A 57,671-nucleotide genomic window follows, 5' to 3' on the forward strand; every position below is an offset into this window, starting at 1 on the left:
CGTTGCGGTTGCCTCCGCGGCCGACCCATCAGACAACGCATTGCCGGCGTGGCGCCGGCAACGTCACCTGTCAGCCGCGCGCGGTGCAGCCGTGGAAGAGGTCGAGCCTGGGGTCGTACTCGGGCGTGCTGACCTGCATAAGGCCCAGCACCGAGTGGAACAGGTTGTCCTGGCTCACCGGCGCGGCGCTTTCGCGCTTGAGGCAGCCCTGGTCGATGCCACGCGAGGCAGCCATGCCCGGCGACAGCCACATCACCATCGGCACCCGGGTTTGCGTATCGGGCGCGATCGCGTACGGAACGCCGTGCAGGTACAGGCCGTTCTCGCCCAGCGATTCACCGTGGTCGGACAGGTAGATCATCGCCGTGTCGCGCCCGGTCTGCTCGGCCAGCATGCGGATCGTCCGCGCCAGGAAGTCGTCCGTGTGCAGGATCGCGTTGTCGTAGGCGTTGACGATCTCGTCGCGGCTGCACTTGCCCAGCTCGCCGGTGTCGCAGGTCGGCGTGAACCGCCGCATCGATGCCGGGTAGCGCTTGTAGTAGCTCGGACCGTGGTTGCCCAGCTGGTGCAGCACCACGACCATGTCGCCGGGCTTGCTGGCAACGGCCTCGCTCAGGCCCTTGAGCATCACCTCGTCCATGCAGCCTTCCGCATTGCAGCTCTGCGGGTCGCTGGCATGCTCGTACGACTCGAACGCCAGGCCTTCGCACACGCCCTTGCAGCCGGTCTGGTTGTCGCGCCACAGCGTGCCGATGCCGGCGTGCTCGAGCACGTGCAGCAGCGTCTCGGAATGGTTGATCTTGTCCTTGTCGTAATGCGCGCGCCCGTACGGCGAGAACATGCACGGCACCGAAACCTCGGTCGCCGAACCGCACGAGGTCATGTTGCTGAAGTTGACCGGCGCGATGTGGCGCAACTGCGGCGTGGTGTCTCGGGCATAGCCGTTGAGACCCCAGTTCTGCGCGCGCACGGTTTCGCCCACCACCAGCACGAGCAGCCGCGGCCTGGCATCGGCAGGACGACCGACGACCTTGGCGGTGGTGCCCACCGGCGTGCGCGGGCGATTGCGCCCGGCCTGGTCGTCGCGCATCACCCTCACCAGCGAGACGATGTAGTTGCCGGGCGTGATCAGATGGCGCACCTCGCGGTGGTTGCGCATCAGCGCCGACAGGTCCTGGAACGAGGCCAGCGCCGCGCCCGAGGCAACCACGCCGGCCAGCACGATGCAGCCCAGGCGCACCAGTACCGCGCGGCCGAGCGGACGCCGCCGCAGGCGCACGCGCCACAGCAGCAGCGACGGCAGCACGCCCAGCACCATCAGGCTCGACACCATGCCCAGCGTGATCAGCTCGCGCGACTCCTTGCTGTCGGTGTGCAGGACGTTGCGCAGCATGTCGGCGTCGAGATACACCGTGTACTGGCTCATGAAATGCGCAGCGGCCGCGGTGACAAGCAGCAGCACGGTCAGCACCGGCTTGGCGGTCCAGCGGTTCAGCAGCGCGCACAGCAGCAGCATGTTCAGTGCGCCGATCATCATCACCAGGCTGGCGCCGGTGCCGACGCCACGCAGTCCATGCAGCGCGCCCAGGGCGATCACTTCGCGGAAGAACGCGGTGTTGCAGAACAGGGTGAAGAACGCGGCCGCAATCAGCGCCAGCATTTCCACCGAGATTTCGGGTCTCCAGGCAGCGAACTGCCGCGACAGTCGTGCAATGGAGGCCAGCAGCTGCGGGCTGCGACCGGCAACGGAATTCATCGAGTAATCCTCGGCAAGGCGGCCACGGGCGCGGCAGCCTCCATGGAACGGCGCTGGAACCACAGATGCAGGCCCAGGGCGGATGCCCAGCAGATCGCGATGGTCCACAGGTCATGCGAGAAGAAGTGCGCGCCGCGCAGTTGCTGCGAGATGCCGAACACCAGTCCAACGCTCAGGCCAATGGCCAGGCCTAACCAGCGCAGGTTCGGGCGCACCGCACCAAGGAAGAAGTAGAGGGCCAGCCAGGCATAGCCGCCGCTGGCATGGCCGGCCGGGAAGCAGGCACCGCGGGCCAGGCCCAGCGGCCGCATGCCCAGCAGGCCCACGTATTCGCGGGCACCGCCGTAACGCACCAGATCCCAGGGGCAGTCCATGTTCGACCAGGACTTCACCCACGCCACCATCGCGGTCGACACTGTCACCGAGACCAGCAGATAGGCCAGCGGCCGGCGCAGGTGGGCCCATTGAGGGCGCGCGCGCGCCACCAGCCATGCCAACAGCGCGGCCAGCCATGCGGCGGTGCTCAGGGTGCGTCCGAACTGGTGCACAACCCGTTCGGTCAGGAAGGCGTGGCGAAGGCTCCAGCCGTTGCCTTCCCAGGCGTAGAGGCGATCGGCCATCCACTGGTCGCCGCCCAGCGCCATCGACCACACGACCAAGGCCACGAACGCGACCAGGGGGATCCAGGCGTGGGCTGCGAAAAAGGTCGTACCTAGGGTCCGGCTGTGCACCGGAGCGGGCCAACGAGGCGGCAGCCACGTGGCAGTGCCGCCGGCGGCACTGGATTTCATCGAAGGGGAATTGTTCATCAGGCCAGGTAGTGGTCGATTGTCGGGAAATACCCCGATATCGGATCCGGAAATGATCTAGACCTGGTTGTCGGAAAGCGGTCGGAGGGACTGCAACTCACACTGTTTTCGCAGGCATCCGTTCAGCGTCGGACGCAGCGAAAATGGCGACAGCGAAGGGCGGCACTTTTGGCCGGCGCCTCCTCCACGCGCGCCGCGGCACATTTGCCGAAGCATTCCGACATAATTCAGACCGGGGCCAAGAGAAGCTGATCGGCTGGGCGCGTTGCGCGCCTGCTGCCTTTGTGGAACCAATTGGGACGATTGCCTATGCGCGTGCTGGTGGTGGAAGACAATCGAAATCTGGTCGCCAACCTCTTCGACTATTTCGAGGCGCGCGGCTACACCCTGGACGCGGCCCCAGACGGTCCCACCGGGCTGCACCTGGCGATCACCCAGGACTTCGACGCGATCGTCCTGGACTGGATGCTGCCGCGCATGGATGGGCGCGAAGTGCTGAGCCGCCTGCGCGATGCCGGCCGCAACATGCCGGTGCTGATGCTCACCGCGCGCGACGAGCTGCCCGACAAGATCGCCGGCTTCCGCGCAGGCGCCGACGACTACCTCACCAAGCCCTTCGACCTGCCAGAACTTGAAGTGCGCCTGGAGGCGCTCGTGGCGCGCGCCAGCGGGCGCGGCCGCAGCCGTGTGCTGCAGGTCGGCGACCTGCGCCTGGACCTCACCACCCTCGATGTCACCCGCAACGGCCAGGCGCTGCACCTGTACCCGGCCTGCCGCAAGCTGCTGGAAGTGCTGATGCAGGCCAGCCCTGCCGCAGTCACGCGCGATCGTCTCGAGCATGCGCTGTGGGGCGACGACCCGCCCGACGGCGACATGCTGCGCTCGCATATCTACGAATTGCGCCGCAGTGTCGACGGCCCGTTCGACGTCAAGCTGATCCAGACGCTTCCGCGCGTGGGCTACCGCATCGCCCTCAAAGGCGCGACGCCTTCAGACGCGGAAGATGACGGCGCGGATTGCGCCCCATGAGCACGCCACGTTCCGGACTGCGCCGGCGGATACTGCTGGGACTGCTCGGCTACGTGGTCGTGCTGACCGTCGCGATCATCCTGCACGGCTTCCTGGTCAACGAGCACGCCGAGCAGCTGGTCTGGCAGGGACTGCTCGACGCCGAGCTCGACCACATCCGCGAGCTCAGCCGCAGGGACCCGGACTACCGCTGGGTCGACACGTCCAACATCGCCCTGTTCGACGGCCGAAACCCCGCCGACATCCCGCCGACGCTGCGCGGCCTGGAGCCCGGGGTGCACGACGACGTCATGATCAACGGCATCGAACGCGTCGTGCTGATACGCGAAGTGGAGGGGCGGCCCATTGCGCTTGCACTGGACATCACCGACCTGGAGCAGCGCGAGTTCGACATGTCGCTGACCGTGGTCGGTTCGGCGATCACCATGATCCTGCTGCTGGGCATCGCCATCGCCTGGAGCGTCAATCGGCTGGTGCGACCGCTGAGCAACCTCGCCCAGGACATCGCCCGCCTGCAGCCGGACCAGCCCGGGCAGCGGATCGACGTGCCCGCGAGCGCCAGCGGCGAACTGGTCGTGATCGCCGATGCGCTCAACGATTACCTGCAGCGCAACGACCGCTTCGTCGAGCGTGAGCGCACCTTCATCGACAGCGCCAGCCACGAGCTGCGCACGCCGATCGCGGTGATCGCCGGCGCCAGCGAGATCGCCCTGCAGCAGGCCGACGTTCCCGCCGGCACGCGCGGCCAGCTCAACCGCATCCAGCGCACCGCCCGCGATGTCGAGCAGTTGATCTCGCTGCTGCTGGTACTGGCCAAGGACCCAGCGCGCCTGGCCCGTGTCAGCGACCGCGTCGCCCTGGACCAGCTGCTGCCGGAGATCGTCGAGGACCATCGCCATCTGACCCGCGACAAGGACCTGGCCTTGACGGTCTCGTCGATGTTGCCCTGCGAGATCCTCGCCCCGCTCCCGATTGTCCAGGCCGCGATCGGCAACCTGCTGCGCAACGCAATCGAACACAGCGATCGCGGCGAGATCTCCGTGCGCCTGGAGGCGCCGGCGACGGTCATCATCGACGATCCGGGCCATGGCATGACGCCGGAAGAAATCAGCGCGATCTACGCCAAGGTCGCCCGCGGTGGCGGCGAACGCCACGGCGGCGGCATCGGCCTGGACCTGATCTCGCGCCTGTGCGAGCACCTGGGCTGGAAGCTCGACATTGCGTCCGATGAAGGGCACGGCACGACCACGACGCTGCGGTTCGTGGCCTGACGGCTATTGCGACAAGTGCAGGTTCGAGGTCGATCCCGGCGTTCACCGGGATGATGCGGTGGCGGGGATGACGCAAAGAAAAAGCGGGCCGAAGCCCGCTTTTTCAGATTCCAGCGATGCAGATGCGCGGCTTACTCAGCCGGCACGCCCTCGCCTTCCTCAACGGCCTTGATCGACAGGCGGATACGGCCCTGCTTGTCGACTTCCAGCACCTTGACCTTCACCACGTCGCCTTCCTTGAGCTTGTCGGAGACCTTCTCGACGCGCTCGCTGGAGATCTGCGAGACGTGGACGAGGCCGTCCTTGCCCGGGAGGATCGTCACGAATGCACCGAAGTCCATGATCTTGGCGACCTTGCCTTCGTAGATGCGGCCCGGCTCGACGTCGGACGTGATCTGCTCGATGCGTGCCTTCGCAGCCTGGGCGGCGGCGGCATTGACCGAGGCAATCACAATCGTGCCGTCGTCCTGGATGTCGATCTGGGTGCCGGTCTCCTTGGTGATGGCCTGGATGGTCGAGCCACCCTTGCCGATCACTTCGCGGATCTTGTCCGGGTGGATCTTCATCGTCAGCAGGCGCGGGGCGAACTCGCTCAGCTCACCGCGCGGCGTGGTGATGGCGTTAGCCATCTCGCCGAGGATGTGCAGGCGGCCGGCCTTGGCCTGGGCCAGTGCGGCCTTCATGATTTCTTCGGTGATGCCCTGGATCTTGATGTCCATCTGCAGCGCCGAGATACCTTCCGAGGTACCGGCCACCTTGAAGTCCATGTCGCCCAGGTGGTCTTCGTCACCGAGGATGTCGCTCAGGACGACGAAGTTGTCGCCTTCCTTCACCAGGCCCATCGCGATGCCGGCGACCGGTGCCTTGATCGGCACGCCCGCGTCCATCAGCGCCAGCGAGGAACCGCAGACCGACGCCATCGACGAGGAGCCATTCGACTCGGTGATCTCCGAGACGATGCGGATGGTGTACGGGAACTCTTCCATCGACGGCATGACAGCCAGCACGCCGCGCTTGGCGAGGCGGCCGTGGCCGATTTCGCGACGCTTCGGGCCCATCATGCGGCCGGCTTCACCCACCGAGAACGGGGGGAAGTTGTAATGGAACAGGAAGTGTTCCTTGTACTCGCCCGAGACGGCGTCGATGATCTGGCCGTCACGCGTGGTGCCCAGGGTGGCAATGACGATCGCCTGGGTCTCACCGCGGGTGAACAGCGAGGAGCCGTGGGTACGCGGCAGCACGCTCACCTTGGAGGCGATCGGGCGGACGGTGTCGAGCGCGCGACCGTCGATGCGGACCTTGGTGCTGAGCACCGAGTTGCGCATGGTCTGGTACTCGAGCTCGCCGAATTCCTTCGACAGCTCGCCCGTGCTCCAGCCGTCGGCTTCGGCGCGGCCGGCCAGCGACTGCAGCACGTCCTTCTTGATCGCGCCGATGGCGTCGCGGCGCTGCAGCTTGTCGCGGACCTGGAAGGCCTGCTCGAGCTGGGTGCCAACGGCTTCCTTGAGCGCGCCGATAAGGGCGTCGTTCTTGGCCGGAGCCTTCCAGTCCCACGACTTGGTGCCGGCTTCGACGACCAGTTCGTTGATGATGTTGATGACTTTCTGCATCTCGCGATGACCGAACATCACCGCGCCCAGCATCACGTCTTCCGACAGCACCTTGGCTTCGGACTCGACCATCAGCACCGCGTTCGAGGTACCGGCGACGACGAGCTCCAGCTCGGAGTCGGCCAGCTCGGACACGGTCGGGTTCAGCAGGTACTGGCCGTTCTTGTAGCCGACCTTGGCAGCGCCGATCGGGCCGTCGAACGGCGCACCGGTCAGGGCCATCGCAGCCGAAGCGCCGATCAGCGCCGGGATGTCACCGTCGATTTCCGGGTTCATCGACATCACGGTGGCGATGATCTGGACTTCGTTGCGGAAGTCTTCCGGGAACAGCGGACGGATCGGGCGGTCGATGAGGCGGGAGATCAGCGTCTCCTTCTCGGTCGCGCGGCCCTCACGCTTGAAGAAGCCACCCGGGATGCGGCCACCAGCGTAGAACTTCTCCTGGTAGTCCACGGTCAGCGGGAAGAAGTCCTGGCCTTCGCGCGCGCTCTTGGCAGCCACGGCGGTGACCAGCAGTACGGTGTCATCCATCTTCACGAGGACGGCGCCGCCGGCCTGGCGGGCGATCTCGCCGGTTTCCAGCGTTACCTGATGGTTGCCGTACTGAAAGGTCTTGGTGATTTTTGCCACGTTGGGTTCCTATCGTTTCGATGCGGTCCGGACGAGGCCCCTGCCCCGCTCCGGTCGGCCGACGAGCGGCCTGGGATTCTTGGTCTTGCGGATGTTGCGGCGGCTGTTGAAGCCTGGCCTCGAAAAACTTCGAAGCCCAAAAACAAACCGCGGCGCATTGCTGCGCCGCGGTGGGTAGTGCTTAGCGACGCAGGCCGAGCTTCTCGATCAGTGCCTTGTAGCGCTCGTTGTCCTTGCGCTTGAGGTAGTCGAGCAGGCTGCGGCGGCGGTTGACCATCTGGAGCAGACCGCGGCGGCTGTGGTGGTCCTGCTTGTGGACCTTGAAGTGGCCGGTGAGCTGCTCGATGCGTGCGGTCAGCAGGGCGACCTGGACTTCCGGCGAACCGGTGTCGTTGGCGCCGCGCTTGTTGTCTTCAATAACCTTGCTGGTGTCGATGGACATCGTTGTATTGCCTCGTAGATGCGTGGCCTGCAGAAGCGAATCGGTCGCGGACAATCCGCGCCAAAGCACCGCTTGGCCCGCCGTTTTCTGGAATGGTGCTGAAGGGAATGCTGAAGTGCTTGAAAAGCGGCGAAATTGTATCAGCCCGCCCCGGCGATTGCGACCTGAATTGTGACAAGCGACAAGCCTTCAGCCATTCAGGCGGAAGGCGCCACCGGCTGTTCAGGCTCGCGCGTCGCCGCCGCGGCCCAGCGGAACAGGCGCTGCGGCGCGAGCTTGCCGCCTTCGCGCTGGGCCAGGCCCAGGCAGCGCCCGGACAATGAGTAGACCGCGACCAGGCCGTCCTCGCCCACCTCGCAGTCGATGGTCTGGCCGTGGCCGAACCGCAGCGCCGCCTCGGCATCGATCGCGGCCCGCGGGAAAGAGCTCAGGCCGGCCTCGATCGGCAGCAGGCAGGCGTCGAGCACGGGCTCGCCCTGGGCGGCCAGCTCGCGCAGCGATTCAAGCGTGAACATCCGCGGCTGGCTGAACGGATCGACCCAGAGCCGGCGCAGGCTGGCGACATGGGCGCCGCAGCCCAGCGCCTCGCCGAGGTCGCGCACCAGGCTGCGCACGTAGGTGCCGGAGCCGCATTCGACATGCAGGCGCAGGCGCACGCCATCAGGTCCCTGCTCGCGGCCGAGCAGGTCGAAGCGGTGCACCACGACGTCGCGCTCGGGCGCTTCGATGGTTTCGCCGCGGCGCGCCTTGGCGTACAGCGGCTCGCCGCCCTGCTTGAGCGCGGAATAGATCGGAGCGCGCTGGCGGATGTGCCCGCGCAGCGGGGCCAGTGCCGCTTCGATGGCGGCGTCGTCGATGCCAGGTACCGGGCGCTGCAGCAGCGGCGCGCCATCGGCATCGTCGCTGTCGGTGGTGACGCCGAGCACGGCGATGGTTTCGTAGGCCTTGCTGGAACCCAGCAGCAGACCGGCGATCTTGGTCGCCTCGCCGAAGCAGATCGGCAGCAGGCCGGTTGCGAGCGGATCGAGGCTGCCGGTGTGGCCGCCCTTGTCGGCGCGGAACAGGTGGCGGACCTGCTGCAGCGCCTGGTTCGAGCTCAGGCCCTGCGGCTTGTCCAGCAGGACGATGCCGTCGAGCGCACGGAACACGGTACGGGGCTTTCTGCTCATCGGGTCCGGGGATCGTGCGGGTCGCGGTCGCGCAAGTACGCGTAAGTTCCCGCGGATGCGGGACGGCTGCAACTGGGGGGGTGGCTAACCCTCTCCCGCTACCGGGAGAAGGTGCCCGGAGGGCGGATGAGGGGAGCATTCGCGCTTGCCCTCACCCCAACCCCTCTCCCGCTGGCGGCAGAGGGGCTCAAGGCTCTCAGCTCTCGCTGTCGTCATCCGCCGGCGCGGGGCCGGCCTCATCACGCAGCAGGTTGTCGATGCGCTCACCGCGATCGACCGAGTCGTCGTAGTGGAAATGCAGTTCGGGCACGTGTCGCATCTTCACGGCGCGGCCGAGCTGGAAACGCAGCTGCGGGGCGAGTTCCTTGAGCGCCTTGACGGCCTCGTGCGAACGCTCCTGCTGCAACGCGGTGACGAAGACCTTGGCGTGGGCCAGGTCACGGGTGATCTCGACATCGGACACGCTGACCGACGGCAGGCCGTGCTCGCGCACGGCCTGGTGCACGATCGTACCCAGCTCCCTGCGGAGCTGGGCGGAAACACGATCGGTGCGATGGAACGACTTGGTCGGCATGTCAGTTACAGCGTGCGCTGGACTTCGATGCGCTCGAAGCACTCGATCTGGTCGCCCGGCTTGACGTCGTTGTACGCCTTCACGCCGATTCCGCACTCGGTGCCGTTGCGCACCTCGTCGACGTTCTCCTTGAAGCGGCGCAGCGATTCCAGCTCGCCCTCGAAGACGACGGCGTTGTCGCGCAGCACGCGGATCGGCTTGTGGCGCTTGACCACGCCCTCCACCACCATGCAGCCGGCAACCGCGCCGAACTTCGAGCTGCGGAACACGTCGCGGACCTCTGCGGTGCCGATGATCTCTTCGCGGATCTCGACGCCGAGGATGCCCGAGGCCACCTGCTTCACCTGGTCGATCACGTCATAGATGATCGAGAAGTAACGCAGGTCGACGCCGTAGGACTCGATCACCTTGCGGGCCGAAGCATCGGCACGCACGTTGAAGCCGATCACGGTGGCCTTGGCGGTGGCCGCGGCATTGGCGTCGGACTCGGTGATGCCGCCCACGCCGGAGCTGATCACGTTGATGCGGATCTGGTCGTTGGACAGCGCGATCAGCGACTGACGCAGTGCCTCGACCGAACCCTGCACGTCGGCCTTGATGACCAGGTTGAGGCTCAGCTGGCCCTCGCCCTTGCCCATCTGCGCCATGATGTCTTCCATGCGGTTGCCCGCAGCGGCGACCAGGCGCGACTCGCGACGCTTGGCGTCACGCTGCTGGGCCACGTCCTTGGCCAGGCGCTCGTCCTCGACCACGACGAAGTCGTCGCCGGCATCGGGCACGCCCGACAGGCCGAGCACCTGCACCGGGATCGACGGACCGGCCGACGGAACCTGCGAACCGGTTTCGTCGAACAGCGCACGCACGCGGCCGTACTGCACGCCGCAGACGAGGTAGTCGCCCTTCTTGAGTTCGCCCTGCTGGACCAGCACGGTCGCGACCGGGCCGCGGCCCTTGTCGAGCGAGGATTCGATCACCACGCCGGTGGCGCGGCCGCTGGCTACTGCACGCAGCTCGAGCACTTCTGCCTGGATCGAGATGGCATCGAGCAGGTTGTCGACGCCCAGGCCGGTCTTCGCCGACAGCTCGACCATCTGGGTTTCGCCGCCGAAGTCTTCGGCAACGACGCCTTCGCTGAGCAGTTCGTTCTTGACGCGCAGCGGATCGGCGTCGGACTTGTCGATCTTGTTGATCGCCACGATCAGCGGGACGCCGGCCGCCTTGGCGTGCTGCACGGCTTCCTTGGTCTGCGGCATGACGCCGTCGTCGGCAGCCACGACCAGCACCACGATGTCGGTCAGCTTGGCACCGCGCGCACGCATCGAGGTGAAGGCGGCGTGGCCCGGGGTGTCGAGGAAGCTGATGACGCCCTTGTCGGTCTCGACGTGGTACGCGCCGATGTGCTGGGTGATGCCACCGGCTTCGCCGGAAGCGACCTTGGTGCGGCGGATGTAATCGAGCAGCGAGGTCTTGCCATGGTCGACGTGACCCATGATGGTGACCACCGGCGGACGCGCGACGCGGTCGCCCTGCGTCTCTTCGACGTGGGCCAGCAGTGCGTCCTCGGCGGAACCGGCATCGGCCTTGACCACGTTGTGGCCGAGTTCCTCGGTCACCAGCGCGGCGGTGTCGTGGTCGATCGACATGTTGATCGTCGCCATGACGCCCATCTTGAACAGCGCCTTGACCACGTCGCCGCCCTTGAGCGCCATCTTCTGCGCGAGGTCGGCAACCGTGATGGTCTCGCCGATGGCGACGTCGCGAACGATCGGCGCGGTCGGGCGGGTGAAGCCGCTACCGGAACGGCTCTGCTCGGTCTGGCGACGCTGCGGCTTGGACTTGCCACGTGCATTGGTGGTGCGGCGCGCGCGGTCGGAGGCACTGAGGTGCATCTGGCCGGCGAAACGGTTGGTGCGGTCGTCGTCCTCGACACCGGCGACCATCGCGTGCGAGCCGCGGGTCTTGTGCGCCGGGGCGCCACGGGCGGGCTCGGCGGCGCGCGGTGCGGCAGGCTTGGCCGGCGGATGGCCGTGACCATGCGTGCTCGGCGGCTTGCGCACGGCAGCCGGTGCATCCTCGTCGGCGACGAGGACGCTGGCGTCGGCGAGCTTCGCCTTCTGCTCTTCCTCGGCCTTCAGGCGCGCGGCTTCCTCCGCTTCGCGACGGGTCGCGGCGATGGCGTCGGCACGGCGCTTGTCGTCGGCGGCCAGCTTTTCCTGTTCGGCAAGATTGCGCTGCTTGGATTCCTCCAGCTTGCGCAGGATCTCGGCGCGCTCGTCGCCTGGCGACTGGCCGTCGACTGGCTTGACCAGCGTGACCTTCTTGCGCACGACCACGTCGACCGTGGTCTTGTTCTTGCCACCGCCAACAGTGATTTCCTGCTTGCGGCTGCGGTTGAGGGTGATCTTCTTCGCCGCGTCGTCGCTGGCTTCGACCTTTTCGGTCTTGCCATGGGCGCGCTTGAGGAAGCCGAGCAGCTTGACTTTCTCGATACTGGTCACGACCTGGTCGGGGCCGCTGAAAGTCATGCCGGCCTCGGCCAGCTGCTCCAGCAACTTCTCGACCGGCGTGTTCACCAGTTCGGCCAGCTTGCGGATGGTGGTTTGCTGCGACATTCGGATTCCGTGTCCTCGTGGCGCGGGACGAGTCCCGCGCGTGTGGGCGACATTCTAGACCTGCGGCACCAGGCCGTGGCATTTAGCCAAATCTGCAGGCAGAACTACGCGGTATTCATTCAAACCAGTGCTTGCGCGCTTCCATGATCAGGGCGGCAGCACGGGCTTCGTCGATACCTTCGATATCGGTCAGCTCGTCAGTCGCCATGTCGGCCAGGTCATCACGGGTCACCACGCCGCGCGCGGCAAGCGCGTAGGCGGTGGCCTCGTCCATTCCTTCCAGCTCCAGCAGATCGGCAGCCGGCTGGTGCTCGTCGAGCTCTTCCTCGGCGGCCAGTGCTTCGTTGAGCAGCGCGTCGCGGGCACGCGAGCGCAGCTCCTCGACAATGTCCTCGTCGAAGCCCTCGACGGCGAGCAGCTCGCCGACCGGGACGTAGGCGATTTCCTCGACCGTGCTGAAGCCTTCCGAGACCAGGATGCCGGCGATCTCTTCGTCGACCTCGAGCTTTTCCTGGAAAAGCGACTTGGCGGCGGTCTGCTCGGCCTCGGACTTGGCGGTCACCTGGTCCTGGGTCATCACGTTGAGCTGCCAGCCCGACAGGCGGCTGGCCAGGCGCACGTTCTGCCCGCCCTTGCCGATCGCCTGGGCCAGACGGTCCTCGGCCACGGCCAGGTCCATCGAATGCTTCTCTTCATCGACGATGATCGACTGCACTTCGGCAGGCGCCATCGCGTTGATGACGAACTGGGCCGGGTTGTCGGACCACAGCACGATGTCGACGCGCTCGCCGTTGAGCTCGTTGCTCACGGCCTGCACGCGCGAACCGCGCATGCCGATGCAGGCGCCGATCGGATCGGTGCGGTTGTCGTGGGCGAGCACGGCGATCTTGGCGCGGTCGCCCGGATCTCGCGCGCAGGCGCGGATCGAGACCAGGCCCTGGCCGACTTCCGGCACTTCCAGCTTGAACAGCTCGATCATGAACTCCGGGGCGGCGCGGCTGATGAACAGCTGCGGGCCACGCGGCTCGCTGCGCACGTCGAACAGGTAACCGCGGACGCGGTCGCCGGTACGCAGGACGTCGCGCGGGATGCCCTTGTCCTTCGGAATGATCGCTTCGGCATTGCCGCCGAGGTCGACGTAGATGTTGCCGCGCTCCACGCGCTTGACCACGCCGGTGACCAGCTCGCCGACACGATCCTTCCAGCCGTCGACGACCTGCTGGCGCTCGGCCTCGCGCACGCGCTGGACAATGACCTGCTTGGCGGCCTGGGCGGCGATGCGGCCGAACTCCGGGTTCTCGATCTGCTCTTCGATGTAGTCGCCGACCTCGACGCCCTCGACTTCGTCGATCGCATCCATCAGGCGGATCTGGCGGTCCGGCGATTCCATGACGACGTCGTCGGCGACGACTTCCATGCGGCGGTAGGTTTCGTAGGCGCCGTCCTTCTGGTCGATCGACACGCGCACGAGCACGTCTTCATCGTGATAGCGCTTCTTCGCGGCCGAAGCCAACGCGGCCTCGATGGCCTCGAAGATGACTTCGCGCGGCACGCCTTTCTCGTTGGCGACTGCATCCACGACCAGCAACAGTTCCTTGCTCATCTCGTTACTCCGCACGTTGGCGCTGACGCGCCGCCGGCAATTGGGTGGTGACCTAGGTTGATTTACTTCTTGCGCTTCACAGGACGGCGCTTTGCGGGCGCGTCCTGTGCAGGCTTGTCTTTTCCGGGCTTGACCGGAGCGAATCCCAAGGCGGCCCAATCCGGGACCAGACGCGCCTTGTCGATGTTGCCGACCGCAACCGCGAATTCGTTCGCGTCGGCCGACTCGATGTGAAACACCACGGTATCGCCTTCGACGCGGGCAATCTTCCCGGTCAGGCGGCGACGCCCGTCCTGCGGCAGCTTCAGTCCGACCTTCGCGGTCTCGCCGATGAAGCGCTGGTAATGCTCGAGCGTGAACAGCGGCCGATCGATACCCGGCGACGACACTTCCAGCGTGTACATCCCGCTGATCGGATCCTCGACGTCGAGCTGCGCGGACACCTCGCGGCTGACGGCTTCGCAATCCTCGATCGTGACCGAGCGCGGCTGCCCGTCCGCGTCCGTCTCCTGACCCGCAGGCACGTCGATGTACAGACGCAGCACCGCGCTGCCGGGAGCCGGCAGGTATTCGGCACCGAGCAGCTCGACCCCCAGCGACTGGACGGTCGGGGTGAGCAGCCTGGCGATTTCGACAGCTTTATCAGACACGCGTACGACTCCCGCGATAAGCGATCCAGGGACCGGCCAAAACGACTGCCAGCCGATCCAGGGACTGAATTACATGCAACGTTGATCCGGTCTTGCGACAAGCACGTGCGGCCAAGAACTCAGAGCAGCGAACCACGAGCCACGAACCGAGCCACGAACAACGAAAAAGGGCCCTTGCGGGCCCCTTGTCCGTACAGCTGGATGTCGGCGTGGTCGCGCTGGGCGCGGCCACAAAGCCCGGCCTTTGGCCTTGGGACCGCCCGGATTCCGGGTGGTCCGAGGGCACGGGGCCCTGGCCGAAGCTGGTAGCGGGGGTTGGGCCAGCATCCCGAAGGACCGGTCACCAAACCGCTAGGCCGCACATGATACCGGGTTGCCCCGGGATGGTGCAAACCCTTGGTCGCCGCGCGTGACCCGAGCGCCTCGGCCAGGAACCGGCCGTCCAACCGCCCAGAGGGGCCCTACTCGGCGCCTCTCCCCCGGAGTGCAAGGATCGGCTCAAACAACCATTCATATACCTTACGGCTCTCACCAAGGATATCTGCCTCAATACGCATACCTGGCCTGAGCAGCTCTGGCTTGCCGAAAACAACTATTTCCTGTGAATCCAACGCGACAAGCACGCGGTAATACGGTTCATTGGGTTGCGTAAATGCCTCGCCAGGGCCAAGGCCGAGAGGGCTGATCGCGCTTCGGGAAATTCGAATCACTCGCCCGGTGTGGTGGCCGAATTTCTGATAGGGGAATGCTTCGTATCGCAGCAGGACCCGGCTGCCAACCTGAACGAAGCCAATCGCCTCATTGGGGACCTGCAACTGAGCCTGCAGAGTTGACCCATTAGGCAACAAGCTCAGAAGCGCCTGCCCTGGTTGAACGAACTGTCCGGGCTCCACCAGCCGGCTCGACACAATTGCGGAAGTCGGCGCCTTAACAAGCAATTGGCCACTGACCTGCTCCAGAACTCGCTCCCGCCTCAGCGCCGATCGATCCCGACGAGCAATGGCTTCCAACTCACGCCGCTGGGCGGGCAATTGGTCCAGAGATTGCTTCATCTGGATCAAACCGCGTTGCAGGACGGTGATCTGGCGCTCAAGGACCTGAAGTTCGTAGGTCAATGCCAGAAGGTCCTGCTCCTCCCGAGCAAGCTGAACTTGACTCAGGAACCCATCTTCTGCCAACAGACGGAACCGGTCCATCGTCAACTGGCCTAGCTGCACTTGGCGCCGCTTGCTCGTTACGGAATTCTCCAACTGACCCAGCTCAACTCGACCCAGATGCAGCTGTGAGGCAATCGCCGATTCCTGAGATTCAATTTGCGCAACCTGCGCATCTGCAACTTCCTTCACTACTTCGTCCCTGAGCCCTAGCTCGGCAAGCAAGGTCGGAACCACATCTTCTCCTGATACCACTGCTCGAGGCAGATCAATCCGGATTAGCGCTTGACCCGCTTCAACCGAAGCGCCCTCCGCAGGAACGACGCTCCCAACCACGCCACCAACCTGCGCGATCACCGTAGAAAGACCGAGACTTGGCACAAGAAAGCCATCCACCCGGGACCTACGTGACAACTCGCCGAACACCAACAACGCCAGCGCAGACAGCCCTGCCACCATGGCCGCCACCGGCAATAGCCAGGAGCGCCCTGGTTCAGAAATAAGGATGCCGCCGAGCCAAGCAGTACGTTGCTCCTGTATAACCTTGGCGCGAAACAACGAAGACATGCCGGAGATCTCGTCAGCGCATCAGGAGCAAACCGCGCCACGATCAACGTCAGACAGTATGAAACCATCCTCCAACGTGAGAACGCGATCCGCCATCGCGATGGTCTCGGGCCGATGAGCGATGATGATCCTAGTCAAGCTCATCCCTTGGATCGAATCATTCACAAGCCGCTCCGACAGTACATCCAGATGACTGGTTGCCTCATCCAAGACGATGATCTTTGGATTCCGGTAAAGCGCTCTTGCGAGGAGAAGCCGTTGCTTCTGCCCACCAGACATTCCAATCCCCAGCTCGCCAACCAGTGTCTGATAGCCCATCGTCATCGCCTCAATCTCATCATGAATTGCAGCAAGGCGCGCGGCACGCTCCGCAAGAATGACACATCCATTCGGGTCGAAAAACACAATGTTATCGAGAACAGTTCCTGCGAACAGCTGATCGTCCTGCATCACAACACCAAACTCTGCGCGGTACGAGTCGAGACTCAAGCTGTCGATGCAAACCCCTCCGAGCCTAACTTCGCCTTCCGCGGGAACAAGCAGCCCAAGCAGCAGTTTCACCAACGTCGTTTTCCCGCAGCCTGATGCCCCAACGATTGCCACAACCTCACCCTGACGGATGCGGAAACTGCACCCCCTGAGAACCCATGCCCCGTCATCGCCATAGCGAAACCCCAATCCGTCAGCCTCGAGTGAATAGTCTCCCGAGGAAACCATTTCCTGATGAACCTTGCGCCCGCACTCCGGCGCAGTTAGCACAATATCGCCAAGGCGCTCGCTATGAATCCGCAGCATGCGCAGTTCAATGACGCCGTCGATCAGCCCACCCATCCTTTCAACGAATTGGTCCTTATACGACATGTAGGCAATCAACATACCAACCGAAAACTGCCTCTCAAGCACAAGCCATGCGCCGAGTCCGACGAGAGCAATCCGCTCCACACCAAACACTAGCTGACTCGAACCGTCAAGAACCAATCCGATCCTGGAGACGGCTACATTCTGATTGAGTGAGGCAACAGCCAACCCAAGCCACGCCGAGTGGCGCGCGTGAACCTTTCCGCTGAGCTTGAGTGATTGAATCCCCCGAACGGACTCAATCAGGTGACTGCTCTCCTTTGCATTTCGAATCAACTGCTCCTCGTTTGCCAGACGCAACGGCCCATACCAACCAACTCGGATGACGCCGTATACGGTCACCGATATCAGCGACAAGCACGCGGCCGGGACGCTGTAGCTGATCATCATTCCCAACGACACAATGGCCATCAGCCCATCTAGCGCCAGACCCACAAGCCCCACGGTAAGAGCATCCTGAAGGGCACTCACTGAGGCTATCCGGGACACAATGTCCCCAAGATGTCGTTTCTCAAAGAATCCCATCGGCAAGCGAAGGAGATGACCTACAACGGATCCAATCCATTGAATTCCAACTACAGATGAGAGACGCAGTATTGACCAGGCCCTAATCGAGCCAATTGCAACCTGAAGAAGGAGAACAACAAGCAGTCCAAGGACAATGAGCATCAACAGGTCACGATCATTCGACACAATGACTTGATCCATCACGCCCTGCATCAGAAGCGGAGCGATCATCGCGATTGCTTGCAACCCAATTGACAGCAAAAATAGCTTAAACGAGGCCGTCCAAACCCCTCGTACGGGCCCAATCATCTGAGCCAAAGAAATGCCCCGGACCGGACTCTTCTGTTGTACAAAATCCACGGCACGCGAGAACTCGACTGCCACACCGGTAAAGCTACGATCAACCTCCCGGGCTCCAAGCTTTCTCCGGCCGAACGCGGGATCATGCACAAGTATTCCGTTGCGTAGAACCCGGACGAGAACGACAAAATGATTCATCTCCCAATGCAGAACGCAAGGTAGCGCCAGCTTTCGCAAATCGGCCGGTTCCAACCTCAGCGCTCGGCATTGCAGCCCAACCCGCGCAGCCAGGGCTATCAATCGCTCGAGATTCATCCCCCTGCGAGAGTGAGGAAATATCCGCCGCAACGCCGGCATATCCGTTTGGAGTCCATGCCAGCCCGCGACCATCGCCAGGCACGCCAGACCACACTCGGCCGCCTCAGTCTGGTACACCACCTTGACGTCCCTTCCAGAGTGGAGCTTCAACCGCAGCCCATCAGTCATGTCCCGTCCTTGGTCCAGTGTTTCATGGCCGCCCAAACTGCCGCCCCGGAAGCGGCAGTTCATTCAAAACCGAACTATTGATCAACCAACTCTGTGAGTTGGCCTTCGACGGTCACCATGACCGCCCCTCCTGGGTGGAGGCTCGGGCAGCCAAGAGAATCGAGAAGGAGATCCAGGATTGAATCTCCAGCCGAAAACCTTTCCTGCCAACCGGTCCGCCCCACGACCCGATCGATGTAGTTCATCGCTGCGCCACCTGCGCGATAGGGCAGGTCCGTCGCCTTGTTGCGAAACGCTGCATAGTGATGCGGCGAGTCATTTGGGTCAGTCTGTCGCATGTAGAACTCCGCCGGCCATTCCGTCTGCATCAAGTGATTGACGAGCGCGCGACTGCGCTGATCCAAGCCAGAGTATTTCGAAGCGATATTGATGCATTGCGTACTGCCCAACTTCGGCTCCGCGGCTGCTTGATCTAGGGCCCGGATCACCGTGATGAAGAACGTGCTGGAGTCTCTGGCGCCAATAAGTGCGTCTGGTTCGATGTCTGATACCCCTACATCCAACCTGACCCTTCGCGCGGTCGCGAGCATCATGGCGTGGAAGGCTTCGTGAGCGGCAATCCTTTGTGCACTGGCTTCCTTCAATTGATCGTTCAGCGGGGGCATGAGCACCCACAGCTGTCCGCAGGAAACTCCAAAGACGATCTCGCGTCTCGCGACTGCCAGCTGGACGCTGTGAATGAGCGGCCTACCGCAAATCAAGTCGTCCTGTTGGCTATTGAACTGAACTGCCACCGATCGGCTGTCACTAGGCCAATGGGCCTGTTCAACTCCTAACCAGACAACGGGGCTCATACTGATGTCAATGCGACGATTCGCAGAGCAGGATGGCCAACTAGCCAGAAGCAACAACCCGCCGCAAACTACGCGACGGGCCAGCTGGGGCAGGGGAGACTCCAGCCAGGACATTGCCCCGCCCCCGAGTCAGAAGGGCTTCAGTGGAACCCAGCGGTCCGTCACTCCCGGCTTTCTAGGTGGCAGCCCCCAGGTACTGGGCGGGCGCCCCCCTCTCTCAGCGCCCCCTCGTAGATCGCCGCAGTTTACGTTGACCGTCTGCGTGGTATTCGAGCTTGCGCTTCCCCATGCTGGGCCAATGTTGGTAGATGCGTTATGGGAGATCGATACCGTCGCACTATCGGGAAGTCCTGCACAGGCACGTGTCACTTGTTGCGAAACACTGGATCCGGCACCCGATACCAAGGACAGCTCTTTGGGGTCTAGAAGGCGCAATTCATCACTCCTTGCAAGTTTGGATTGAACGCCAATCCAGGCGTCGGCCAAACACTCTCAGCCGTGCGCAAGGAGATCATTCCGCGTATGTGGTTGAGAATCGGACATATTTGCTTGCACGTGTAGGTCAAGTGCCAAGCTGGACCTGGTGGCCGACTTCAGCTCGAGAGCCGCGCACGAAGGCGCGAGCTTTCGACGCGTCTGCCCTGCCCGCCCGTGCCACCGCATTCACTCGTAGCTCAACGTGAACGCCATGGAAGCATTTGCCCGGCCACCGCCCACCATTGCGCCGGTCTGGTAATAGCGGGCGCGCAGCGGAATGGAGTACGTGCCAGCCCCGGCGTTGCCGCCGAACGACTGGAATGCGGACAAGGGCAATGGGCCGCTGCCACTGGCGTTGAGCAATTGCAACCCGATTCCGGTTGCCCCGGAACCCGAATCGAGGGCGACTACCGATTGCGAGGCGTTGATCACCGGGGTCAGCGGATCTACGCGGTAGCGAATCCGGTTGACGCCGGCGGGGCAATCCAGGTTTATGGCGAACGACACCTGGCCGGTGGTGCTGCCAATCCCGGACAGGTCCGAGCGCCGGTAGCTGCCCATCGCGACGGCGACGTCCGCGGTCGAGCACGAGGGCGTGGTCACCGTGATCGGGTTGCCCAGCCGCAACGACCAGACGTCCCGCGACCCGTAGCGGCGCCGACCCAGTTCGCCGGCAGGGACGACGGTGCCGGCGGTGACCGCCCCGGTCTTGACGAGCTCCAGGATCTGCAGGCGGCCGCCCGACGAGGAAACGACTCCGGCCAGAAAATTCGAACCGAACGACTGCTCGAATTCCCCCCTACCGAAGATCGACCATTGCCAGGACAACCCGGTGGTGCCGATGGGCATCAGCACCCGCCCCACCGCCGGTGTCGGCCCTGCAAAATTGACCAGGCCGTAGAGGTCGCCCGTGCAGACCATCGAAAAAGCGGCTGGACCGTTGAATTCGTAGTGGCCGATCACCGTGCCGTTGGGCGTGTCGCGTGGGACCGCCACCGAAGCCGGGGTCGAAAAATTGACCACACCGAACCCGCCGAGCGTGAAGTTGCAGACTGCAAGGCAATCGCGAGGCAGCAGCGCCAGCGACATCATCGCGGCCAGCAGCGCCGATCGGGCCAGTGTACGTTCGCTTGCCAAGGCAGGCGCCAGCGCCTCCTGAAGTTGCTTTGCCAACGTTTCCCCTGCGCTGATCGCATTTCGCGTCCGCAGCCATGAGAGCAACCGGGGTCAGCGGCAACCATCAGAAACGTCTCAATCGCCGGGCAGCGAAGACGCCTTCGCCAAAGCACAAAAACAAAAAAGCCGGCGGCTCATCACTGAGGCACCGGCTTGATCGTTGTTTCCCGGAATGCTCGTCAATCTTCCCGGAAGAATGTGGCAGCGGAGGCAAACTCCATGCTGACGGAACCGGTATGCATTCCCTTCGGCCGAGTTATGGACGAGCCGCGCTAGGACGGCTCGTCGATGTCCTCGACCTGGGCCCGGATCCATCCGGCCAGTGCCACCTCGTCAATGACGCTCGCAGAGACCGCCTTCACAACTTCGACGGCCTCGTGCGGGTCGAACGTGAAGGCAAAGCCGTTGTCGGCCAGGAACACTCGGAGCGCGATCCATGCTGTGCGCTTGTTGCCGTCCTCGAAGCCGTGGTTCTTGGCCAGTCCGAAGCAGTAGCACGCCGCGAGGTCGGCGGCATCGGGGGTCGCGTAGTTCAGCAGCTGGGCGGGGCGGGCGAGCGCGGACTCGATAGCGCCCAGATCCCTCACCCCATCCGGTCCGCCGTGCTCGGCGAGTTGATAGTCATGGACAGCCAGGATCACATCGAGTGCGAGCCAGCGCCATTCCCTCACTTAGCCAGCTCGCGCAGGATGTCCTTGTCCTTGCGCATGATCGCCTCGGCCAACGACATCTGACGCTCGAAGGTCGGATTGTAGGGAGTCAGGCGCATACCGCCCGGGGCCTCGGTCAGATAGACCGTGTCGCCCTTCTTGACCCGCAGCTTGGCCTGGACTTCCTTGTTGATGATGAGTCCAGTCGACGAACCGACGGACGTGAGCTTGAGGGCAACCATAGGGCACCTCCGGGGTATCTATATAACGATTGTTATATTATCCACTGGTTGCGGCCGGCGCAACTTGAGGACGCCCCCCCAATCTGAACGGATATTCTCCGCTCCTGGGATCGTCCCATTCTGGGACGCCCTGCGGGACGCGACCGACGGTGTCTGTGACCTTCACAACTACGGCCAACGCCATCGGAATCTGCTCCAGGAAATTGCCGCACTGTGCTATTTGCTTCGGCTCTGACGAAGATGAGTCGTTCGGCGGCGAATAGCCGCCCCTAGTGCGCGCACGCGACTTAGCCACCACGCCTGAAAGAACGTCCACTACCGTTCGCGAACCTCGGCAAGTCACCAGCGCTCATCGGCCAATGAACCTGCCAAACAAAAAAGGCCGGAACTCCGCATGGAGTACCGACCTCATTGTTCTCCCAGGATGCTCGTCTATTCCTGAGAAAATATTGGTAGCGGGGGCAGGATTTGAACCTGCGACCTTCGGGTTATGAGCCCGACGAGCTGCCAGACTGCTCCACCCCGCACCAGAACGACAATGTTAACGCGTGACTCGAATCTTCGCAAGCCCGATTCAGAGTTTTCTGCTCCGGGCCTGCGAAAACAGTTGGAACGTTCAGCCTGCGAATGCGCGCTGGCACCATTCCATGATCGGACTCCACGCCAGGCCCAGCGCAAGCAGCGCCAGTGCGTTGACGCCGAACACGATGCGCAACGGACGGTCGCTGCTGGGCTCCATCGGCTCGCCTTCCGGCTCGTCGAAGTACATCACCTTGATCACGCGCAGGTAGTAGAACGCGCCGATCACCGCGAACACCACGCCGACGAGGGTCAGCCACAGCATGTCGCCCTGCAGCGCTGCGCGCAGCACGGCGAGCTTGGCCCAGAAACCAAGGAACGGCGGCACGCCGGCCAGCGAGGCCATCACGCACAGCACCAGGCCGGCCATCCACGGGCTGCGGGCGTTGAGGCCCTTGTAGTCGTCGATGCGGTCGGCTTCGAAACCCTGGCGCGACAGCACCACGATCGCGCCGAACGCTGCCGCCGACATGATCGAGTAGCTGATTGCGTAGAACAGCGCGGCAGCAAACCCTTCGCGACCGCCGCCGGCAAGGCCGACGAACAGGAAGCCGACATGCGAAACGGTCGAATACGCCAGCAGTCGCTTGAGGTTGCTCTGCACCATCGCGCTGAGGTTGCCGATCGCCAGCGACAGCACCGCGATACCGGCCAGCAGCAGGCGCCACTGGTCTTCGAACGGTGCCGCACCGACTTCAAGCAGCCGGTAGGTCATGCCGAATGCAGCCAGCTTGGGGGCCGAACCAATGAACAGCGTGATCGGCGTCGGCGCACCGTGGTAGACGTCCGGCAGCCACATGTGGAACGGCGCCGCGCCGAACTTGAAGGCGATGCCGGCGACGACGAACACCACGCCGGTGATCAGCATCAGCGAGGAACCGTCGGCGATCTTCGCCTGCGCAACCGTCGCGATCTGGTCGAGCTGCAGCGAGCCGGTGGCGCCGTAGATCAGCGACAGGCCGTACAGCAGCAGGCCCGAAGCGAGCGCGCCGAGAACGAAGTACTTGATCGCCGCTTCCGAGGCCAGCGGGCTGTCGCGGTCGATCGCGACCAGCGCGTAGGAGCACAGCGCCAGCATTTCCAGGCCGAGGTAGACCATCACCAGGCTGCCCGACGACACCAGGAACATCATGCCGGCGGTGGCGAACAGCATCAGCACCGACACCTCGCCCTTGTACAGGCCGCGTTCGCGCAGGTACGGCCAGGTGTAGATCATGGCCAGGATGCCGACGATGCCGATGGTGATCTTCATCACGTCGGCCGCCGTGTCGCGCACGAACATGCCGCTGAGGAAGGTGCCATGGTCGCCTACGCCGAACGAGATCAGCGCGGTGGCGACCGCCAGCACGGCGATGGCGAAGACATGGCTGATGACGCGGCGGCGCTCGTCGAGGAACAGGTCGAGCATCAGCAGCGCGAACGCGCCGAGGATCACCACCAGCTCCGGGAGCAGCGGCATCAGGTCGGCGGCGGTGCGTACAGGCATGATCATGCGCTACAACCTCAAAGCTTCGATGAGGCGATCTGCATCGCCAGATTCGCAATAGCGGGTTCCATCAGGTCCGTCAGCGGCTTCGGCCACAGGCCCAGCGCCAGCACACCGGCAGCGAACACACCGAGCACGAAGGCCTCACGCGCATTGATGTCCTCCAGCTCGGCGACATGGGCGTTGCCCACCTCGCCCCAGATGGTGCGTTTGACCAGCCACAACGTGTATGCCGCACCAATGATGAGCGTGGTCGCGGCGACGAAACCGATCAGCGGGTGCTGCTGGAACGAAGCCAGGATGACCATGAACTCGCCGACGAAGCCCGACGTGCCCGGCAGGCCGGAGTTGGCCATCGCGAACAGCACGATGAACGCCGCGAACCACGGCATCACGTTGGCGACGCCGCCGTAGTCCTTGATCATTCGGGTGTGCATGCGGTCGTAGAGCACGCCGACGCAGCTGAACATCGCGCCGGAGACGAAGCCGTGGCTGATCATCTGCACCATGGCGCCCTGCAGGCCCAGGCGTGCGCCATCGGTGTTGCCGGCCTCGCGGACCAGGGCGAAGGCGATGAAGATGCCCAGGGTGACAAAGCCCATGTGCGAGACCGACGAATAGGCGATCAGCTTCTTCATGTCGTCCTGCGCCAGCGCGACCAGGCCGACATAGACCACCGCGATCAGGCTCAGCGCGATCACCAGCCACGCCCACTCGGCGCCGGCATCGGGCACGATCGGCAGGACGAAACGGATGAAGCCGTAGCCACCGATCTTCAGCATGATCGCGGCCAGGATCACCGAACCGGCGGTCGGCGCCTCGACGTGCGCATCGGGCAACCAGGTGTGGACCGGGAACATCGGCACCTTGACCGCGAAGGCGATCAGGAACCCGAAGAACAACCACATCTGCTCGGTCGCGTTGAGCGACAGCGAGTACATGTCCGACAGCTGCCAGCTACCGCCCTTGAGGTACAGGTAGATCAGGCCGACCAGCATGAACAGCGAGCCGAGGAAGGTGTACAGGAAGAACTTGATCGACGCGTACACGCGGCGCGGGCCGCCCCAGACGCCGATGATGATGAACATCGGGATCAGCATGCCTTCGAAGAAGACATAGAACAGCATCGCGTCCAGCGCCGAGAACACGCCGATCATCAGGCCTTCCAGGATCAGGAAGGCGGCGTAGTACTGGCTGACGCGCTTGTCGATCGAGGTCCAGGCGCCGACCATCGCCAGCAGCGTGGTCAGCGTGGTCAGGCCGATCAGCGCCGCCGAGATGCCGTCCACGCCGAGGTGGTAACGGATGTCGTAGGCGGCGATCCAGGTCTTGCTCTCGACGAACTGCATGGCCGGGGTGGTCATGTCGAACGCGGTGAACAAGGGGATGTTCACGGCCATGGTGACCAGCGCCACGGCGGTGGCGAACCAGCGCGCCGCATTGGCGCGCTCGTTGCCGAACGCCAGGGTGGCGAAGCCGCCGAGGATCGGCAGCCAGATCAACAGGCTGAGCAGGAAGGAAGTGCTCTGCAAGGGCTCGGAGCTCACGTCGGGTCCTTGTCGGATTAGCGCCAGTAACGAATCAGAACGGCCAGGAGTGCAATCAGGCCGATGATCATCGCGAAGGCATAGTGGTAGAGGTAACCGGACTGCAGCCGGCGGGTCAGGCGTGCAACCAGGTCGACGACGCGTGCGCTGCCGTTCACGGCGGCGCCGTCAATGACATAGGTATCGATCGCGCGCGATGCCTTGCCCAGGCCGAGGCCGCCACCGGCGAAACCATCGATCCAGAGCTTGTCGAAGCCGTATTTCTCTTCGAGCACGCGCACCGGCCAGGCGAATGCCTTGCGTGCCTTGGCAGGCAGTTCCGGCTTCCACCAGTACATGACCGTGGCGAGCACGAAGCCGGAGAAGGCCAGCCAGAAGGCGGGCGCCATGAAGCCGTGCAGCGCGAACGCCACCGGACCGTGGAACTCTTCGGCCAGCTTGCCGATGACGTCATGCGCTGCGGGCACGTCGATCGCGCCGAGGAAGAACGGCAGCTGCTTGTGGTGGCCCGTCACGTCGGTGCCGAACAGCATCGGGCCGACGCTGAAGAAACCGATCAGGATCGAGGGGATCGCCAGCAGGATCAGCGGCAGCGTCACCACCCACGGCGACTCGTGCGGGGTGTGGGCGTGGGCGTGGTCGTCGTGGCCGTGGCCGCGGTCGTCGTGCTTGGCATGGCCGTCGTGGCCGTGCTGCTCGGCGAGCGCGTCCTCGTGCTCGGACGAATCCGCTTCCGGCGCGACGTAATGGTCGGGCACCGGATCGTGGAAGCGCTCCTTGCCGTGGAAGGTCAGGTACAGCAGGCGGAAGCTGTAGAACGCGGTCACGAAGGCGCCCAGCAGCACCGCCCAGTACGCGTACGTGGCGATCCAGTTGTTCGCCTCGTGGGCGTGATGCGCAGCCGCCTCGATGATGGTGTCCTTCGAGTAGAAGCCGCTGAAGAACGGCGTGCCGACCAGCGCCAGCGTGCCGATCAGCATCGTCCAGTAGGTGATCGGCATGTACTTCTTCAGGCCACCCATGCGACGCATGTCCTGCTCGTGGTGCATGCCGATGATCACCGAGCCGGCACCGAGGAACAGCAGGGCCTTGAAGAAGGCGTGGGTCATCAGGTGGTAGACGCCGGCGCTGTAGGCCGACACGCCCAGGGCGACGGTCATGTAGCCCAGCTGCGACAGGGTCGAATACGCGACCACGCGCTTGATGTCGTTCTGGACGATGCCGATCAGGCCGGTCCAGAAGGCGGTCGTCGCACCGATGAACAGCACGAAGTTGAGCGCGGTGTGCGACAGCTCGAACAGCGGCGACATGCGCGCGACCATGAAGATGCCGGCGGTGACCATCGTCGCGGCATGGATCAGCGCGGAGATCGGGGTCGGGCCTTCCATCGAATCGGGCAGCCACACGTGCAGCGGCACCTGCGCCGACTTGCCCATCGCACCGATGAACAGGCAGATGCAGATCACCGTCATCAGCGACCAGCCCGCCATCGGCGACAGCCAGCTGCCTGCCTGGGCGAGGGCCGGCCAGGCGTGCTGCATCTGCGCCGTCGCCAGTGCCGGCTCGCCGGCCTTGGCGAACACGGTCGCGTAGTCGAGCGTGCCGAAGGCGTACAGGATGCCGGCGATGCCGAGCAGGAAGCCGAAGTCGCCGACGCGGTTGACCAGGAACGCCTTGAGGTTGGCGAACACCGCGGTCGGGCGCTTGAACCAGAAGCCGATCAGCAGGTACGAAACCAGGCCCACCGCTTCCCAGCCGAAGAACAGCTGCAGGAAGTTGTTGCTCATCACGAGCATCAACATCGAGAAGGTGAACAGCGAGATGTAGCTGAAGAAGCGCTGGTAGCCGTCGTCCTCGGCCATGTAGCCGATGGTGTAGATGTGCACCAGCAGCGAGACGAAGGTGACCACCACCATCATCATCGCCGTCAGCTTGTCGACCATGAAGCCGATGTGCGCGTCGAAGCCGCCGACCTGGAACCAGGTGTAGACGTTTTCATTGAACGGTGCGGCGCCCTGCCCGGCCAGCTGCCACAGCACCTGCATCGACAGCAGGCAGCTGATGGCCACGCCAAGGATGGTGACCCAGTGCGCGCCGGCGCGACCGACCTGGCGGCGGAACAGACCGGCGATGATTGCGCCCAGCAGCGGCGCCAGCACGATCGCCAGCAGGACCGTCTTGGAGATTGCATGCTCCACGAGTGCGTGACCCACGATAACGTTGTCCACCGCGTCAGCCCTTCATCGAATCGATTTCGGCGACGTTGATCGTGCGCCGGTTGCGGAACAGCGTGACCAGGATGGCCAGGCCGATGGCGGCTTCGGCCGCGGCCACGGTCAGGATGAAGAACACGAACACCTGGCCGGCCGGATCGGCCAGTTCGCGCGAGAACGCGACGAAGTTGATGTTCACCGCCAGCAGCAGCAGCTCCAGCGACATCAGCAACATGATCACGTTCTTGCGGTTGAGGAAGATGCCGGCGACGCTGATGCAGAACAGCACCGCGCCGAGGGCGAGATAGTGGCCGAGCGCGAGGCCGGCGCCGAAGAATTCACTCACGGCTTGCTCTCCTCTGCGGGGGCTTCGACCGGCAGGACCGGCTTCACAGCGTCCATCTTGACCATGCGCAGGCGGTCGCCGGCTCGCACGCGGGCCTGGGCCGACGGGCTCTGGTGCTTGGCGCCGGGGCGGCGGCGCAGGGTCAGCGTGACCGCGGCGATCACCGCCACGGTCAGGATCACCGCAGCCAGTTCGAATGGCAGCAGGAACTGGGTGAACAGTGCGCGGGCCAGCCAGGCGGTGTTGCCGCCGGTCGTGGCATCGGCGGTGAAGGCCGTGGCGACCTTGGCCTTGACCCCGATCAGGGTCAGCATCTCGACCAGCATGACTACCGCGACCACCAGGCCGACCGGCAGGTAGCGCACGTAGCCCTCACGCAGCGGCGCCACGTCGATGTCGAGCATCATCACCACGAACAGCAGCAGCACCATCACCGCGCCGACGTAGACCAGGATCAGGGCCACGCCGAGGAACTCGGCGCCGGCGATGATCCAGGTGCAGGCGACCGAGAAGAAGGTCAGCACCAGCAGCAGCACTGCGTGCACCGGGTTGCGCACGCTGATGACGCCGACCGCGGCCGCGGTGGCTACGGCGGCGAATACGAAAAAGGAGATCTGGGCGAGATCCATGCTTCAGGGCCTCAGCGGAAAGGTGCGTCGGCAGCGCGACGCTCGGCGATCTCGGCTTCGAGACGGTCGCCGATGGCCAGCAGCTGCTGCTTGGTGACGATGTTCTGTCCGCGCTTGTCGAAGTGGTACTCGTGGATGTGCGTTTCCACGATCGAGTCGACCGGGCAGGACTCCTCGCAGAAACCACAGAAGATGCACTTGAACAGGTCGATGTCGTAGCGCGTGGTGCGGCGGGTGCCGTCCTCGCGCTTCTCCGAGTCGATGGTGATCGCCAGCGCCGGGCAAACGGCCTCGCACAGCTTGCAGGCGATGCAGCGCTCTTCACCGTTGGGATAACGGCGCAGCGCATGCACGCCGCGGAAGCGCGGCGACTGCGGCGTCTTCTCCATCGGGTACATCAGCGTGTACTTCGGCTTGAACAGGTACTTGCCGGTAAGGGCAAGCCCCTGCACGAGCTCGATCAGCAGCAGGCTCTTGAAATAGGAAACAACTTTTGAAGTCCGGATGCGATTCATGCCTGTTCCTTACACGCCCGGCTCGAAGATTTTGAAGTACGCCATCAACGCGACCACGCAGATCCAGGCGATGGTGAGCGGGATGAAGACCTTCCAGCCCAGGCGCATGATTTGGTCGTAGCGGTAGCGCGGGAACGACGCACGGAACCAGATGAAGCAGCTGGCGAAGAAGAACACCTTGGCCAGCAACCACCACCAGCCGTTGACCGACAGGAACGGAATGCCCAGGCCCTGCAGCGGGCTGAGCCAGCCGCCGACGAAGAAGATCGAGACCAGGAAGCTGATCAGGATCATGTTGGCGTATTCGGCCAGGAAGAACAGCGCGAACGCCGAACCCGAGTACTCCACCATGTGGCCGGCGACAATTTCCGACTCGCCTTCGACCACGTCGAACGGCGCGCGGTTGGTTTCAGCCACGCCGGAGATGAAGTAGACGACGAACAGCGGGAACATCGGCACCCAGAACCATTCCAGCGCGCCGGCATTGCCGGCCTGCGCCATCACGATGTCGGTGAGGTTGAGGCTGCCGGCGCCGACCATCACGCCGACCATGGCAAAGCCCATGGCGATTTCGTACGAGACCACCTGCGCAGCGGCGCGCATGGCGCCGAGGAAGGCGTACTTCGAGTTCGAGGCCCAGCCGGCGAGGATGATGCCGTACACGCCCAGCGAGGTCATCGCCAGCAGGTACAGCAGGCCGGCGTTGGCATTCGACAGCACCACCTGGTAGTCGAACGGCACCACCGCCCAGGCTGCGAAGGCCGGGGCCAGCGCGATCAGCGGAGCGAACTTGAACAGGAAGGGCTCGGCCTTGGTCGGCTGGATCACTTCCTTGAACAGCAGCTTGAAGACGTCGGCGAACGCCTGGAGGATGCCGCGGCCCACGTACATGGGTCCGTGGCGGACATGCATCCAGCCGATGAGCTTGCGCTCCCACACCACGTAGAACGCCACCGTGATGATCACCGGCATGGCGATCAGCAGGATCTTCAGGACGATCCAGAGAACGGCACCGATGTTGCCGAACGAGAGCAGCCAGTCGCGGAACGGATCGAACATCGTTATGCCCTCCCCGCCTGCACGCGACCCGACATCGGCGCGGTCGCGCCGTGTCCGCTTTCGACCCAGACCGTGCCGCGGGCGACCTTGTCGCTCACGGCCACGGGCAGCGTGGCGGTGCCGGCTGCGGTGTTGAACTTGGCGACCACGCCGTCGGCCAGGCCGAGGGCGGAGGCGTCGTGCGGATTGAGCACGGCCTTGGGCTCCACGTTGAGCGGGTGCGACTGCAGCGCCGCGGCGCGGCGGACCACCGCATCGCTGCGGTAGATGGCGATGCTGGCGGCGACTTCGAGACCTTCGCCGGCGGTAGACGGCGCCTTGCCGGCGACGACCTGGGTGTCGCGCATCTTCATGCTCGCGCGCAGGCCGACCAGGTCGGTGAAGCCAAAGCCCTTGGCTTCGAGTTCGCCGCCGAGGGCGCGCAGCACGCGCCAGCCCGGACGGGCCTGGCCCGGCAGCTTGGCGCCGGCCATGGCGACCTGCTGGCGACCATCGAGATTGGTCAAGGTGGCGTCGATTTCGGGCAACAGGCCAATGGGCAGGATCACGTCGGCGACAGCGCGGGTCGAACGGCACGCGAAGGTGCTGAACGCCACGACCTGGGCCGGGTTGAGCGCCTTCAGCGCGGTCGCGGTGTCGGCGAAGTCCAGGCCCGGCTCGATCCCGTAGAGGATGTAGGCCGTGCGCGGGTCGGCCAGCATCGCCTGCGCATCGCGCGCGATCGGCAGCACGCCGTAGTCGGACAGGCCGACGGCATTGGCGCCCTGCGGGATGCGGTTGAGCGCGGCACCGGTGCTGGCAGCGAACGCGATGGCAGCCTTGCGGATCGCCGCTGCGTGGGCGCCGTTTTCGGCCAGTGCACCGACGATCACCACGGCGCGCGTGGCGTTCTTGGCAACGTCGGTCAGCGCCGTGTCGGACAGCGTGGCGGCAATCTGCGACGGAGCCACGATGTGCTTGCCGGCGATGTCGAAGGTGAAATCGAAATCGACCGGGTTGACCACGTGCACCTTGGCGCCGCGGTTCCAGGCCTTGCGCACGCGCTGGTGGACCAGCGGCAGTTCGTGGCGCAGGTTGGAACCGACGATGACGATCAGGTCGGCATGGTCGATGTCGTTCACTGGCGTCGCGAACGGCGAAGCGATGGCGGCATCGCTCAAATCGTGCTGGCCGATGCGGTGGTCGATGTTGCCGGTGCCCAGCGCTTCGGCCAGGCGCGCAAGCAGCACGCCCTCTTCGTTCGAGGTCGACGGATGGGCAAGGATGCCCAGGCCGTCGGCGCCGTTGTCGCGCAGGATCCTGGCGGCCTTGGCCAGCGCTTCTTCCCACGAGGCGTCACGCCACTCACCATTTTCCTTGACCATCGGCGAGGTCGCGCGGTCCTGCGCGTACAGGCCCTGGTGCGAGTAGCGGTCGCGGTCCGACAGCCAGCATTCGTTGACCGCTTCGTTGTCGCGCGGCACGGTGCGCAGCACTTCGCCGCGACGCACGTGCAGGAAGAGATTGCTGCCCAGCGCGTCGTGGTAGCCCAGCGACTCGCGCGCGGTCAGTTCCCACGGGCGCGCCTTGAACTGGAACACCTTGTTGGTCAGCGCGCCGACCGGGCAGACATCGATGACGTTGCCCGACAGCTCGGTCGTCAGCGGCTTGCCGTCGAACGTGCCGATCTGCAGGTTCTCGCCGCGGTACATGCCGCCCAGCTCATACGTGCCGGCGATTTCCGCAGTGAAGCGGACGCAGCGTGTGCACTGGATGCAGCGGGTCATCTCGGTGGCGACCAGCGGACCCATGTCCTCGTCGGGCACCACGCGCTTGCGCTCGGAGAAGCGGCTGACCGAACGGCCATAGCCCAGCGACAGGTCCTGCAGTTCGCACTCGCCGCCCTGATCGCAGATCGGGCAGTCGAGCGGATGGTTGATCAGCAGGAACTCCATCACGTTGCGCTGCGACCTCAACGCCTTTTCGCTGCGCGTGGTGACCTTCATGCCGTCCATGACCGGCGTGGCGCAGGCCGGCGCCGGCTTGGGCATCTTCTCCACTTCGACCAGGCACATGCGGCAGTTCGCCGCGATCGCCAGCTTGTCGTGGTAGCAGAAGCGCGGGATCGGGATGCCGGCCTTGTCGGCGGCCTGGATGATCATCGAGCCCTTCGGCGCGACCATCGCAACGCCGTCGATCTCGATCGAGACATGATCGGGCGGCACGTTGGGATTCACCGGTTGCGCGCTCATGCGGCCACCTGCTCGACGACGGTGCCTGCGAGCTGGTCATCGACCAGGAAGCGCTTGTTCACGATCGCGTACTCGAACTCGTTCCAGTAGTGGCGCAGGAACCCCTGCACCGGCCACGCCGCGGCTTCGCCGAAGGCGCAGATGGTGTGGCCTTCGATCTGGCCGGCGGCGGCGCGCAGCATCTGCAGGTCCTCCAGGGTGGCCTGCTTGTCGACGATGCGGGTCAGCATGCGGTACATCCAGCCGGTGCCTTCGCGGCACGGCGTGCACTGGCCGCAGCTTTCCTTGAAGTAGAAACGCGCGATGCGCTGGCAGGCGCGGACCATGCAGGCGGTCTCGTCCATCACGATCACCGCACCCGAACCCAGGCCGGAACCGGCCTTCTGGATCGAGTCGTAGTCCATCGTCAGGCCCATCATGGTCTCGCCCGGCAGCACCGGCATCGAGGAACCACCCGGGATCACTGCCTTCAACTGGTGGCCGGCGCGCATGCCGCCGGCCATCTGCAGCAGGTCGGCGAACGACGTGCCCAGGCGGATTTCGTAATTGCCCGGACGGGCGACGTGGCCCGATACCGAGAACACCTTCGGCCCGCCGTTGTTCGGCTTGCCCAGGTTGAGGAACCACTCGGCGCCGTTGCGGATGATCGCCGGCACCGAGGCGTAGGTCTCGGTGTTGTTGATCGTGGTCGGCTTGCCGAACAGGCCGAAATTGGCCGGGAACGGCGGCTTGTAGCGCGGCTGGCCCTTCTTGCCTTCCAGCGATTCCATCAGCGCGGTTTCTTCGCCGCAGATGTAGGCGCCGGCGCCGAGGGCGCCGTAGATGTCGATGTCGACGCCGCTGCCGAGCACGTTCTTGCCCAGCCAGCCGTTCTCGTAGGCTTCCTTGAGCGCCTGCTCGAAATGCTCGAACGGCTCGTGATGGAACTCGCCACGCAGGTAGTTGTAGGCCACCGTCGAACCGGTCGCGTAGCAGGCGATCGCCATGCCCTCGACCACCGAATGCGGATTGAAGCGCAGGATGTCGCGATCCTTCGCCGTGCCCGGCTCGGACTCGTCCGAGTTGCACAGGATGTACTTCTGGGTGCCGCTGCCCTTGGGCATGAAGCTCCACTTCAGGCCGGTCGGGAAACCGGCGCCGCCGCGACCGCGCAGGCCCGAAGCCTTGACCATGTCGATGACCGCGGACGGTTCCATCTTCTCGGTCAGTATCTTGCGCAGGGCGGCGTAGCCACCGGTCTTGAGGTAGTTCTCATACGACCACGGGGTGTCGTAGTGCAGCGTCGTGTAGACGACGTTGTGCTCCTGCGGAACCGGGCCGACCGGACCGTAGCCCTGCGAGTAGTCGTGGTGCGAGTGCGCCATGGGTCGTCCTAAGCCTCACTTCAGACCGTCGAGCAGCTCGTCCACCTTGGCGGTGTCCAGCTTCTCGTGGTAATGCCCGTTGATGACCACCACCGGCGCGCCGCAGCACGCAGCCAGGCACTCTTCCTCGCGCTTGAGGAAGATGCGGCCGTCGGCGGTCGACTCGCCCAGCTTGCAGCCCAGCTTCTTCTCGGCATGGCGCACGAGATCTTCGGCGCCATTGAGCCAGCAGCTGATGTTGGTGCAGAAGGCGACGTTGTTGTGGCCGACCTTCTGCGTCTCGAACATCGAATAGAAGCTGGCGACCTCGTAGGCCCACACCACCGGCAGCTCGAGATACTTGGCCACCGCAGCGATCAGCTCGTCACTGAGCCAGCCGTCGTTCTGTTCCTGCGCCGCATGCAGGCCCTGGAGCACGGCCGAACGCTTGCGGTCCGGCGGGAACTTGGCCAGCCAGTGGTCGATATGGGCGCGGGTCTTGTCCGACAACGCGACCATTGGGTCGACGTGCTGGGTGGCCTCGAAGTTTCCGGTTGCCTTCATCTGTTCAGATCCTCAACGGCCGCCGCGCTTAGCGGTCGACCTCGCCGAACACGAGATCGTAGGTACCGATCATCGCCACGACGTCGGCCAGCATGTGGCCCTTCACGATTTCGTCCATCGAAGACAGGTGCGCGAAACCCGGCGCACGCAGCTTCACGCGGAACGGCTTGTTGGCGCCGTCGGAAACCAGGTAGCAGCCGAACTCGCCCTTGGGCGCCTCGACCGCGCAGTAGGTCTCGCCGGCCGGCACGCAGTAGCCTTCGGAGAACAGCTTGAAGTGGTGGATCAGCGCTTCCATGTCGTCCTTCATCTCCTCGCGGGAGGGAGGCGCGACCTTGAAGTTCTCGGTGATCACCGGGCCGGGGTTGGCCTTGAGCCACTTCACGCACTGCTGGACGATGCGGTTGGACTGGCGCATCTCGGCCACGCGCACCAGGTAGCGGTCGTAGCAGTCGCCGTTGGTGCCGACGGGGATGTCGAAATCCATGACGTCGTACTTGGCGTACGGCTGCTTCTTGCGCAGGTCCCAGGCAATGCCCGAACCACGGATCATCGCGCCGGTCATGCCCCAGGCCAGGGCCTGCTCGGGCGAGACCACGCCGATGCCGACGGTGCGCTGCTTCCAGATGCGGTTCTCGGTCAGCAGCGTCTCGTACTCGTCGACGCGCGCCGGGAAGTCGGCGGTGAACGCTTCCAGGTAATCCAGCAGCGAGCCTTCACGCCACTCGTTGAAACGCTTGAGCTTGGCGCCCTTGCGCCACGGCGATTCCTTGTACTTGGGCATGCGGTCCGGCAGGTCGCGATAGACGCCGCCCGGACGGTAGTAAGTTGCATGCATGCGCGCGCCGGAGACTGCCTCGTAGCAGTCCATCAGCTCTTCGCGTTCGCGGAATGCGTACAGGAACACCGCCATCGCGCCCAGGTCGAGCGCATTGGAACCGATCCACATGAGGTGGTTCAGGATGCGGGTGATCTCGTCGAACATGGTGCGGATGTACTGGGCGCGCTCGGGCGCCTCGATCCCCATGAGGGTCTCGATCGCGCGCACGTAGGCGTGCTCGTTGCACATCATCGACACGTAGTCGAGACGGTCCATGTAGCCGATCGACTGGTTGAACGGCTTGGACTCGGCCAGCTTCTCAGTACCGCGGTGGAGCAGGCCCACGTGCGGATCGGCACGCTGGATCACTTCGCCGTCCATTTCCAGGATCAGGCGCAGCACGCCGTGCGCGGCCGGATGCTGCGGGCCGAAGTTCAGGGTGTAGTTGCGGATCTCGGCGTTGTTGAGGCCGGAGGTGCTGGAGGCGGTCATGCTGGACGGGATGGTGCTCACTTCTTCACCTCCGCGCCCTGCGCGGCTTCGCCGGCAGCGGTCTGGTAGCGGGCATCGTCGCGGATCACGCGCGGCACGCCGACTCGCGGCTCGATCGACACGGGCTCATAGACCACGCGCTTCTTGTCGGCGTCGTAGCGCACTTCGACATTGCCGATCAGCGGGAAGTCCTTGCGGAACGGATGACCGACGAAACCGTAGTCGGTCAGGATGCGGCGCAGGTCCGGATGGCCTTCGAAGACGATGCCATACAGGTCGAACGCCTCGCGCTCGAACCAGTTGCTGCCCGCCCACACCGAGGTCAGCGAATCCACCACCGGCAGATCGTCGTTCTCGGCGAACGTGCGCAGGCGCACGCGGCGGTTGTGCTGGTACGACAGCAGGTGCGCGACCGCGGCGAAGCGGCGCTCCGGCGAAGCGGCGGCGCCGTTGACCTGCTCGCCCCAGGCGAAGCGGCCGGCGCTCTTGCCTTCGACGCCACGCGAGAAACCTTCCGACGAAACGTCGGTGTCCCACTCGTCGCTGCCGTAGCTGAGGTAGTCGACGCCGCTGACGTCGACGAGCTGTTCGAATCCGAACTCGTCGCGCAGCGCGAAGGCCGTCGCCAGCCACTGTGCGGCGGCGATGTCGATGGTGACTTCGCCACGCGGTTCGGCGACGACAACGAGCGCACCGTCGAAACGGGAAGCGAGGCGATCGACAAAGGCTTGCACAGTCTCTGTCATGTCAGCGCACGCCCTGGATGTTTTCGCCGAAGTTGGTGCCGCGGCGGATCTTCTTCTGCAGCTGCAGGATGCCGTAGATCAGCGCTTCGGCCGTCGGCGGGCAGCCCGGCACGTAGACATCGACCGGCACGATGCGATCGCAACCGCGCACGACCGAATACGAATAGTGGTAGTAGCCGCCGCCGTTGGCGCAGCTGCCCATCGAGATCACCCACTTCGGGCCGGGCATCTGGTCGTAGACCTTGCGCAGCGCCGGGGCCATCTTGTTGACCAGGGTGCCGGCGACGATCATCACGTCGGACTGGCGCGGCGACGGGCGGAACACCACGCCGTAACGGTCCAGGTCCAGGCGCGCGGCGCCGGCGTGCATCATCTCGACGGCGCAGCAGGCCAGGCCGAACGTCATCGGCCACATCGAGCCGGTGCGTGCCCAGTTCCATAGCGCGTCGAACGAGGTGGTGACAAAGCCGTTCTGCAGCAGCGGGTTATCACCTTCCGGGCGCAGGATGTCGTCCAGCCGCCCTTCGGGCAGCGGGTTGTGCATCAGCTCGGAAACATTCTGGATCACTCCCATTCGAGAGCTCCCTTCTTCCAGACATAGACGAAGCCGAGCAAGAGCATGCCGGCGAAGATGCCCATCTCGATCAGGCCGACGGGACCGAGTTCGCGGAACACGGTGGCCCAGGGCACGATGAAGATGATTTCCAGGTCAAAGATGATGAACTGGATCGCGATCAGGTAGTAGCGCACGTCGAACTGCATGCGCGCACTTTCGAACGCCTCGAATCCGCACTCGTACGGCGAGAGTTTTTCGAGGGTCGGGCGCTGGGGGCCGAGCAGTTGGCCCACCACCAGCAGGGCGACGCCGATACCTCCGGCGACGATCAGGAACAGCAGGGTCGGCAGGTATTCGGCCAGCACTAGTTGTTCTCTCGCTTCGTTTAGCTCGGCCGCCATTGCGACCTTGGCTCGGCGTGTTGCCGCCTGGTCATCCCCGCGCGAGATTCCGGCCCGCCGTGCGCGCCGCACCCGCGTCGGTGGTGCTGTTTGCTGCAGTACGTGTTTTTTTGACGTCTTTGAACGTTCAGATCTGGAACGAGTTGAATCGGTGTGGTGCCCAAGGGGGGACTCGAACCCCCACGACTTACGTCGCTACCACCTCAAGGTAGTGCGTCTACCAATTCCGCCACCTGGGCAATCAAACCTTTGTCGTCCTGACGCAACCGCGCCCATGCAGGCCCGGTCGTTGCCGGTCATCGCTGACCGTACCCGGCGTTCCGTGCCGGGCCGATGAAAATCAATGTTACCCCTTCCGACCAGCCGTTCTGCTCAACCGCCAGTGGCGGGCTGCGGCTTGGCCGGCTCGGGCGACTGGGTCGCGGCCGGAGCCTGCGAGGCCGGAGCCGGTGCCGGGGTGGTCGCGCCCGGCGCGGCCGGAGCCTGCGGGACGCTGCTGGCGGGTGCCGGCTGGGCCACGGGGGCCGACGGCACTGCCGAATTGTTGCTGGCCGGAGCCGACGGAGCCGACGGAGCCGACGGAACCTGTTCGGCCATCACGCCGCCCTGCTGGGCCGGGGCTGCGGCGCCAGTCGCCCGGTGCATCGCCTGCCATGCCATGAACAGGCTGATCGCGAAGAACGAGATCGCCAGCCATTTGGTGGCCTTGGTCAGGAAGCTGGCCGAGCCGCGCGCGCCGAACACGGTCGCCGAGGCGCCGCCACCGAAACCGGAGCCGGCCTGCGCACCTGCGCCGCGCTGCATCAGGATCAGCGCAACCATCGCGATCGCGATCAGCACGTAGATGACGTTGAGTAACAACAGCATCGTTGGATTCTGCTAGTTCACTGAAACCGTGGGAACGATCCGGGACTGGTCACGATGGACCGGGTCCGCGTTTCGTCAGGGTGCCGCCGCAACTGCGATGGCGTGGAAGTCGGCCGCGACCAGTGAGGCCCCGCCAACCAGGCCGCCATCGACGTCCGGCTGCGAAAACAGCGCGGCGGCATTGTCGGCCTTCACGCTTCCGCCGTACAGGATCGGTAGCGAGCCAGCAATTCTAGCATCGTGTGCGGAGATTTCGCTACGGATGAATGCGTGGACGGCCTGTGCCTGTTCTGGCGTCGCGGTCTTGCCGGTTCCGATGGCCCAGACCGGCTCGTAGGCGAGGATCGCGCCGTCCAGCGCATCGGCGCCGCCGAGCTTGAACACCGGCTCGAGCTGCTCCTGGATGCGCCATTGCGTCTGGCCGTCCTCGCGCTCGCGCAGGCTCTCGCCCACGCACAGGACCGGGGTCAGGCCGGCGGCCTTGCAGGCGAGGAACTTGCGCGCGACCAGCTCGCTGGATTCGCCGTGGTACTGACGACGCTCGGAGTGCCCGACCAGGCCGTACAGGGCGCCGACGTCCTTGAGCATCCCGGCCGAGACTTCACCGGTGTAGGCACCCTTCTGGTTGACGCTGACGTCCTGGGCGCCGAAGGTCAGGCCCTTGTCGCCGTAACGGGCAATCAGGCCGGCCAGGTACGGCAGTGGCGGCAGGATCAGCTGCTCGACCCCGGCCGGGGCCGGCTGCGCGACCAGCGCATCGAGCAGCTCCAGCGCGAAGCGGCGATCGCCATGCAGCTTCCAGTTTCCGGCGACGATTCTGCGGCGCATGGCCACTCCTTGATTCCTGGCTGGGTCCAGCTGCGGCAAGCACGCTGAACGAAGGGCGCAAAGTTTACCTCACGTCGGCGAGAATCGACCCATGGCCATGTCCCCCACCGCCAGTCCACGCCTTCTGAAAGGCTTTCCCCCGGTCAGTGCAAAGGATGCGCGCGTGCTGATTCTCGGCAGCATGCCGGGAGCCGCGTCGTTGCAGGCGCATCAGTACTACGCACATCCGCACAACCGCTTCTGGCCGATCATGGGCGAGCTGGTTGGCGCGGCACCTGCCCTGCCCTATGCGCAGCGATTGTTGCTTCTGAAGCAATCCGGCATTGCACTGTGGGACGTGTTCGATCGTTGCGAGCGCGATGGCAGCCTGGATTCGGCTATTCGCGACGACACGGCGCAGGCGAACGACTTCGTTGCGTTCTTCCAAGGGCATCGTGGGGTCGGGACGGTGCTGTTCAATGGCGCCAAGGCCGAAAGCGGGTTTCGGCGTCTTGCCGGCGTGGATCCGGTTGCGCTGGGGCTGCGGTGCATTCGGTTGCCTTCGAGCAGTCCGGCGAATGCGTCGATTGCGCCTGCTGTGAAGCTGGCCGCCTGGCGCGAGGCGCTCGAGGGGGCGGGAATCGTGGTCCCGCCGCCCGTGTAAGACCCCTCACATCGTCGTCCCGGGCCGCGCGCTCTGCGCGCGGGCCAGAACGTCACTTCAACTTGATTTCGCGCAGGCGCTCTTCGAGGTAGCCGTGGGCGGTGATCGCTTCCGGGTAGAGGCTCGGATTCGCGGCGCTCACGCACGACGGCAGCACGTCGATCAGGAAGTCCGGGTTCGGGTGCAGGAAGAACGGCGTGGAGTAACGCGGCTGGCGCGCCTTCGCGCCCGGCGGGTTGACCACGCGGTGCGTCGTCGACGGGTACACGTGGTTGGTCAGGCGCTGCAGCATGTCGCCGATGTTGACCACGATGGTGTCGGCGTCGGCCGTGAACGGCACCCACTCGCCCTGGTGCGAACGCACTTCAAGACCCTCGGAGCTGGCGCCGACCAGCAGCGTGATCAGGTTGATGTCCTCGTGCGCGCCGGCGCGCTCGTTGGGGATGTCATCGGTCGTGATCGGCGGGTAATGGATCGGTCGCAGGATCGAATTGCCGGAGTTGGTCTTGTCGGCGAAGTAGGACTCCGGCAGGCCGATGTGCAGGGCCAGCGCGCTGAGCACGCGCGAGCCGAGGCGATCGAGCGACTCGTACAGGCCGTAGGCCTGCTCGCGGAATTCCGGGATCTCCTCCGGCCACAGGTTCGGCGGCATCACGTCCGCGTACTTCGAGTCGCGCGGGATCTCGCGGCCGACGTGCCAGAACTCCTTGAGGTCGAAGTGCTGGGAATCCTTCGCCGTCTCCACGCCGAACGGAGTGTAGCCGCGGGCGCCGCCGCTGCCGGCGACGTGGTACTTCAGCTTCACCGCTTCGGGCAGGTCGAAGAAACGCTTGAACACGTCGTAGGACGCGTCGATCTGGCTGACCGGGATGCCGTGGCCGCGGATTCCGGCGAAGCCCCACTCGCGATAGGCCGCGCCAAGTTCGGCCACGAAGGCGTCACGGTCGCCGGCATTGGCCGGATCGCTGAAGCGGCGGATGTCGAGGGTTGGAATGCGGTTCACGGGGCGTCCCTGTCAGGATCGATGTTCATGGTGGAGATGTTCGTTTTCACGCAGCGCTGCGATCAGGCCGCAGCGCGCACGGCTTCGGCGAGACGGTCGAGCGTGTCCTGCATCAGCGTCGCGTCATCGGCTTCGACCGTCACGCGCACCACCGGCTCGGTGCCGGACGGACGCAGGAAGGCACGGCCGCGACCTTCGACGGCAGCCTGCGCCTGTGCCAGCGCAGCCCGCACCGAGGGCGCTTCCGCCGGCTTGGCGCCGCCCTGGAAACGCACGTTGACCGTCTTCTGCGGCAGCTTGCTGAAGCCGTCGAGCGCCTGCGCCAGGCTGATGCCGCGGCGCTTGAGCACTTCCAGCACCTGCAGCGCGCTGACGATGCCATCGCCCGTGCTGGTGCGGTCCAGGCACAACAGGTGGCCCGAGGCCTCGCCGCCGAGGACGGCACTGTTGGCATGCAGTTGCTGGTGGACGTAGCGGTCGCCGACCTTGGCGCGGATGAAGCCGATGCCACGCTCGGCCAGCGCGCGCTCGAGCGCGTAATTGGTCATCAGGGTGCCGACCACCGGCCCCTTCAGGCGTCCGGTCTGCTGCCAGTCGCAGGCCAGCACGTAGATCAGGTCGTCGCCGTCGCGGACGACGCCTTCGCCGTCGACGAACAGCACGCGGTCGCCGTCGCCGTCGAAGGCGATGCCCAGATCGGCGTCGGTGGCCTTGACGTGCGCCGCCAGCGTTTCCGGATGGGTCGAGCCGACGCCGTCGTTGATGTTGATGCCGTTGGGGTCGATGCCGATCGGATCGACGCGAGCGCCCAGCTCGCGCAGCACCAGCGGCCCGAGCTGGTAGGTCGCGCCGTTGGCGCAATCCATGGCGATGCGCATGCCGCCCAGGTCGAAGCCCTTGGGCACCGAACCCTTGCAGGCTTCGATGTAGCGGCCGAGGGCGTCGCGCGTGCGCACGGCCTTGCCGAGCTGCTCGGAGGGCACGGTGCGGAACGGTTCCTCGAGCGCGGCTTCGATCGCCAGCTCGGTGGCGTCGTCGAGCTTCTCGCCTTCGGCGGAGAAGAACTTGATGCCGTTGTCGTGGTGCGGGTTGTGCGAAGCGGAGATCACGATGCCGCCATCGGCGCGCATCGAATGGGTCAGGTGGGCCACGGCCGGGGTCGGCATCGGGCCCATCAGCTGCACGTCGACGCCGGCGGCAACCAGCCCGGCTTCGAGCGCGGCCTCGAACATGTAGTTCGAGATGCGCGTGTCCTTGCCGATGATCACCACCGGGTTGCGCCAGTCGCGACGCGGCAGCGCATGACCGTAGGCGTTGCCCAGGCGCATCACGAAGTCGGCCGAGATCGGACCCTCACCGACGCGTCCGCGGATGCCGTCGGTGCCGAAGTACTTGCGGCTCAAGAACCCACCTCTTCGTCCACCGGTTGCGGTTGCTTCATCATCAACGCGAACAGCGTGGCCAGGCGGTCGCGCATTTCGCGGCGGTCGCAGATCTGGTCGATGGCGCCGTGCTCGAGCAGGAACTCGGAGCGCTGGAAGCCTTCGGGAAGGGTCTCGCGCACGGTCTGCTCGATCACGCGCGGGCCGGCGAAGCCGATCAGTGCCTCGGGCTCGGCGAGGTTGAGGTCGCCCAGCATCGCGAAGGAGGCCGACACGCCGCCGGTGGTCGGGTGGGTCATCACGGAAATGAAAGGCAGGCCCCTGGCGCGCATGCGGCCGAGCGCGGCCGATGTCTTGGCCATCTGCATCAGCGAGAACAGGCTTTCCTGCATGCGCGCGCCGCCGGTGGCGGTGAAGCAGACCATCGGGCAGCCCAGGTCCACGGCGGTTTCGGCGCCGCGGGCAAAACGCTCACCGACCACCGAGCCCATCGAGCCGCCCATGAAGGCGAAATCGAAGGCGCAGGCGACCAGCGGACGCTGCTTGAGGGTGCCGCTCATGGCGATCAGCGCATCGCGCTCGCCGGTGGACTTCTGTGCGGCCTTGATGCGGTCGGCGTACTTCTTCTGGTCCTTGAACTTGAGCACGTCGACCGGGCCGAGTTCGGCCGCGATTTCGGTGGTGCTGCCGGCGTCGAGCAGCGCGGTCAGGCGCACCCGCGCCCGGATCGCCATGTGGAAGCCGCACTTCGGGCAGACCTCGAGGTTTTCCTCGAGTTCGGGGCGGTAGAGCACGGCGCCGCAGCGGTCGCACTTTTCCCACAGACCTTCCGGCACGCTGCGGCGCTTGGAAGCGCCCGTCTCGGTGCGGATGCCCGAAGGCATGAGTTTCTTGAGCCAGGACATGCGTTGGGTGTTCCCCGTTCAGGCTTGGTGAGTGCCGGAGTGGGGTCCGGCCGAGCGGGCCAGTTTAGCGCAGTGGGGTGCTCAGGCCGGCAGGGCGTCGAGGGCAGCTCGCAACGGTGTGAGGAAAGTCCGGGCCTGGACAGTCGGATCGCCCGCTTCGGCCAGCGCCGCCACCAGTGCGCTGCCGACGACGACACCCTCGGCCTCCACGCCCATCGCCGCGGCGCTGGCCGCGTCCTTGATGCCGAAACCGGCCACGACCGGGACGCGGCTGCGGCTGCGGATCTCGTGCAGGCGCGCGCCGGCGGCCCCGGTGTCGAGCCGGTCGGCGCCGGTCACGCCGGCGAAGCTGACGTAGTAGAGGTATCCCTGCGCCTGCTCGCACAGCACGGCCATGCGGGCGTCGGTGGTCGTCGGCGAGGCCAGCAGGATCAGCGCCAGGCCATGCGCCGAGAACGCGGCGCGGAACTCGCCCGACTCCTCCGGCGGCAGGTCGACCAGCAGCACGCCGTCGACGCCGGCCGCGACCGCCTCGGCGGCGAAGCGGTCGGCGCCCGGGATCTCGACCGGGTTGAGGTAGCCCATCAGCACGACCGGCGTGTCGGCATCGCGCTCGCGGAACCGGCGCACGCACTCGAACACGAATGACCGCCCTGCCCCGCGCGCCAGCGCCCGTTCGGAACTGCGCTGGATGGTCGGGCCATCGGCCATCGGGTCTGAGAACGGCACGCCCAGCTCGATCACGTCGGCGCCGGCCTCGACCAGCGCATGCATCACCGGCACGGTGGCTTCGAGGGAGGGATCGCCGGCCGTGATGAAGGGGATCAGGGCCTTGCGGCGCTGCGCCTTGAGTGCGGCGAAACGGGTGTCGATGCGGTTCATGCTCTCGTCCAACATGCTTCGTCCAAGATGGGGCTCATCCAATCGAGATGCCTTCGCGCGCGGCGATCGTGTGCACGTCCTTGTCGCCACGACCGGACAGGTTGCACAGCACGATCGCGTCCTTGGGCAACTCGCGCGCCAGCTTCGCCGCCTGGGCGATGGCATGGCTCGATTCCAGTGCCGGCAGGATGCCCTCGCAGCGCGCGAGCTGGTGGAATGCAGCCAGCGCCTCATCGTCAGTGACTCCCACATATTCGGCGCGGCCGGCGTCCTTCAGGAACGCGTGCTCGGGGCCGACGCCGGGGTAATCCAGGCCCGCGGAGACCGAATGCGTCTCGATGATCTGGCCATCGTCGTCGCACAGCACGTAGGTGCGGTTGCCGTGCAGCACGCCAGGACGCCCGGCAGCCAGCGAAGCGGCATGGTGGCCGGTCGCGATGCCCTCGCCCGCCGCCTCGGCGCCGACCAGGCGCACGTCGCAGTCGTTGAGGAAGGCGTGGAAGATGCCGATCGCATTGCTGCCGCCACCGACGCAGGCCGTCACCGCATCGGGCAGCCGGCCGTATTCGGCCAGCATCTGCGCGCGCGCCTCGCGGCCGACGATGGCATTGAAGTCGCGGACCATGCGCGGATAGGGATCCGGGCCGGCGACGGTGCCGATGATGTAGAAGGTGTCGCGGACGTTGGTGACCCAGTCGCGCATGGCTTCGTTGAGCGCGTCCTTGAGCGTGGCCGAACCGCTGGTCACCGGCACCACCGTCGCCCCGAGCAGGCGCATGCGGTAGACGTTGATCTTCTGCCGCTCGATGTCGGTGGCGCCCATGTAGACCACGCATTCCAGGCCCAGCCGCGCGGCGACGGTGGCGCTGGCCACGCCGTGCTGGCCGGCGCCGGTCTCGGCGATGATCCGGGTCTTGCCCATGCGGCTGGCGAGCAGCGCCTGGCCGATGGTGTTGTTGATCTTGTGCGCGCCGGTGTGGTTCAGGTCTTCGCGCTTGAGCACGATGCGCGCGCCGCCGACTTCCTCGCTCAGCCGCTGGGCGTGGTAGATCGGACTGGGGCGGCCGACGTAGTGGGCCAGGTCGCGATCGAACTCGGCGACGAAGGCCGGATCGACGCGGGCGGCGTCGTAGGCCGCGGCCAGTTCCTCGAGCGGTCCGATCAGGGTCTCGGCGACGAAGCGGCCGCCGTAGCGGCCGAAGTGGCCGGAGGCGTCCGGGTAGGCGTGAAAGTCCACGCCGCGCATGTCGACGCTCATGTCAGTTCCTTCGAGCCGGTGTGGAAGGCAGGGAATCCAGCTTGCTGGCGACTGGGGAGGGGGCGCCACCAGCAAGCTGGGCCTGCACCATTGGTCCTGACACCTTATCGCAGCGCAGGAGCGGTAAAAACCTATAAAATCGGCACAACCTGTCAGAAAAACTCACACGTCATGAGCCGTGACCTGCCCCCGCTCAATGCCCTGCGCGCCTTCGAGGCCGTGGCCCGGCTCGACAGCGTCAGCCGCGCCGCCGATGAGCTGCACGTCACCCATGGCGCGGTCAGCCGCCACCTGCGGGCGCTGGAGGAGACGCTGGGCACCGCGCTGTTCGTGCGCCAGGGCCGCGGCCTGGCGCTGACCTCGGCCGGTCGGCGCCTGCACGAAGCCGCGGAAGCGGCGTTCGAACCGCTGCGCGGGGCATGGGCGGAACTGCGCCGCAAGCCGCAACAGGCGCCGCTGGTGCTCGGTTGCCCCGGCAGCGTGCTGGCGCGCTGGATGATTCCGCGGCTGGAACGGCTGCAGCGCGAACTCCCCGATCTGAAATTGCACCTGTCGGCAAGCGAGACCGTTCCGGATGCGCAGATGAGCGGACTCGACGCCGCACTGCTGATCGCGCAGGCGCCGTGGCCGCCGGAATGGCAGGTGCATGAGCTGGCGCCCGAGCGCATCGGCCCGGTGCTGGGCCCGCGCCTGGTGGGCCATGAGCGTCTGCTGTCGGCGCCGGCAACGGCGCTGGTCGACTTGCCCCTGCTGCATACGACATCGCGTCCGCAGGCCTGGCGCGACTGGGCCGAGCGGATGGGCCTGGACCCGACCGCGCTGCGCCTGGGCACCGGGTTCGAGCACTTGTACTACCTGCTCGAAGCCGCGCAGGCGGGACTGGGCGTTGCGATCACGCCGGAGCCGCTGGTGGCCGAAGACATTGAAGCGGGCCGCTTGCTGGCGCCCTGGGGCTTCGTGGCCACGCAGGGGTGCTGGGCGCTGTGCGCGCCCAGGCGCAACAACGATCCGCGGGTGGGGCGACTGGCGAAGTGGCTGCGCGCCGAGCTGGCCGCGTAGCTCTGGCGGCATAGCTCTGGCCGCGTAGCTCTGGCCGCGTAGCTCTGGCCGCGTAGCTCTGGCGGCGCGACTCAGCCCGTCAGATCCGCTCGCCGCACTTCCTCGACGAAGCGGCGCATGCGCGTGGCGTCCTTGATGCCCGGTGCGCGCTCGATGCCACTCGATACATCCACGCCCCACGGCCGCACGCTGCGCACCGCGTCGAACACGTTGCCCGGATGGATGCCGCCGGCCAGCAGGAACGGTTTGCCCAGTTGCGCCGGGATGCGCGACCAGTCGAAGGTGTGGCCGCTGCCACCGGCGCCGCCAAGGGCATGGCTGTCGAGCAGCAGCGCGCTCGCGCCGGGGTAGCGCGCCGACCAGTCGACGCCCTGCCCGCCTGCATCGCCCATGGCGATCGCCTTAAGGTACGGCAGGCCAAAACTGCTGCAGAAGCCCTCGTCTTCGCTGCCGTGGAACTGCAGCAGGCTGGGACGCACCTGCGCGATGACCGCGGCCACTTCGTCTTCGCTGTTGTCCATGAACAACGCGACCGCCTCGATGCCCGCGGCAACGTCCGCCCTGAGCACCGCGGCCTGCCCGGCCTCCAGCCGGCGCGGGCTGCGCTGCGCGAACACCATCCCGATGGCGTCCACACCCAGCTCGCAGGCAGCGCGCACGTCCTCGGCGCGGGTCATGCCGCAGAACTTGATGCGGGTGTGGCCTGCGCTCACAGCGTGACCTCGGCCGGCAGTCCCCACTGCGCCGGATAGCGCGGGCCCAGGAACACCAGCCCCGCCGACGGCGCGGTCGGACCGGCCACGGTGCGGTCGCGACCGGCCAGCAGCTGGCCGATCCAGGCCTCGGGCTGCTCGCCACTGCCGACCATCAACAGGCTGCCGACGATGTTGCGGACCATGTGGTGAAGGAAGGCGTTGGCCTGCACTTCGACCTCGACGATGTCGCCGTCGCGGCGCACGCTGATTGCCTGCAGGTCGCGCATCGCGTGCGGCGCCTGGCAGTGCACCGTGCGGAATGCGGAGAAGTCGTTCTCGCCGAGCAGCGCCTGCGCGGCGCGGTTCATCGCGGCGGCGTCGAGCGGGCGCCGTTCCCAGCTCAGGTACTGACGGCCGAGCGCCGGACGCACCGGACGGTTGAGGATGCGATAGCGGTAGCGGCGCGCGCGCGCGGAAAAACGCGCATGGAAATCGTCCGCCATCGGCTGCGCCCAGCGCACGCAGATCTGCGGCGGCAGGCGACTGGTGACGCCGAGCATCCAGCCGCGCGGATCACGCACGACCCTGCTGTCGAAGTGGACGACCTGGCAGCTCGCATGCACGCCGGCATCAGTACGACCGGCGCAGACCACCTCGACCGGGTGGCCGGCGACGAACGACAGCGCCTGCTCGAGCGCAGCCTGCAGGGTCTGTTCGCCCTCCCGCTCCGGCTCGCCATGCTTGCTCAGCCGTTGCCAGCCCGAGAACCCGCTGCCGTCGTATTCGACGCCTAGGGCATGGCGCCGCGACGGGGGGGCGTCGGCGGCGGTTGCGCTGTCCAACACGTGTCAGTCCAGTAAGTCAGTCCAGGTCCTGCAGCATCCGCGAGGCGCGCTGGCGGGCGGCCAGGTCACCGTTGATCACAACCTCGGCCAGCAGCTGGCGGGCGCTTTCGCGGTCGCCCAGGTCGAGGTAGGCGCGGGCCAGCTCCAGGCGCTCCTGGCCCGGCTGCGTCGCCAGCGAAGGTTCGACGCGACCCTTGGTGTCGGCCGACGCCACGTGCCAGGCCGGCGCCTTGGCGCTGGCAGCCGGAGCCGGTGCCGGAGCCGGCGACGCTGGCGGGGCGGAAGCCCATTGCAGCTCGAGCACGGGCACGGCAGGTTCGTCGGCTGCATCGTCGACGCGCAGGTCCACTTCGGCCTGGACCGGTGCACGCTGGGCCGGGAACGACGACTCGTCAAAGGAATCGGCGATCGATGGCGTGCTCGCAGGCGCGGTCGCGGCGTCACCCGGCAGCGGCGCGCGGAACACCGGCTTGGCCGGACGGCGGCGCCAGAACCAGCCACCGGCGACCACCAGCAGCAGCACGCCGCCACCGATCAGCCACGGCAGCGCCGAGCCGGTCTGCAGCGCCTGTGCCTGCTGGTTGCTGTGCGCCAGGCGTTGCTGCGCGGCGGCCAGTTCGCTGTCTTTCATCTGGATCAGCTGCTGTTGCTTGTGCTGCAGCTGTTCGAGTTCGGCGACACGGCCCTTGAGCTCCTGCAGCTCGGCCTCGCGCGCGGCGAGCGTTTCGGTGTTCTGTTGCAGTTCCTGACGCAGCATGTCGCCCTCACCACCGGCGTTGATGCCGGATTGTGTCCCCGCCTGGGTAGCGCTGCTGGCGCCAGGCGGGACGATTTCCAGACGTGCATCGGCGCTGCGCGGATTGGCCGCAGCAGCTGCCGGGTTTGCCACCGGCGCGGCGGCGGCGGCAGCGGCAACGCCGGCCTGGAGCGCCGGCTGCGGCACCGCGCGGCGCGCATCGCGCCACTGCCGGACCTGGCTGCTGACCAGTTGTCGCGCCTGCGCCGCGTCGACGCTGGCCAGCTGTTCACTGGCCGGCACTGCGAGCACCGCACCGGCCTTGAGGCGGTTGACGTTGCCGTCGATGAAGGCCTCGGGATTGGAACGCAGCAGCGCGATCATCGCCTGGTCGAGGGTGAAACCTTGACCCTGCACGCGGCCGGCGATCTCCGACAGGGTGTCGCCGCGACGCACGGAATACTGCCCGGCGAGATCGCCGGCAGGCGCCGGTGCCGGGGTCACGCTGGCAACCTGCTGCGGCTGTGCGGCTGGGGCGGGCTGGGGAATGGGTTGCGCGACCGGCTGCGGCTGCGGCGTCGGCGCGATGGCGTCGGCGTCGGCATCGCTGTCGCGATTGGCTTCGGCGGCCAAGGCGTCGGCGAGTGCCTCGGCTCCGGCGGGAGCGTCGGGTGCGGTGGCCAGCTCCGGCTCGCGCTCGACGGTATTGGGCGCAGACACCACGGTTTCTTCGATCTGCGGCTGCAGCGGCGCCGAGACCGTGCGCGGCGTGTCCAGCAGCGCCGAGTACTCGCGCACCAGACGGCCCTGGCCCCAGTCGACCGAGACCAGGAAGGTCAGCAGCGAATCGTTGACGGGCTGGTCGCTGGTGACGCGGATGACCGGGCGGCCGCTGGAGTCCAGCGCCGACGAGAAGCGCAGTTCGGCGACCACGCCGGACGGCGGTTGCAGCCCGATGCGGGCGAACACCAATGGCGATGCCAGCTCGGCCTGGAGGTTCTCCAGTTCCGACGGATCGTTGGAAACGATGGGAATTTCAGCGAGGAACGGCTGCCCGATCCGCGACTTCACTTCGATCTGGCCGAGCCCCAACGCGGACGCGGCGCCGCTGGCAAGCGCCAGCGCCAATGCCAGGACCGTGCGCGAACCGCGCCTGGCCTGTTGTTTCACTTGACGTTGTTTCACTTCAGATCCCGATGCCTTCCCCCGGCGGCGACTCTAGCCTTCGCCGGGGTCAGGGGCAATTGAAACCGTCGCCGAGTGGGATCGCGACGACGGATTGAGGGCCGCGGGCGGTTCGGGAGCGGCCACGCCGCCCCCGCCCCTGCTCAGCCGCGCTCGGCCCAGACCAGCTCGGCCAGCTGGACCGCGTTCAGTGCCGCACCCTTGCGGATGTTGTCCGAGACGATCCACAGATTGACCGCGCGCGGGTGCGAGAAGTCGTCGCGGATGCGGCCGACATAGACCGGGTCGTTGCCCGAGGCGTGGGTCACCGGGGTCGGGTAACCACCGGCCCTGGGCTCGTCGACCACTTCCACGCCCGGCGCGGTCAGCAGCATCTCGCGCACCTGCGCCGCGGTGATCTTCTCGCGGGTCTCGACGTTGACCGCCTCGGAGTGGCCGTAGAACACCGGCACGCGCACCGCGGTCGGGTTCACCTGGATGCTGTCGTCGCCGAGGATCTTGCGCGTCTCCCAGACCAGCTTCATCTCTTCCTTGGTGTAGCCGTTGTCCTGGAAGTCGTCGATGTGCGGGATCAGGTTGAAGGCGATCTGCACCGGGAAGCGTTCGGGCTGCGGGTCCTGGAAGTTCAGCAGCGCGCCGGTCTGGCGGCCGAGCTCTTCCAGCGCCGAGCGTCCGCCGCCCGACACCGACTGGTAGGTCGCCACGTTGATCCGCTCGATGCCGGCCTTGCGGTGGATCGGCGCCAGCGCAACGAGCATCTGCATGGTCGAGCAGTTCGGGTTGGCGATGATGCCGCGCGGGCGGTTCTTCACCTGCTCCGGATTGACCTCCGACACCACCAGCGGCACGTCGTCGTCGTAACGGAACGCCGAGGAGTTGTCGATCACCACCGCGCCGGCGGCGGCGAACTTCGGCGCGTACTCCTTGGAGATGCTGCCACCGGCGGAGAACAGCGCGATGTCGACGCCGGTCGGGTCGAATTTGGCCAGGTCTTCCACCACCAGTTTCTTCGCGCCGAACTCGATCTTCTCGCCGGCCGAGCGTTCGCTGGCCAGCACGTGCAATTTGCCGATGGGGAACTGACGCTCGGCGAGGATCTTGAGCATGGTCTCGCCGACCGCGCCGGTAGCACCGACGATGGCAACGTTGCAGGAGTTCTTGGCGTTCATTGGTTCCTTGTGGTCCTGGTTGGTGGGAGCAGCCGGATTCAATCCGGCGGGTGGGGTGAGGCCATTATCGACTACTGAAGCTCCCTTCTCCCGCTTGCGGGAGAAGGTGGCCGCCAGGCCGGATGAGGGGCTCAGCGTTTGAGCTGGCCGGCGTTGACCGGCGTCGGCGGGCGGCCGGCATCGGGCCCGAAGCCCAGTGCGGCGATCAGATTGTCCACGGCCAGGCTGACCATGGCCCGGCGCGTGGCCAGACTGCCGCTGGCGATATGCGGGGTCAGCACGACGTTGCGCAGCGCCAGCAGGCGTGGATTCACCGCTGGCTCGCCTTCGTAGACGTCCAGGCCCGCTGCGGCCAGCCTTGCGCCGGCCAGCGCCTCGGCCAGGGCGTCCTCGTCGACCAGGCCGCCGCGGGCGATGTTGGTGAGGGTCGCAGTCGGCTTCATCTTCGCCAGCGCCGCGGCATCGATCAGGTGGTGCGCCTGCGGCGAATACGGCAGCACCAGGACCAGGTGATCGGCCTGCGCCAGCAGCATGTCGAGATCGACGTACTGCGCACGGCATTCGCGCTCGACCGTTTCCGGGAGGCGACTGCGATTGTGGTACAGCACGCGCATGTCGAAGCCGGCCGCGCGGCGGGCGATGCCCTGCCCGATCCGGCCCATGCCGAGGATTGCCAGCGTCGAGCCGTGCAGGTCACCGCCGAGCAGGGTCTCGAAGCTCCACTGCCGCCACTGCCCCTCGCGGAGCCAGCGCTCGGCTTCGGTGATGCGCCGGGCCGCGGCCATCATCAGCGCGAAGCCGAAGTCGGCGGTGGTTTCGGTGAGGACGTCGGGGGTGTTGGTCACGACGATGCCGGCGCGGGTCAGCGCGGGCACGTCCAGATTGTTGTAGCCGACGCCCACATTGGCGATGGCGCGCAGGCGTGGGGCGCCGGCGATTTCGGCCGCGGCGATGGGATCGTTGAGGGTGACCAGCGCGCCATCGCAATCGGCCAGAGCCGCGGCAATCTGCTGCGGCGAATGCTTGCCGACGTGCTCCGTCGCGACCACGTCGAAGTGCTCGTGCAGGCGCCCGACGATGTCGGCGAACAGCGGTTGCGAGACCCACACCCGCGGTCGCATTTCTCAGCCCACCTGGCCCGGGATACGTGCTGCCGGCAGCTCGACGTCGCCGCACTGGGCGCGATGGCGCAGCGCCTGGTCCATCAGCACCAGCGCCACCATCGCTTCGCAGATGGGCGTGGCGCGAATGCCGACGCAGGGATCGTGGCGGCCGGTAGTGACCACTTCGACGACGTTGCCATGGACATCGAGGCTGTCGACCGGCAGGCGCAGGCTCGAGGTCGGCTTGAAGGCCACCGAGCAGCGCAGCGGCTGGCCGCTGCTGATGCCGCCGAGGATGCCGCCGGCGTGGTTGGATGCAAATCCGCCGGGCGTCATGTGGTCGCGATGCTCGCTGCCCTTCTGCGCGACCACGCCAAAGCCGTCGCCGATCTCCACGCCCTTGACCGCGTTGATGCTCATCAGCGCGCTGGCCAGTTCGCCATCGAGCTTGCCGTAGATCGGTTCGCCCCAGCCCGGCGGCACGCCGGTGGCGATCACGTCCACGCGCGCGCCGACCGAATCGCCGGACTTGCGCAGCGCGTCCATGTACAACTCCAGCTCGGTGACCTGGCGGGTGTCCGGCCAGAAGAACGGGTTGCCCTCGACCGCGGACAGGTCGAAACCGTGCGGGACGATCTCGCCGATCTGCGACAGGTAGCCCTGCACGTTCACGCCGTGGCGATCGGCCAGCCACTTCTTCGCGATCACGGCCGCGGCCACGCGCATGGTGGTCTCGCGCGCCGAGGAGCGGCCACCGCCGCGCGGGTCGCGGATGCCGTACTTCTGCCAATAGGTGTAGTCGGCGTGGCCCGGGCGGAACTGCTCGGAAATCTTCGCGTAGTCCTTGCTGCGCTGGTCGGTGTTGCGGATCAGCAGCGCGATCGGGGTGCCGGTGGTGACGCCCTCGTAGACGCCACTGAGGATCTCGACCTCGTCGGCCTCGTGCCGTTGCGAGGTGTGGCGGGTGCGGCCGGTGGCGCGGCGCTCGAGGTCGTGGCGGAAGTCGTCCGGCGCGATCGCGATGCCGGGCGGGCAGCCGTCCACGACGCAGCCGATCGCCGGGCCGTGGCTTTCGCCGAAGGTGGTTACCGAGAGCAGCTTGCCGAAGGTGTTGCTGGACACGGGGGATCCTGGTGTATGGACCGGTGCACTCTAGCAATCGGAAAAGGTTGCTGCCGGAACGAGCGGGCCGTCATCCCCGCGAAGGCGGGGACCCAGCGTCTTTCATGCCCGACAGGACGTCCCTGGATTCCCGCCTTCGCGGGAATGACGGGCCAGCCTCAGCCGCGCGCGTCGGCCAGCGCCTTGATCTTCGCGTGGTGCTCGATGATGTCGCTGCGCTCGACCACGAAGATGCCCATCTGGCCGACCTTGAACTCGACCCAGGCCATCGGCAGTTCCGGCAGCAGCGCCACCAGTGCCTGCTCGGCTTCGCCGACTTCGCAGATCAGCAGCCCGTTCTCGCTGAGGTGGTCGGGGGCGTCGCGCAGGATCTTCAGCGCGAGGTCGAGGCCGTCGTCGCCGGCACGCAGGCCCAGGTCGGGCTCGTGCGAATACTCGTGCGGCAGGGCATCGGTTTCGTCATTGGTGACGTACGGCGGATTGGTCACGATCAGATCGTAGACCTCGCCCTGCAGGCCCTTGAACAGGTCCGACTTGCGCAGTGTGACGTTGTCGGCGTGCAGGCGCGCCTTGTTCTCGTGCGCCAGCGACAGCGCGTCGTCGTTGATGTCGGCGCCGTCGACCTGCCAGTACGGGTGGTAGTGGCCGGTGGCGATGGCGATGCAGCCCGAGCCGGTGCACAGGTCGAGCACACGCTCGATCTCGCGGCCACCCAGCCACGGCTCGAAGCCGGTGGTGATCAGCTCGGCGATCGGCGAACGCGGCACCAGTGCGCGGCGGTCGCTCTTGAAGCTGAGCCCGGCAAACCAGGCCTCTCCGGCCAGGTAGGCGGCGGGGACGCGCTCGTTGATGCGGCGCTCGAACAGCGCCAGCACCCTGGCCTTCTCGTCAGCGGTGACGCGCGAGGTGCCGTAGACCGGGCTGAGGTCGTGCGGCAGGTGCAGCGCATGCAGCACCAGCTGCGTGGCCTCGTCCAGGGCGTTGTCGTAGCTGTGGCCGAAGGTCAGGCCGGCCTCGTTGAAGCGGCTGCCGCCGAAACGGATCAGGTCGATGATCGAGACCTGTTCGAACGTCGCCGACTGGAGCTGCACGGGCGTGAGGGGGGCGGAGCCGGTCATGGCGAGGCCTTGCATAGGGGTCGGCGATTATATCGGCGATTCATATCGGCGATTCATACCGGCCACCCATACCGGCCACCCGGGCCCGCCAATCCGTGCGGCCCGGCCCATGCGGCACGCACGCCCGGTATCATGCCCGCGCGCCCAGCCGGGCCTGCCGTTCAAGAGGCGACATGTTCAATCGCACCACCGTCCTGATCCTGATTGCCGCCGTCGCTGCCGCCCTCGGGCTGTGGGCCGCACAACGCCATTTCGGCCCGGTCACCCATTCCAGGTGGCCGCAGACCCAGGCCGTGCGCCTGTTCGAGCCGGCGCGCGAGCTGCCGTCGTTCTCCCTGCGCCAGTCCGATGGCACCGCGCTGGTGCCCGGCGAGCTCAAGGGCCACTGGACGCTGGTGTTCCTGGGCTTCACCCACTGTCCGGACGTCTGCCCGACGACCCTGGCGGAAATGGCGCGCGCGCAGAAGCAATGGGCCGCGCTGCCGGAAGCGACCCGTCCGCGCGTGCTGTTCGTCTCGGTCGATCCCGAGCGCGACAGCCCGGACCGCATCGGCGAGTACGCCCATGCCTTCCACCGCGACACTCTCGCCGCCACCGCCGACGTGCCCGCACTGGAGCGTTTCGCCAAGTCGCTGAGCATGGTCTTCGCCAAGGTGCCGGCGCCCGAAGGCGCCCCGGCCGACCAGTACAGCGTCGACCACAGCGCCTCGATGGCGGTGCTCGACCCGCAGGGCCGCATGGCCGGCATCGTCCAGCCGCCGCTCGACCCGAAGGCGATCGCCGCGGACATGACCGCGCTGACGCAGGCCGCGGCCGGAGCAAAGCCATGAGCCTGTTCACCGCCCTCACCTACGTCCTGCCGCATCGACTGCTGTCGTCGATGGCGCGCAGCCTGGCGTATTCCGATTCGCCGTGGCTCAAGCAGTGGCTGATCGACACGGTCACGCGCAGGTTCGGCGTCAACCTGGCCGAGGCGGCCGAGTCGGACCCGCAGGCCTACCCGACGTTCAACGCGTTTTTCACCCGCGCACTCAAGCCCGGCGCGCGCATCGCCGATGCCGATCCGCGCACGCTGGTGATGCCGGCCGACGGCCGCATCAGCCAGTGCGGGCCGATCGAGAATGGCCGCATCTTCCAGGCCAAGGGCCAGTCGTTCACCGCCGCCGAGCTGCTCGGTGACGAAGACGCCGCCGAGCCGTTCAACGATGGCCTGTTCGCAACCGTCTACCTGTCACCCAAGGACTACCACCGCGTGCACATGCCGTGGGGCGGCAAGCTGCGCGAAACCGTGCACGTGCCCGGCCGGCTCTTCAGTGTCGGCCCGGCGGCGGTGCAGAACGTGCCGCGCCTGTTCGCACGCAACGAGCGCCTGGTCTGCCACTTCGACACCGACTTCGGCCCGATGGCGATGGTCATGGTCGGCGCGCTGCTGGTCTCGGGCGTGGAAACGGTGTGGAGCGGCGTGGAGATCCCGCGCTATGGCGACGTGGTGACGGTCAAGGACTACCGCGGCGCCGACATCACCCTGGAGCGCTTCGGCGAGATGGCCCGCTTCAACTACGGCTCGACCGTGATCGTGCTGCTGCCGCCGGGCGTGGCGGCACTGGATCCGTCATTGAAGGGCGAGTCGCCGGTGCGCCTGGGCGAAGTACTGGCGCGTCGCGTCGACGCGGCGTAACAAGCGTCCTTCATTCCCGCGCCCCTGATCCCGTCATTCCCGCGAAGGCGGGAACCCAGGGACGTTGCTTCTGGCGTCGTTGAAGACGCTGGGTCCCCGCCTTCGCGGGAACGACGGAACGTTTCAGCCCTCGCAGCCGTCCAGCTTGATCTTCTGCCCCGGCTTGATCGCGTAACGCGGCGCCTTGAGCTTGTTGGCCTTGGCCAGGTCGCCGGTATCGCACTGGAACTTCTGCGCGATCGCGGTCAGCGTTTCGCCGCGCTTGACCGTGTAGGAACCGGGCCTGGATGCCTTCTTCGGCGCGGCCCTGACCGGCGCGACGGCAACGCCGGCACTTCCGGCTCCGGCACTTTCGGCCTCGTACACCGCATCGGTCGGCAGCACCGGCGTCACCGGGCCGGTGCGCACGATCGCCGAACTGGCATCGCTGGTCACCAGCGTGTGCGCCAGGTCGGCGCGCTGGCCCTGCACGCACCAGCGGTTGTACAGGCTGACGATCTTCGTGGTCGCATTGAGCGTGGTGCCGGCAGGCAGGTAGCGGTCGGCCTCGTATCGCGGGTTGAGGTTGCGCAGCGCGCGCATGTAGCCGTCGCGCGAGCCGCTGCTGCCCAGGCAGATGGTCAGCTCGTAGATCGAACTGGGCTTGTTCAGGCGCAGGCCGGCCGCACGCGCGTCCACCTTGGGGAAACTCAGGCCGTATTCCTTGGGATGCAGGAACAGCCAGGCCGCGGCGATCACCATCGGCACGTAGTCGCGGGTTTCGGCCGGGAACTGGTTGTAGACCGACTCGTCCCAGAAGTTGCGGCCGCCGGAATTGCTGTAGACGCGCAGCGCGCGCCCTTCGCCGCCGTTGTAGGCCGCCAGCGACAGCTCGATGCTGCGATTGAGTTCGCCCAGGCGCTCGTTGAAGTAGGAGGCCGCGGCCTGTGCCGAGGCGCGCGCGTCATAGCGCGTGTCGAAACCGGTGCCGTCGTCGCCCAGGCCGAAGCGGCGGCCGGTGCCGTACATGAACTGCATCGGCCCGGCGGCGCCGGCGCGCGAGGTCGCATGCACGCGGCCGTTGGACTCCTTGGCCATCACGCCGAACAGCAGCGCCTCGGGCAGGCCGGCACGCTCGAACTGCGGCCACATCGACTGGCGCAGGTACTGGTAGTTCTCGTGAGTGTCGATCAGCGCGCCGCGCATGTCGGTCAGCCAGCGGCGGATGCCGGCCTGCACGGCCGGGTTGTACTGCACCATCTTGACGAAGCGCTCGCCGTCGGCGCTGAGCAGCGCCGCCGCGCGCGCGGCCTCGGGCACGTCGGCGGTGATGCTGCCGGCGCCCTCGTCCTCGTTGTCCTCGGGCACGTCGTCGCCCGCGGCCAGGTCGGCGTTCTGCTTGAGCAGGCGCTTGTAGGCGGTGAGCATGGTGGTCGGCGAGCAGCCCTTCTGCTTCACGCAGGCCGCCATCACGTCTTCCATGTCCTCCAGCGCGGCATCGACCTCGGTCCGGCCGGCCGGGTCGGTGTTGCCGACCTTGACGATGCCCTCGCGGTAGCGGGCCTCGGCGGCCGCCATGCGCTGATCGAGGACCTCCACTGCCGCCTGGTCGCGCTTGGAGAGGGCATGCGCGCTGGGCGCGAGTGCGGCGAGACCGAGCGCGATCAGCGCGACGGAGGGACGAACCAGTACGGGCATGGACGACAACTGAAAAGGCGGGGGACTGGGAGGGTAGCGTTGCCGTGCGAACAGGGGCAAGCGCTGTTTCCGGGGAAGCGCGTGAATGGGGATATGCGTGGCAGTTGCCGACCGCTGCGTTGCCGATAACGGGTCCTTGCGAACATTCCGGCGGGCCGATGCGCGCCAAGCAGCATTCAGCGACCCCGCATAGAATCGACCACACTTCCCCACTGACCCCGAGCACGGACCCGGACATGGACCCGACCCCAGGCACGATCCTCATCGGCAAGGCTGTCACCACGCCCACCTCCCTGCCCGAGAGCCACGGCCAGGTCTACCTGCTGCCTAAGTTCGGCAATCGCCATGGGCTGGTCGCCGGCGCCACCGGCACGGGCAAGACGGTGACCCTGATGACCCTGGCCGAAGGCTTCTCGCGGTTGGGCGTGCCGGTGTTCGTGGCCGACGTGAAGGGCGACGTGGCCGGCCTGGCGTTGGCCGGGGCGAGCAACGACAAACTGCAGGCGCGGGTAGCCGAGATTGGCATTGGCGATTACGCCAGCCAGGCCAGCCCGGTCGTGTTC

51 protein-coding genes and 2 tRNA genes (1 of these 53 running past the window's edge) are annotated in these 57,671 nt (G+C 66.1%); 7 read left to right on the forward strand and 46 right to left on the reverse strand.

What is annotated here, in order from left to right; all coding sequences use genetic code 11:
* Positions 1-70: 70 nt before the first annotated feature.
* Positions 71-1,756 carry a phosphoethanolamine transferase gene (locus AC1DER_RS03635; RefSeq protein ID WP_477245514.1) on the reverse strand — a complete coding sequence of 562 codons (1,686 nt, stop codon included), beginning with the start codon at positions 1,754-1,756 and terminating at the stop codon, positions 71-73.
* On the reverse strand, positions 1,753-2,565 hold the full coding sequence (locus AC1DER_RS03640; protein ID WP_477357679.1) for a phosphatase PAP2 family protein: 813 nt from the start codon (positions 2,563-2,565) through the stop codon (positions 1,753-1,755). The genes AC1DER_RS03635 and AC1DER_RS03640 overlap by 4 nt, the downstream gene beginning before the upstream one ends.
* Positions 2,566-2,874: 309 nt before the next feature.
* Between AC1DER_RS03640 and AC1DER_RS03645 the strand changes: the two genes are divergently transcribed.
* Together AC1DER_RS03645 and AC1DER_RS03650 are read left to right on the forward strand one after the other, a co-directional pair.
* On the forward strand, positions 2,875-3,594 hold the full coding sequence (locus AC1DER_RS03645) for a response regulator transcription factor (protein WP_441814740.1): 720 nt from the start codon (positions 2,875-2,877) through the stop codon (positions 3,592-3,594).
* Positions 3,591-4,865, forward strand: a complete 1,275-nt coding sequence (locus tag AC1DER_RS03650) for a sensor histidine kinase (RefSeq protein WP_441814741.1) — start codon at positions 3,591-3,593, stop codon at positions 4,863-4,865. The genes AC1DER_RS03645 and AC1DER_RS03650 overlap by 4 nt, the downstream gene beginning before the upstream one ends.
* A gap of 131 nt (positions 4,866-4,996) precedes the next feature.
* Here the strand turns inward: AC1DER_RS03650 and pnp are convergent, their stop codons facing one another.
* From pnp to tpiA, 31 genes are all read right to left on the reverse strand, one after another.
* A complete protein-coding gene (pnp, locus tag AC1DER_RS03655; RefSeq protein WP_441814742.1) occupies positions 4,997-7,105 on the reverse strand; it encodes a polyribonucleotide nucleotidyltransferase in 2,109 nt (702 codons plus the stop codon).
* Positions 7,106-7,286: 181 nt separating this feature from the next.
* Positions 7,287-7,547 (reverse strand): 30S ribosomal protein S15, encoded by a 261-nt coding sequence (gene rpsO, locus AC1DER_RS03660; RefSeq protein ID WP_115858221.1) that lies wholly within the window; start codon positions 7,545-7,547, stop codon positions 7,287-7,289.
* Between the two features lie 197 nt (positions 7,548-7,744).
* Positions 7,745-8,716, reverse strand: coding sequence for a tRNA pseudouridine(55) synthase TruB (gene truB, locus AC1DER_RS03665; RefSeq protein WP_477245518.1), 972 nt, complete (start codon positions 8,714-8,716; stop codon positions 7,745-7,747).
* Between the two features lie 196 nt (positions 8,717-8,912).
* Positions 8,913-9,290, reverse strand: coding sequence for a 30S ribosome-binding factor RbfA (gene rbfA / locus AC1DER_RS03670; protein WP_441814744.1), 378 nt, complete (start codon positions 9,288-9,290; stop codon positions 8,913-8,915).
* A 5-nt stretch (positions 9,291-9,295) separates the two neighbouring features.
* A complete protein-coding gene (infB, locus tag AC1DER_RS03675; protein ID WP_441814745.1) occupies positions 9,296-11,902 on the reverse strand; it encodes a translation initiation factor IF-2 in 2,607 nt (868 codons plus the stop codon).
* Positions 11,903-12,017: 115 nt separating this feature from the next.
* The gene (gene nusA / locus AC1DER_RS03680) at positions 12,018-13,505 is read right to left on the reverse strand and encodes a transcription termination factor NusA (protein ID WP_441814746.1); all 1,488 of its coding nucleotides are present in this window, start codon (positions 13,503-13,505) and stop codon (positions 12,018-12,020) included.
* Between the two features lie 62 nt (positions 13,506-13,567).
* Positions 13,568-14,155 (reverse strand): ribosome maturation factor RimP, encoded by a 588-nt coding sequence (gene rimP / locus AC1DER_RS03685; protein WP_441814747.1) that lies wholly within the window; start codon positions 14,153-14,155, stop codon positions 13,568-13,570.
* Positions 14,156-14,616: 461 nt separating this feature from the next.
* Complete coding sequence (locus AC1DER_RS03690) at positions 14,617-15,876, reverse strand: HlyD family secretion protein (protein ID WP_477245522.1); 1,260 nt, start codon at positions 15,874-15,876, stop codon at positions 14,617-14,619.
* A gap of 21 nt (positions 15,877-15,897) precedes the next feature.
* Positions 15,898-18,027: a peptidase domain-containing ABC transporter gene (locus AC1DER_RS03695; RefSeq protein ID WP_477245524.1), complete on the reverse strand. Its 2,130-nt coding sequence runs from the start codon at positions 18,025-18,027 to the stop codon at positions 15,898-15,900.
* Between the two features lie 74 nt (positions 18,028-18,101).
* Entirely contained in the window at positions 18,102-18,821 is a 720-nt protein-coding gene (locus AC1DER_RS03700; RefSeq protein WP_477245526.1) for a hypothetical protein, read from the reverse strand.
* Between the two features lie 723 nt (positions 18,822-19,544).
* Positions 19,545-20,531: a fimbrial protein gene (locus AC1DER_RS03705; RefSeq protein WP_477245528.1), complete on the reverse strand. Its 987-nt coding sequence runs from the start codon at positions 20,529-20,531 to the stop codon at positions 19,545-19,547.
* A gap of 275 nt (positions 20,532-20,806) precedes the next feature.
* Positions 20,807-21,205 carry a type II toxin-antitoxin system death-on-curing family toxin gene (locus AC1DER_RS03710; protein WP_441814749.1) on the reverse strand — a complete coding sequence of 133 codons (399 nt, stop codon included), beginning with the start codon at positions 21,203-21,205 and terminating at the stop codon, positions 20,807-20,809.
* Positions 21,202-21,426 carry an AbrB/MazE/SpoVT family DNA-binding domain-containing protein gene (locus AC1DER_RS03715; protein ID WP_477245530.1) on the reverse strand — a complete coding sequence of 75 codons (225 nt, stop codon included), beginning with the start codon at positions 21,424-21,426 and terminating at the stop codon, positions 21,202-21,204. Before AC1DER_RS03715 ends, AC1DER_RS03710 begins: the two co-directional genes overlap by 4 nt.
* A 450-nt stretch (positions 21,427-21,876) precedes the next feature.
* Positions 21,877-21,953 (reverse strand) — tRNA-Met (locus AC1DER_RS03720).
* Between the two features lie 89 nt (positions 21,954-22,042).
* Positions 22,043-23,497, reverse strand: a complete 1,455-nt coding sequence (nuoN, locus tag AC1DER_RS03725; protein WP_477245532.1) for an NADH-quinone oxidoreductase subunit NuoN — start codon at positions 23,495-23,497, stop codon at positions 22,043-22,045.
* 11 nt (positions 23,498-23,508) lie between these two features.
* Positions 23,509-25,005 carry an NADH-quinone oxidoreductase subunit M gene (locus AC1DER_RS03730; protein ID WP_441815207.1) on the reverse strand — a complete coding sequence of 499 codons (1,497 nt, stop codon included), beginning with the start codon at positions 25,003-25,005 and terminating at the stop codon, positions 23,509-23,511.
* Positions 25,006-25,055: 50 nt separating this feature from the next.
* Complete coding sequence (gene nuoL, locus AC1DER_RS03735) at positions 25,056-27,236, reverse strand: NADH-quinone oxidoreductase subunit L (protein WP_477357739.1); 2,181 nt, start codon at positions 27,234-27,236, stop codon at positions 25,056-25,058.
* A 34-nt stretch (positions 27,237-27,270) separates the two neighbouring features.
* On the reverse strand, positions 27,271-27,597 hold the full coding sequence (gene nuoK, locus AC1DER_RS03740) for an NADH-quinone oxidoreductase subunit NuoK (protein ID WP_241919666.1): 327 nt from the start codon (positions 27,595-27,597) through the stop codon (positions 27,271-27,273).
* Positions 27,594-28,226 (reverse strand): NADH-quinone oxidoreductase subunit J, encoded by a 633-nt coding sequence (locus AC1DER_RS03745; protein WP_477245535.1) that lies wholly within the window; start codon positions 28,224-28,226, stop codon positions 27,594-27,596. Before AC1DER_RS03745 ends, nuoK begins: the two co-directional genes overlap by 4 nt.
* An 11-nt stretch (positions 28,227-28,237) precedes the next feature.
* Positions 28,238-28,741, reverse strand: coding sequence for an NADH-quinone oxidoreductase subunit NuoI (nuoI, locus tag AC1DER_RS03750; RefSeq protein ID WP_441814752.1), 504 nt, complete (start codon positions 28,739-28,741; stop codon positions 28,238-28,240).
* A 9-nt stretch (positions 28,742-28,750) separates the two neighbouring features.
* Positions 28,751-29,800, reverse strand: a complete 1,050-nt coding sequence (nuoH, locus tag AC1DER_RS03755; protein ID WP_477245537.1) for an NADH-quinone oxidoreductase subunit NuoH — start codon at positions 29,798-29,800, stop codon at positions 28,751-28,753.
* A gap of 2 nt (positions 29,801-29,802) precedes the next feature.
* Positions 29,803-32,031, reverse strand: a complete 2,229-nt coding sequence (gene nuoG, locus AC1DER_RS03760; protein WP_477245539.1) for an NADH-quinone oxidoreductase subunit NuoG — start codon at positions 32,029-32,031, stop codon at positions 29,803-29,805.
* Complete coding sequence (nuoF, locus tag AC1DER_RS03765) at positions 32,028-33,395, reverse strand: NADH-quinone oxidoreductase subunit NuoF (protein ID WP_441814755.1); 1,368 nt, start codon at positions 33,393-33,395, stop codon at positions 32,028-32,030. Before nuoF ends, nuoG begins: the two co-directional genes overlap by 4 nt.
* A gap of 15 nt (positions 33,396-33,410) precedes the next feature.
* Entirely contained in the window at positions 33,411-33,938 is a 528-nt protein-coding gene (gene nuoE / locus AC1DER_RS03770; protein WP_441814756.1) for an NADH-quinone oxidoreductase subunit NuoE, read from the reverse strand.
* Between the two features lie 28 nt (positions 33,939-33,966).
* Positions 33,967-35,250: an NADH-quinone oxidoreductase subunit D gene (locus AC1DER_RS03775; protein WP_441815209.1), complete on the reverse strand. Its 1,284-nt coding sequence runs from the start codon at positions 35,248-35,250 to the stop codon at positions 33,967-33,969.
* Positions 35,251-35,267: 17 nt separating this feature from the next.
* Positions 35,268-35,996 carry an NADH-quinone oxidoreductase subunit C gene (locus AC1DER_RS03780; protein ID WP_441814757.1) on the reverse strand — a complete coding sequence of 243 codons (729 nt, stop codon included), beginning with the start codon at positions 35,994-35,996 and terminating at the stop codon, positions 35,268-35,270.
* Position 35,997: 1 nt separating this feature from the next.
* Entirely contained in the window at positions 35,998-36,570 is a 573-nt protein-coding gene (locus tag AC1DER_RS03785; RefSeq protein ID WP_158730667.1) for a NuoB/complex I 20 kDa subunit family protein, read from the reverse strand.
* Positions 36,561-36,917, reverse strand: a complete 357-nt coding sequence (locus AC1DER_RS03790; RefSeq protein ID WP_477245552.1) for an NADH-quinone oxidoreductase subunit A — start codon at positions 36,915-36,917, stop codon at positions 36,561-36,563. The genes AC1DER_RS03785 and AC1DER_RS03790 overlap by 10 nt, the downstream gene beginning before the upstream one ends.
* A 190-nt stretch (positions 36,918-37,107) precedes the next feature.
* Positions 37,108-37,192: transfer RNA gene (locus tag AC1DER_RS03795), tRNA-Leu, on the reverse strand.
* Positions 37,193-37,325: 133 nt separating this feature from the next.
* Positions 37,326-37,820, reverse strand: a complete 495-nt coding sequence (gene secG, locus AC1DER_RS03800) for a preprotein translocase subunit SecG (RefSeq protein ID WP_477357682.1) — start codon at positions 37,818-37,820, stop codon at positions 37,326-37,328.
* A 75-nt stretch (positions 37,821-37,895) separates the two neighbouring features.
* A complete protein-coding gene (gene tpiA, locus AC1DER_RS03805; protein WP_477246758.1) occupies positions 37,896-38,648 on the reverse strand; it encodes a triose-phosphate isomerase in 753 nt (250 codons plus the stop codon).
* Between the two features lie 91 nt (positions 38,649-38,739).
* Between tpiA and AC1DER_RS03810 the strand changes: the two genes are divergently transcribed.
* A complete protein-coding gene (locus AC1DER_RS03810; RefSeq protein WP_477246760.1) occupies positions 38,740-39,291 on the forward strand; it encodes a DNA-deoxyinosine glycosylase in 552 nt (183 codons plus the stop codon).
* Positions 39,292-39,343: 52 nt separating this feature from the next.
* Here the strand turns inward: AC1DER_RS03810 and AC1DER_RS03815 are convergent, their stop codons facing one another.
* From AC1DER_RS03815 to trpB, 5 genes are all read right to left on the reverse strand, one after another.
* Positions 39,344-40,294 carry an isopenicillin N synthase family dioxygenase gene (locus AC1DER_RS03815; RefSeq protein WP_477246762.1) on the reverse strand — a complete coding sequence of 317 codons (951 nt, stop codon included), beginning with the start codon at positions 40,292-40,294 and terminating at the stop codon, positions 39,344-39,346.
* Positions 40,295-40,356: 62 nt separating this feature from the next.
* Positions 40,357-41,697 carry a phosphoglucosamine mutase gene (gene glmM, locus AC1DER_RS03820; RefSeq protein WP_477246764.1) on the reverse strand — a complete coding sequence of 447 codons (1,341 nt, stop codon included), beginning with the start codon at positions 41,695-41,697 and terminating at the stop codon, positions 40,357-40,359.
* Positions 41,694-42,581: an acetyl-CoA carboxylase, carboxyltransferase subunit beta gene (gene accD, locus AC1DER_RS03825; protein WP_441814763.1), complete on the reverse strand. Its 888-nt coding sequence runs from the start codon at positions 42,579-42,581 to the stop codon at positions 41,694-41,696. The genes glmM and accD overlap by 4 nt, the downstream gene beginning before the upstream one ends.
* Positions 42,582-42,662: 81 nt before the next feature.
* Positions 42,663-43,463, reverse strand: a complete 801-nt coding sequence (gene trpA / locus AC1DER_RS03830; RefSeq protein WP_477246766.1) for a tryptophan synthase subunit alpha — start codon at positions 43,461-43,463, stop codon at positions 42,663-42,665.
* Between the two features lie 34 nt (positions 43,464-43,497).
* The gene (gene trpB, locus AC1DER_RS03835; protein ID WP_477246829.1) at positions 43,498-44,709 is read right to left on the reverse strand and encodes a tryptophan synthase subunit beta; all 1,212 of its coding nucleotides are present in this window, start codon (positions 44,707-44,709) and stop codon (positions 43,498-43,500) included.
* A gap of 183 nt (positions 44,710-44,892) precedes the next feature.
* Here trpB and AC1DER_RS03840 point away from each other — a divergent pair, with 183 nt between their 5' ends.
* Positions 44,893-45,780, forward strand: coding sequence for a LysR family transcriptional regulator (locus AC1DER_RS03840; RefSeq protein ID WP_477246768.1), 888 nt, complete (start codon positions 44,893-44,895; stop codon positions 45,778-45,780).
* Between the two features lie 71 nt (positions 45,781-45,851).
* On the opposite strand, the gene AC1DER_RS03845 is transcribed toward AC1DER_RS03840, so the two are convergent.
* From AC1DER_RS03845 to prmB, 7 genes are all read right to left on the reverse strand, one after another.
* On the reverse strand, positions 45,852-46,493 hold the full coding sequence (locus tag AC1DER_RS03845; protein WP_477246770.1) for a phosphoribosylanthranilate isomerase: 642 nt from the start codon (positions 46,491-46,493) through the stop codon (positions 45,852-45,854).
* On the reverse strand, positions 46,490-47,317 hold the full coding sequence (gene truA / locus AC1DER_RS03850; RefSeq protein ID WP_441815211.1) for a tRNA pseudouridine(38-40) synthase TruA: 828 nt from the start codon (positions 47,315-47,317) through the stop codon (positions 46,490-46,492). Before truA ends, AC1DER_RS03845 begins: the two co-directional genes overlap by 4 nt.
* A gap of 19 nt (positions 47,318-47,336) precedes the next feature.
* Complete coding sequence (locus AC1DER_RS03855) at positions 47,337-49,241, reverse strand: type IV pilus assembly protein FimV (RefSeq protein WP_477246772.1); 1,905 nt, start codon at positions 49,239-49,241, stop codon at positions 47,337-47,339.
* A 143-nt stretch (positions 49,242-49,384) separates the two neighbouring features.
* Entirely contained in the window at positions 49,385-50,410 is a 1,026-nt protein-coding gene (locus AC1DER_RS03860) for an aspartate-semialdehyde dehydrogenase (protein WP_477246774.1), read from the reverse strand.
* 131 nt (positions 50,411-50,541) lie between these two features.
* Positions 50,542-51,531: a 2-hydroxyacid dehydrogenase gene (locus AC1DER_RS03865; RefSeq protein WP_477246776.1), complete on the reverse strand. Its 990-nt coding sequence runs from the start codon at positions 51,529-51,531 to the stop codon at positions 50,542-50,544.
* 3 nt (positions 51,532-51,534) lie between these two features.
* Complete coding sequence (gene aroC, locus AC1DER_RS03870) at positions 51,535-52,635, reverse strand: chorismate synthase (protein WP_441814770.1); 1,101 nt, start codon at positions 52,633-52,635, stop codon at positions 51,535-51,537.
* Positions 52,636-52,793: 158 nt separating this feature from the next.
* Positions 52,794-53,753 carry a 50S ribosomal protein L3 N(5)-glutamine methyltransferase gene (prmB, locus tag AC1DER_RS03875; RefSeq protein ID WP_477246779.1) on the reverse strand — a complete coding sequence of 320 codons (960 nt, stop codon included), beginning with the start codon at positions 53,751-53,753 and terminating at the stop codon, positions 52,794-52,796.
* Between the two features lie 173 nt (positions 53,754-53,926).
* Between prmB and AC1DER_RS03880 the strand changes: the two genes are divergently transcribed.
* Positions 53,927-54,583: an SCO family protein gene (locus tag AC1DER_RS03880; protein ID WP_441814772.1), complete on the forward strand. Its 657-nt coding sequence runs from the start codon at positions 53,927-53,929 to the stop codon at positions 54,581-54,583.
* Positions 54,580-55,431 carry an archaetidylserine decarboxylase gene (asd, locus tag AC1DER_RS03885; RefSeq protein WP_477246781.1) on the forward strand — a complete coding sequence of 284 codons (852 nt, stop codon included), beginning with the start codon at positions 54,580-54,582 and terminating at the stop codon, positions 55,429-55,431. Before AC1DER_RS03880 ends, asd begins: the two co-directional genes overlap by 4 nt.
* Before the next feature lie 123 nt (positions 55,432-55,554).
* Here the strand turns inward: asd and AC1DER_RS03890 are convergent, their stop codons facing one another.
* Positions 55,555-57,108 carry a transglycosylase SLT domain-containing protein gene (locus tag AC1DER_RS03890; protein WP_477246783.1) on the reverse strand — a complete coding sequence of 518 codons (1,554 nt, stop codon included), beginning with the start codon at positions 57,106-57,108 and terminating at the stop codon, positions 55,555-55,557.
* Between the two features lie 236 nt (positions 57,109-57,344).
* Here AC1DER_RS03890 and AC1DER_RS03895 point away from each other — a divergent pair, with 236 nt between their 5' ends.
* A protein-coding gene (locus tag AC1DER_RS03895; RefSeq protein ID WP_477246785.1) for a helicase HerA-like domain-containing protein crosses the window boundary here: on the forward strand, positions 57,345-57,671 show its start. It continues 1,221 nt past the right edge of the window; 327 of the gene's 1,548 nt are visible here — the first part of the coding sequence; it begins with the start codon at positions 57,345-57,347; its stop codon lies off the right edge, out of view.

The organism is Lysobacter sp. 05T417, from assembly GCF_056396405.1.

Bases quoted from the DNA above. Each gene is read 5' to 3' on its own strand.
- AC1DER_RS03635 (WP_477245514.1), bottom strand. From the start codon at position 1,756: ATGAATTCCGTTGCCGGTCGCAGCCCGCAGCTGCTGGCCTCCATTGCA.
- AC1DER_RS03640 (WP_477357679.1), bottom strand. From the start codon at position 2,565: ATGAACAATTCCCCTTCGATGAAATCCAGTGCCGCCGGCGGCACTGCC.
- AC1DER_RS03645 (WP_441814740.1), top strand. From the start codon at position 2,875: ATGCGCGTGCTGGTGGTGGAAGACAATCGAAATCTGGTCGCCAACCTC.
- AC1DER_RS03650 (WP_441814741.1), top strand. From the start codon at position 3,591: ATGAGCACGCCACGTTCCGGACTGCGCCGGCGGATACTGCTGGGACTG.
- rpsO (WP_115858221.1), bottom strand. From the start codon at position 7,547: ATGTCCATCGACACCAGCAAGGTTATTGAAGACAACAAGCGCGGCGCC.
- truB (WP_477245518.1), bottom strand. From the start codon at position 8,716: ATGAGCAGAAAGCCCCGTACCGTGTTCCGTGCGCTCGACGGCATCGTC.
- rbfA (WP_441814744.1), bottom strand. From the start codon at position 9,290: ATGCCGACCAAGTCGTTCCATCGCACCGATCGTGTTTCCGCCCAGCTC.
- infB (WP_441814745.1), bottom strand. From the start codon at position 11,902: ATGTCGCAGCAAACCACCATCCGCAAGCTGGCCGAACTGGTGAACACG.
- nusA (WP_441814746.1), bottom strand. From the start codon at position 13,505: ATGAGCAAGGAACTGTTGCTGGTCGTGGATGCAGTCGCCAACGAGAAA.
- AC1DER_RS03690 (WP_477245522.1), bottom strand. From the start codon at position 15,876: ATGTCTTCGTTGTTTCGCGCCAAGGTTATACAGGAGCAACGTACTGCT.
- AC1DER_RS03695 (WP_477245524.1), bottom strand. From the start codon at position 18,027: ATGACTGATGGGCTGCGGTTGAAGCTCCACTCTGGAAGGGACGTCAAG.
- AC1DER_RS03715 (WP_477245530.1), bottom strand. From the start codon at position 21,426: ATGGTTGCCCTCAAGCTCACGTCCGTCGGTTCGTCGACTGGACTCATC.
- nuoN (WP_477245532.1), bottom strand. From the start codon at position 23,497: ATGATCATGCCTGTACGCACCGCCGCCGACCTGATGCCGCTGCTCCCG.
- AC1DER_RS03745 (WP_477245535.1), bottom strand. From the start codon at position 28,226: ATGGATCTCGCCCAGATCTCCTTTTTCGTATTCGCCGCCGTAGCCACC.
- nuoI (WP_441814752.1), bottom strand. From the start codon at position 28,741: ATGAATCGCATCCGGACTTCAAAAGTTGTTTCCTATTTCAAGAGCCTG.
- nuoH (WP_477245537.1), bottom strand. From the start codon at position 29,800: ATGTTCGATCCGTTCCGCGACTGGCTGCTCTCGTTCGGCAACATCGGT.
- nuoG (WP_477245539.1), bottom strand. From the start codon at position 32,031: ATGAGCGCGCAACCGGTGAATCCCAACGTGCCGCCCGATCATGTCTCG.
- nuoF (WP_441814755.1), bottom strand. From the start codon at position 33,395: ATGGCGCACTCGCACCACGACTACTCGCAGGGCTACGGTCCGGTCGGC.
- nuoE (WP_441814756.1), bottom strand. From the start codon at position 33,938: ATGAAGGCAACCGGAAACTTCGAGGCCACCCAGCACGTCGACCCAATG.
- AC1DER_RS03775 (WP_441815209.1), bottom strand. From the start codon at position 35,250: ATGACCGCCTCCAGCACCTCCGGCCTCAACAACGCCGAGATCCGCAAC.
- AC1DER_RS03780 (WP_441814757.1), bottom strand. From the start codon at position 35,996: ATGACAGAGACTGTGCAAGCCTTTGTCGATCGCCTCGCTTCCCGTTTC.
- AC1DER_RS03785 (WP_158730667.1), bottom strand. From the start codon at position 36,570: ATGGGAGTGATCCAGAATGTTTCCGAGCTGATGCACAACCCGCTGCCC.
- secG (WP_477357682.1), bottom strand. From the start codon at position 37,820: ATGCTGTTGTTACTCAACGTCATCTACGTGCTGATCGCGATCGCGATG.
- tpiA (WP_477246758.1), bottom strand. From the start codon at position 38,648: ATGCGCCGCAGAATCGTCGCCGGAAACTGGAAGCTGCATGGCGATCGC.
- AC1DER_RS03810 (WP_477246760.1), top strand. From the start codon at position 38,740: ATGGCCATGTCCCCCACCGCCAGTCCACGCCTTCTGAAAGGCTTTCCC.
- accD (WP_441814763.1), bottom strand. From the start codon at position 42,581: ATGTCCTGGCTCAAGAAACTCATGCCTTCGGGCATCCGCACCGAGACG.
- trpA (WP_477246766.1), bottom strand. From the start codon at position 43,463: ATGAACCGCATCGACACCCGTTTCGCCGCACTCAAGGCGCAGCGCCGC.
- trpB (WP_477246829.1), bottom strand. From the start codon at position 44,709: ATGCGCGGCGTGGACTTTCACGCCTACCCGGACGCCTCCGGCCACTTC.
- AC1DER_RS03840 (WP_477246768.1), top strand. From the start codon at position 44,893: ATGAGCCGTGACCTGCCCCCGCTCAATGCCCTGCGCGCCTTCGAGGCC.
- AC1DER_RS03860 (WP_477246774.1), bottom strand. From the start codon at position 50,410: ATGAACGCCAAGAACTCCTGCAACGTTGCCATCGTCGGTGCTACCGGC.
- AC1DER_RS03865 (WP_477246776.1), bottom strand. From the start codon at position 51,531: ATGCGACCGCGGGTGTGGGTCTCGCAACCGCTGTTCGCCGACATCGTC.
- prmB (WP_477246779.1), bottom strand. From the start codon at position 53,753: ATGACCGGCTCCGCCCCCCTCACGCCCGTGCAGCTCCAGTCGGCGACG.
- AC1DER_RS03880 (WP_441814772.1), top strand. From the start codon at position 53,927: ATGTTCAATCGCACCACCGTCCTGATCCTGATTGCCGCCGTCGCTGCC.
- asd (WP_477246781.1), top strand. From the start codon at position 54,580: ATGAGCCTGTTCACCGCCCTCACCTACGTCCTGCCGCATCGACTGCTG.
- AC1DER_RS03890 (WP_477246783.1), bottom strand. From the start codon at position 57,108: ATGCCCGTACTGGTTCGTCCCTCCGTCGCGCTGATCGCGCTCGGTCTC.